Genomic DNA, 55,828 nt, shown 5'->3' on the forward strand with positions numbered 1-55,828 from the left:
CCGTTGCCAGGCTTGCCGTTGTGCGGCGCCCAACTTTGTGGATCCGGTGCTTCAGATATTCTGGCTGGATCCAACCAATCCCCGGAACAGCCGATGACCGCAGAATCCCCCACCGAAGGCCTGGCCCTCACCTTGCCCATGATCGCCAATGCGATCTACCAGGCGCTGCACAACGAGAGTCCCGCTGGGAACGTTGTCGCCATGCTCGATGGCGAGGAAATTACCCGCATCGAAGTGCCGGACGACAGTGATGCCGAGTACCCCGCTCCGGCCGCAACTACTAGGATTGAGCTGCAGGTGTTCAACAAGGTCGTCACCGTGAACAAGGTGCTGAGCGCCGGTAGCGACATCATCTGGATGGAGACCGACAATCAGGATCGTGTGTTCATCACCTTTCGACCCATCGCCAGCCGATTGCCGCTTTCGTCCGTCATCAACCCCTTCCCGGCGGGGAATTGATCGACCCCCACAGCCCCGGCATAAGGCAAGGTAACTGGCGAGAGTGGCCTGCTCTCGCTTTATTTGTACTCTTATAGGTATACTCAGCCACGCAGTGTACCTATATAGAATCAATTGGAGGCCGCATGCCCGCGCCACTGCCTGCCATTTCCCCGACCACTGAGTCCGCGTTGGCTGACCTCGGGGAACACATTCGGAATGCCCGCTTAAAGCGCCTGCTCACCCAGGAGATGCTGGGGGAGCGATCTGGTGTCGGTCGCCGGGTAATCGCCAAGCTGGAGAGGTCTCCGGGGAACGTCCCGACCGGTGTGCTGCTGGAGGTACTGGGCGTTTTCGACCCGAACATGGTCGCCAATGCGGTGGCCGCGCTGGCCAACGACCCCATTGGCGAAACCCTGGCCCGTCAGCGCATGCCAAGCCGCGCCGTGCCGGCCAAGGATGACTTCTGATGACTGGCGAACTCTACGTCTTTGCGCCTCGACTGGCTGTGACTGGCGGACTGGAGTCAGAACCGGATATATGTGGGCGGATCCGCTGGGTCGATGGCGTTGGTACCTTCCGTTACGCCAAAGAGTGGCTCGAACTGCCGCGAAGCTATGCACTCGATCCGGTTAACCTTCCGCTGATAGCCGGCGACAAGAACTTCACCGTCAACAAGGGCGTACCTGGTGTACTGGCTGACGCAGGCCCAGATGGCTGGGGTAAGGCCCTGTTGGAGCGCATGCGGGGTGGGCTGCCGTCTCCGCTCGAGGCCCTGCGCCTGACCAGCGGAAGCGGCACCGGGGCCCTGCGCTTCTCGCAATCGCGCACGAAGCCATCGCCCCCGCGGAGAGTGATCGCACATGTCTCACTGAACGAGCTCGAGCAAGCCGCGCGAGATGTGGATGCCGGTATCCAGCTCGAGCAGCCGGAGCTGGAAGAGGTCTTCTACGCCGGCAGCGGTCTCGGCGGAGCAAGGCCAAAGGTGTTGGTTACTGAGGGCGGTACCGAATGGATCGCCAAGTTCGCCAGGAAGTCCGACACCATGGACATCCCAACCCTCGAGGCGGCCTGCTTGACCATCGCATCCATTGCCGGTCTTGACGTGCCGGATCACCGCCTTGTGAGCCTCAATGGCCGTAAGGCGCTACTCGTGCGCCGTTTTGATCGCGCCGACGGTCACCCGCTGCACTACATGAGCTTCCACGCCATGCTGTCGTTAGAGCGACTGGGCCCAACGGCTACGATCCCCCCTGGTCCGCTCACCTACAGCAGCCTGGGAATGACCTGCCGGCAACTAGGTGTCCCCGATGCTCTAGCCATCTTGTTCCGCCGAATGCTCTTCAACGTGTGCATCGCCAACACCGATGATCACCTGCGGAACCACGGCTTGCTCTTCGACGGAGCCTGGAGGCATGCCCCCACATTCGACTTGGTCAGCATTGGCGATAGCTCGATGGCTGTTGGCATAGGCCAAGACGGTCGGGCCAGGACGATAAAAAACGCCCTGAGCGCTGCTGACCGGTTCGGTTTCTCGCAGGCCGAGGCTTCAGATGTACTGGCCGAGGTCGCCACCGCTGTCGCCGGTATGGAAGCGCGACTGCTCTCCTTGGGGATGCCAGCCGGCGACGCCGCCGTCGTGCAAGCCCGGTGCCTCCCTGGCTGATCGGACTCTGACGCTGTCGCACTGTCTTTGACGGACCGTCAAGCACGGTCTGCAAGAAGTATGCGCGGTCCTTAGATAGTCCTCACAGTTCTTGCCGGAGGGATGTTTCCTCATGCCTTCCAGCCGCCTAACCTCCAAGAATCGGGGTCAGCGCGCACGGGGACCTCTGATCGCGGGCCAAGGACTCGCAGCTCCGGGCCGTTTTTTTTGAGCGTCAGTTGCAAGGCGGTCGGCCTGATCTAGATCTTTGCACGCCTGGTTGTGATGCAATCGGAAATCGACAGCCAATGACCGCCCACGTAGAGCTGACCTACCTGCCCGACACCTTGGACAAGAAGGCCATCATGACCCCATCGGCGCTCAACTGCGCCGCACGAGAGGTGGCTCGGGCGATGCACCTCCACGACATCCAGCACGCCAATCCCGCCGGAAAAGTACCCCGCCAGGATACGCGTAAGGAATGGCTGCTACTCAAACCGAATGGCGCCAAGGCGGCGTCCCTGGCTGTCCACTGCAGCCCGTCTAGCGGCAAGCCCAACAGCCCATACACCGCGGCTGTGCTGATCAGCAGGCACGCGCCGGTGATTCTCCTTGAAGCAAATGAGGGTGTGACCGATCACAAAGTCGCACGAGAGGTGATGATGCGGGCGTTTGTGCGCTGGGCGCTCGAGCTGCGGCTCGATCAAAGCCAGCTACCCGTACGCACATGAGTGAGGCTGGGAACAAGGATCATGATGTGGTCAGCCCACTATCCGATCGTCAGGTCCTGCTGCACGCATTGAAGGTGGTGGGATCCATAATCCACTTGGACAGCCATACTCCGTCAGCTCCTGAAATACTGCGCCGCATGACTTACTTGGACTGCCTGAGCGATGAGGATCGCCAGGCAGTAATCAACAAGGCCGAGTCCATGATGTAACGCCAAACGCCCCCTACGGTGGCGGGCTTAATCGCTTGTTGGAGCCGGATCGCTCTTGATGAGAAACAGCTCGAAGAATGCGGGATGCATCTGACGAGCGCCGGATTCCCACTGCTGCCATGCACGCATGGATGCGTGGATGAGCTCCCCCGCTTCAGTTTGGGTCAGCCCAGCCACCTTACGAGCGCGGACGATCTCAACGGGGCGAGGACTTGAAGCTGGCACCGATAGCAACTGGATCCCCATGGTTAGCCATCACCCTCAACGGGCATCTCGGCCACGTGGGCCACCTGATGGGTAGTCCAACAACGAGCAGACGGTGGGTCGAAGAACAGCGGCCCGTTGCTGACCATCCAAGGCTTCCCTTGCTCTTCTGCGAATCGGCACGCGGCCATGAATGCCTCGTTGCATCCGTGGTGCGTGAACTCGCGAAGGATGATCCCTTCCGGATCCTTCACGACGAAATGGCGAAGGCCAGCAGCACACACGATGTGCTTGATGAGCTGAAAGTTACGAATTTCCTCATCGCCAGTAAAGGTGTAAGCCGGCTCCAGCTGCTGATACTTGCAACAGATCTCTTCCGGGAAACCCATACGGGACAACGGGATGATCGATACCAACTGGATGATCTTCAGGCTATGTGACACGTCGGATTTGCTCACCCCGCTTCCCCGGGGCTTGGGTGTAGCCGCGCTACCCCAACAACGTACATATCAGGCCCGCTCAAAAAAGTTGGAACCGCCTCCCGTTCCTTTCAGAAGAGCAACTTTCTGTGAGCGAGCGGCCTGCTGCAATTGACCTTCCACCGCACATTGGGGACGCCACGTGAGCCTTTCCTCCATATCAATTCCCGATCTACCAACGCCATCGCACTCGCTGACCACCAGCGATGGGCTGAGTGTGCCCGTGTACACCGCAGGAGAGGTGATCGAAATCACGAATGCATTTCTGATCCAAGCCGCTTGCGACACTTGCTTCGACGATGGCATCCACGCCACGGATGGAAGCGGCCCTTACGATTGCTACGCCTGCGGCAAAAAGGCCAAAGACGAACCCACAAACGCGACCAAAACTGAGGCCTGATCCCGAATGAAGATCGTAAAAGGTGACCTGATCCAGATGGCAATGGAAGGTAAGTTCGACGTAATCGTGCATGGCTGCAACTGCATGCACACCATGGGCGCCGGAATTGCCAAGCAGGTGAAGGCTAAGCTTCCTGAAGCCTACGATGCCGACTTGGCTACCCGCCGTGGTGATAGATCTAAGCTCGGCGCCTTCAGCTCTGTAGTCGTGGCGCGCGGAGGATTCGCTTTCACGGTCGTCAACGCTTACACGCAATACGACTGGCGAGGTATGGGGATCAAGGTCGACTACGACGCTGTGGCGCGTGCATTCAATGCGATCGCACGGGAGTGGCACGGGAGCCGTATCGCATACCCCATGATAGGTGCGGGATACGCCGGCGGCGATTGGAACAAGATCTCGGCAATCATTGATGAGGCACTGAGCGGCCTGAATCACACGCTGGTTGTGTTGGAAAAATGACCGCCGAAGGAACCAACTTTTACGAGATATCAAGCGCAAATGCCGCTGCGCTCCGAAGGATGGTATCTACGCCCGCTGATGCCAGGCGCCAAGCACTGAACGAACTGGCAGCCCAGCTGGGACAGGAGTTTTTCGTCGATCTGTTCGCACAGTTCATTGGCTTGGCCAACCAGGTTGTAGATAACGCCAGAGAGCATGCGCAGGCAATGCTTGTGGCTGAAGGTGGTGTGCATCCCTACACCGCCGAGAAGATCAACATGCCGTCCCTTGTTGGAGCGCTGCAGGGTGTGCAGCTTGCCGACGGTATCGACACCGCCAGCTTGTGCCACGGATGCGCTTTCAGACTGGGCAGCATCGCGAACACCTGTGACCCAACCACCTCCGACGCGGACTGGTGCTCGCAACCAAACGAGCGGCCGTTCATGTGCCATGCCGATTTGGACGCAGTTGGTGATCCGACGCAGGCCTGCAAAGGCTTTGCGCAACGACGCCGCGCGGTGATAGCAGGCGCGCCAGGATTCACCTGATTGCTCGCGCAACTTTTCCGGGTCATCGAGTTTGGAATGATGGGGCTCAATCCACCCGCGAGATCTGCCGATGTCTGCAGTTGCCACAAAGCCCGGATCAATCGTCAATGTCGACGGCTGATATCTGCATTCTGGAGTGCTTCCCCTGACCTGTATGCACCGGATGCCCTCCCCTCGCACTCAAGTGAAGTCGGCCCAGCCGGCGACTGGACCGCCTCCCAATGCGGACTGCTCGTAACCGCAGCCCAAATCGCGGCGGTTAGGGCGCAAGCCCGCGCTCCCAGGCATATAGCCTTCATCTATCCACCAGAGCCAAAAGCTGCTGGTCGTCCTATTGGGCCAATGAGGAACTGGTCCAGGACTCGACATCGACCCGTGCAAGGACGCCAACGTCCAGTACGGACATCCACACATCACTAATAGAGAAATAGATGCCCATCATCGCTCTTATCGCTCTCGCGTCACTCGCCGCAATCCTGTTCATCGGCACTCTGGTAGCCGTAGCCTTCCGCCGTGTCGTTCCGACCAACGAAGTTCATATCGTACAGACGGGCAAGCTGACCACCTCGTACGGCAAGGATGAGTCCGCAAACTCCTACTACGCTTGGCCGGCCTGGGTTCCGGTCATTGGCCTGCGCGTCATCGTCCTGCCCCAGTCGGTGTTCGAGGTCAACCTCGCCAACTATGATGCATACGATACGGGCCGAGTGCCCTTCAAGGTCGATGTCTTCTCGTTCTTCCGTATTTCGGACGCGAACACTGCCGCCCAGCGCATTTCGACATTCGAGGAACTGCGCGAGCAGTTGGAGATAATCGTCCAAGGCGTTGTGCGCACCGTCCTGGCAAAGGATGACATCAACGTCATCATGGTCGAACGCTCGCGGCTGGGCCTGGCATTCAGCGAGGAGCTCGGTGACCAGCTTAAAAACTGGGGCGTTGAGCTAATGAGGTCGGTCGAGTTGACCGACATCCGCGATGCGGATGGTAGCGTCGTCATCCATAACATCATGGCGAAGCGCACTTCCGAGATCGACAGGGAGAGTCGCTTGGTTGTGGCCAGCAACCGACGCGATGCTGAAATGGCTGAAATCGAAGCGGGCCGTGAAATCGAGATGTCCAGGCAGCAGGCCCAAGAGCAGATCGGTAAGCGCTCTGCCGAGAAGGACAAGGCTGTTGGTATGGCCCAAGAGCAGTCCGAGCAGGAGATCAAGGTCGAAAAGGCGAAGACCGCGGAGCGCGATGCTGAAGTGCGTCGAGTGAATGACGTCAAGAGTGCAGAGATCGCCCGCGACGTCGAAATCGTTCGTGCCGAGCAGGACCAACGCACCACGATCATCAACGCCCAGGCGCGCAAGGAAGCAACTGTCATCGAGGCTGAAGCCGACAAGCGTCAGGTCGAGTTGAAGGCAGAAGGCCAGCTGACGGCGCAGCTGAAGCACGCCGAAGGCGTCGAGGCGGAAGGTAAGGCGATCGGCGCTGCAGAGCAGGCCCGCCTGATGGCGCCGGTGAATGCTCAGATCACCCTGGCGAAAGAGATCGGAACCAACCCGGCATACCAAAGCTACCTGCTGGGCAACCGCGAGATCGAAGCGAACGAGGCAATTGGCACTGCCAATGCCGCCGCGCTGGAAAAGGCGGATGTGAAGCTGATCGCCAATACCGGGAGCAACGTGAGCAACGGCATCACCGGCATCGCCGACCTGCTCTCCCCCAAGGGCGGTCAGGCCATGGGCGGAATGCTGGAAGGACTGATCCAGTCGCCGGCAGCCAAGGCCATCCTGGAGCGCGTGGTCGGCATCGGCGACCAGCCGGCCCCGGCCGCCCCCGCAGCCCCGGCAGCGAGTGCTGAGCCGGTTGCGAGTGAAGCAACTGACGCGGCCGACGACGAGCAGCAGAATGCAGCAGGCGCACAGAAGGCCACCGCCGAGGCCTGATTCCTGCACAACCGCAGTAACCTTGAAGGGGTGGCCACTGGCCGCCCCTTCTCTTTTCCAACTTTTTGGCCGCTGCCGTCATGATGAAATGGCTGTGTCAATCGCAATAGAACGTCCGCATGAAACTGCAAACCAAACTGCATTCCACGCTGCACGCATCCATCGACGTAGAGACCGCAGACAACAACCGCTCTTCCATTTGCCAGGTGGGGGTGGTGCTCTACGAGCATGGCGAGCAGGTGGAAACCTACGAGACCCTTGTAGATCCGCGCGTTCCGTTCGGCATGCGCCAGACCCGCGTCCATGGACTGACCGCTGCTGATGTTGCCGGCGCGCCGACCTGGCCGCACGTCGCCGGCAAGCTCCGCCAGCTGCTGGATGGCATGGTGCTCAGCGCACACTCCATGTTCGACAAGCAAGCAGTGGAAGCTGCCAATGCCCTGGCCGGGCTGGCCAACTTCAATGTCCGTTGGCTCAACACGGTGAACGTTCTGCCGCGCGCATGGCCGGATGACTTCAATGGACAACCCTGCGGACTGCAGCGCGTCTCCGAGGTCTGGGGCCTTAAATTCCAGCACCATGACGCCTTGGCCGACGCCAAGATGTCAGGCCTCATCTTGGCCCGGGCATGCCGCGCGCACGGCCTGACCCCCGAGCAGTGGCTGCAGCGCTGCAATCTCCCGGTCGGGGTGTACGCATGAGCCGGTTCGCCTTCCTGTTGACCCTGTTCGCCGGCGACGCGACACGCGAGTTCACCTACGGATCCCGTGGTTGCGGCGAAAACGAATTGCACCTGACTGACCAGTCCGACTGGGACTTTCCGGTCATGGAGCCGATCAGCCGGGCCGAGGTTGAAATGAAGAACGGCGCAGGGTCGAGCAAGGTCCTCACGATCAATGGTCCCGTCTACCTGAAGCTGTGCGATGCACCAGGAGTGATCGAGGGGATGTTGGAGGCGATCAGCCGCGGTAAACCCGCATCAGAAGCCCTCGAACAGGCCAAGTTGGCGGCCTACATCGCTGGCTAGGTTTCGATATCGCGCTGTGGCGCGATATTTCCCGCGCGGCCCTAGGTGGAAGCGATTGGCTGCCACCCAAGGGAAGTGGGGATGTCTGGCAAAGGCCATGTCAGAAAATAGATCCGGGAGCGGATAGGACCGCTTGTGAGTACCGGACTAGGGTCGAGGGGGGTTCAAATCCCCATTCCCCCCACACGCCCACTCCCCCAAGTGCGGCACGCGTGTCATTCGCGCCAGCTGCGCGAGCGGGCCAGCCGACTACCTGGTACCAATTTCCAACTTTCTCGGCGGCAAGCGATTGGGATGATCGACTCGTCCCAGTCACCGAGCACCGAAAGCCTATGAAAACCGTGGAAGCACTTATCCCGCATGTACTTCAGCTCGTGGCCACCAGGAGCGGGGAGTCCCCAGTAGCTCCCTCATACCTGAAATGGAGCCAGAGCTTGGGCGCGTTCACGATGGCGCCTGTAGATCAAGCTTTCGTTTTCCCCTCCTTCCTCTTGGCATTCCGTTTCGCGCGTTTCACTCTGGGGGATAGTGGCCTCGTCTTTATGCCAAAAGCAGCATCCGAGCGCACACCGCATGAAGTCTTCCGCATGAAGAGTTGCCGCTCGTGCGGCTGCACAACCATCTTCGCTTGCCCCTCGCACTGCAGCTGGGTTGAAACGGACCTGTGCTCCGAATGCGACAGGTCGGCAAGAAGCTTGGTGGCTTGGACCGTCTACGCAAGGCCGACGGATATGCCCGGCCTGCATGTAGCCCGAATGACTCTCGATGGAGTACCCACTGAGAATGTGCTGCAGCACGAAACTCTCGAAGGTCTACGCCTCCAGATTCCAACTGGTTTGATCCGGGTTCCCAGGGCGGCAGGTGATCCCAAGAGCGTTGTCGAAACCTGGATGTGATGTAACGAAATCTCCAACTTTTGCAGCTCCCCGCTCATGGTGAACTAGATCCATCTACCCGTGAGCGGATTCCTATGACCACCAAGATGCAATCAAAGCTTTCGCCCGCCCTGAATTTCCTTTCGGCGGCCGTCGATGCGTTGCCGAAAGCTCTCGGCGACCGGGATCGCTCAGGAACCTTGAACGATCTCATGTCGATCGCCATCAGCAACCGGATGGAGTTCGGCCGCGATGACCATGTCGCCCTGGGTGAGTCCAAGTACCGAATGAAGACCTGCGTAGGAGTGTTCGCCCCGTTGGCGGATCACTGGTACTTCCGTGCATGCGTAGCCGGCGGCACCTACGCCCGCATGTGGGAAGAGTTCATGGGAATGAAACCGTGGAAGGCCGCTGAGGCCTTCACCAATGGTGATATTCGCAATGCGAGGAAGAACCAGCGCATGGCTCCCGGTCTGGGCCTCACCTTGCCCACCGACGATAAGGCCGACAAGGACTTGCAGTACACGTCGCAGGGCACGGTCTGGTGGTGTACCAGCATCAGCGACGACAAGCTGATCCTTTGTGCGTACACCGGCGGGGCAAGCCTCTACGGGCGCCGCCCCGAAGGTAGCCCGAAACGACGCCGTACCTTCAACCGCCAGGAGTGGGCCGAGCTGATGGCAGCACTGAAGCCTGAAGCAAAGGCTGCATGACCATGGCTAGCCTGGAATGCAAACCCGGTGATCTGGTGCCCGCAGCCGCCGACTGCTGCAGCATGTACGAGGACCCCGCACAGTCCACCACGGACATCCTGCCAACGATCGACGCCCTCATCGACAAGGAAGCGCTCTTCGTCGTCAACCATAGTGGCGGCAAAGATTCCCAGTCCATGCTGATCCGTCTGCTTGAGCGCGTTCCGGCCAAGCAGATCATTGTCATCCACGCATCGCTGGGTGAAGTGGAGTGGGAAGGAGCGCTCGAACTTGCGCAGCAGCAGGCCGAAGATGCGGGCCTGCCATTCATCGTGGCCACTGCCGTCAAGACGTTGTTCGAGATGGTGGAGCATCGCTACAAAGTGAGGCCTGGTCCGAACTCCCCATGTTGGCCTTCGAGCGCGAATCGCCAATGCACTTCCGACCTCAAGCGGGGGCCTGTAGAGCGCGAGGTTCGTCGATATGCCAAAGAGCATGGCTACAAGACGATTGTAAGTTGTCTTGGAATTCGTGCCAAGGAATCGCCTGGTCGCGCGAAAAGACCGTCCATGTCCAGGAACCTGCGCGGAAGCGTAGCCGGCCGCGACTGGTACGAATGGCTGCCGATCCACGATCTGACCAAGGACGAAGTCTTCGGCGTCATCGCAGCGGCAGGCCAGAAGCCCCACTGGGCCTACGCTGCCGGCAATGATCGCTTGTCCTGCGTCTTCTGCATCATGGGTTGCGCGAAGGATCTGGCTAATGGCGCCAAGCACCGGCCGGAGCTGTACGCGAAATACCGCGAGATCGAGGAACGAACCGGGTACAGCATGCACCAAAGCCGACGCACGTTGGACGTGATGGTCGCATTGGGCCAAGAGGCTCTGAACAACGCGGCCGATCCGGCCGCATCACAACTTCCCAAAGATGCCACAAAAATCGACGTGGCACTGATCGCATGAGCACTACTGCAGCAACTACCCTCCCCGACAACGTCCAGAGGACAGATGTGGGCTTCATCGCCCGCATCCGCCGTGGACGCAGATCCTTCACTAAGCACTTCCGCCGTTCCAAGTACACGGGCGATGACGCGGCCCTGTCTGCCGCAGCGACCTGGGTGGACACCACGCTGCGCCAGCTTCCGCCACCCGCTAACGGCCTCGGCTCAATTCGCAAGAAGACCCTCTCGCACAAGCGCTCTGGCGAACCTGTGGGGGTAAGCCGCACGGTCGCCCTCAACCCCGCCAACCCAAACTACGAGGGGAGTTTGCGATTCCTGGTCAACTGGAACGATTCCACGGGCAAGCCCCGCATCAAGACTTTCGTGGCTGGGCCGGTGGCCAAGATGACTACTGACCGGGAGGCCCACGCCCACAAAACCGCCCTAGCCTTCCGTGCGGCATACGAGAAGAGCCGGCAGATGGGGGTTCCCTTCAACCCTGATCCCTTCAGCCGCTGGCGCGCGACCAGGTTGTACTGACCGGTCTGGCACGCTGCAGTCAATCCAACCGCTGCCCTGAGACAACCAGTTACGCCGCAGCCTTGGGGCCATAGCGCCCTATCCTGCTCCTATCCAAAAAGCCGCCGTTGATCGCCGGCAATGCCCGATAAACCGAGGATCTATGTTCTTCAACAACCTGACCTTTTTCCGCTTCCCCACCAGCATCGATCTCTCCGAGGTGGACACCCTGCTGCCCCAGGTTGTGCTGAAGCCCGTCGGCCCGCTGGAAATGACCTCCCGTGGCTTCATCTCCCCGTTTGGCCGCGAAGAGAAGGCGGTGTTCTCCCATCGCATCGGCGACGCACTTTGGCTGACGGTGGGCGGCGAAGAGAAGATCCTCCCGAACGTGGTGGTCAATGACCTACTGGCGCAGAAGATCGAGGAGCTTGAAGAAAAGGAAGGCCGCAAACCTGGTGGGCGCGAGCGCAAGCGCCTGAAGGAAGATCTCCTGCATGAGATGCTGCCCCGGGCGTTCGTGAAGAGTTCGCGGACCGACACCTTCCTAGACCTGCTGCATGGTTACGTCGTCGTGGACACTTCCAGCCGCAAGACCGGCGAGAACGTCATGAGCGACATCCGCGGAATGCTCGGCAGCTTCCCCGCGATGCCCCTGAACGCCGAAGTGGCACCGCGCTCGATCCTGACCGCGTGGATCGCTGGTGAGCCGTTGCCAGAAGGGTTGAGCCTGGGCGAGGAATGCCAGATGAAGGACCCGGCAGAAGGTGGTGCTGAAGTCACCTGCAAGAAGCAAGAACTGCGGTGCGATGAGGTGGACAAGCACCTGGACGCCGGCAAGCAGGTGACCAAGCTGGCCCTCATTTTCGAGGACAACCTGTCTTTCGTGATCGGCGATGATCTGATCATCCGCAAGCTCAAGTTCCTCGACGGTGCGCTGGATCAGCTCGGGCATATCGAAGAGGAAGGCCGTCGCGCAGAACTGGACGCCCGCTTTACCCTGATGTCTGGCGAGGTCCGCCGCCTGTTCTTGCTGCTCGAGCAGGCGTTCAAGGTGTCCAAGGCGGATTGATCATGTCCATGAGCATTAACGCACAGGCCACTGTCTCCGGCGCACCCCCTGAGACTGACGGGCTGAAGCCACACCAGTACGACGTACTGGTCGCTTCGGTGAACATCGCCCGAGAGCGTGGGATCAGGAGCCTGCCGCTGCTCCGCGCAGCGCTCAGTGAGCAAGGCCATGCGGAAGAAGACATCGCCGCCGCGCTCAGCACCTGGTCCCAGTACGAAGCTGGCAAACGTCAAGACGTGCGCGACGCCGCATAGGGCGCGCAACTTTCGGACCGGCGCGTTCCAGATACCTTGATCCGTATCTCCTCAAGGAACGCGCCGCATGTCCACCACCACTGCATTTGCATTGATCAACCAACTCGCCACCGCCCTCATCGCCTGCGACGAGCTTCTGCGTGAGATCCGTGCCGAGAACATGGATGGCTCCGAGGATGCCGTCGGTGCAGCCCTTGAGCGCTCCTACGAGGCGCGCTTGATCGTTGCGAAGTTGGACCTGCATGCATTGCCGGAAGACGGCTCCCTGTCGGGCCAGCTACTTGCGGCTCTGCAGGCATGCGCCCCCTATACCCACGCCGCGCTTCGTGACGGCGATGCGGCTGCTGCTGATGCCTCGAGCAAGGCGGCCACGGCCATCACTGCCGCCTTAATCCATCGCGCCACAAATGCGCCGGCCGAGACGGCGGCAGAAGAACTGGCAAACGCGGTTCGTTCGGCCCTCGCTGATGGCCCCGCTGGGTATGCCGCGGAACTGAAGGCCGGCCTGTCCTCGCGGCTGGAACTTGACGATCAGCTCTACCTGGCGAACCGGCGAATCGCCGAGCTGGAATCCGAACTGCGGCTGCAGGTGGATGACCACCAGCAAACCGTCACCCAGTGCGAAGAGGCACGGTTCGGCCAATTGCAGGCGCTGCTGAAGCTCGAAACGGCCTGCTTGCGCCCTATGCCGGACGTGGACTATCTGTCCAACATCATCCGCGAGGTCGACGGTAACAACTCCCTGGGCGCCGGCGCGCTCGCCGAAGCCATCCTGTCCAAGCTGGACGGCTGGGCAATGCCGCTCGGCGTATCCAAACCTGTCCAGCCGCAGGCCCTAGACGTCGTCCTGGATTCCTTGTTCCCGGGCAAGTGGGACCGTCATACCCGCGACAACTGGCGGGCACCGGTGGCAAAGGCCATGTGCAAGGCGCTACCGCACCTTTTCGCCGGCATGCGTGGCGAGGGTATCGAGGGAGTGCTGCACTCCCTCCACGGCTCGCCCGTTGTGAATTTCACCCTACCCCAGGTACTGGAGCTGCTGTCCACCTTCGGAGGAGACAATGCCGAGGTGGCCGTCCAGAGTCTGCCAGCGCGCACAGTCGGGGAAGATCAGCTGCCTGCCGGCCTGTACGCGCACTTCACCGATTGCCCGGAAGAGGGCACCTTCTTCCTGGGGGATCATGATCCGGACATCGTTGTTGAAGCCGGCAAGCTCGACGCCACATTGATCACCTACCTGACCGAGAACTGCTTGGACCTGCGCTGTGTCAGCACCCCCACGGGAGGCGGCGATGCCGAGGTCGAGTGGGTTGTGATCGAACACCACCAAGCAGAGCCGCATGATCGTGAGATCGGCCGCGCTTCTAGCCCTCGCAAGGCGATCACTGCCGCGCGTTCCAGCCAGGACTGATCAGCGTCCCACCGGGTGAGACACGCCGCGGCGCAAGCCGCGGTGGCCCAACCAAGACTGCGTGGCCACGCCAGCACTGCCCTGCACGAATCCACCCTGCCCTTATGGGCCGTGCTGGCTGCGAATATGAGGGCCATCTGCGCCTTGGTGACCGTTGCCTGATCCACGCCAGCCAGTCGCGCGGTAGGCCTCGCGTTGCGCGCGGGCGATCAACTCCTTGTCCGGCAAGGATCCGCCCGTTTCTAGGTCGATGCGATCAATTGCGGACTGCATGCTCCGCAGGCGATGCGGGTCCGAAGCGAACTCCCTATGCGTGCGCTGCCACTCCGCCGTGGCCTCAGACCATCTCGAACCCGAACCCCCTGCGCCCGGGCCGCTTGTGTTCAATCCAGCTGCAGGCGCGCCGAGAACGGAACGTAGCCAGGTCCAGTCCAGCCTATCTCGGAGGCCGAACACCAGCGGCACCACTACGGCGGCCAGAATCAGCAGTCCGGTGCGGGCGCGTGTCCTGCGTCGGCTGTGGGTTTGGATGATCACATGCATGACCGGAGCCGGGGCTTCTCTCGTGGCGATGGGAATGTGTGGCGGCGCTGGTGCCCTCAATGGCGGCGCTTCGCCGAACCTTTGCTGCAGCTTCGCCTTGGCCTGCTCGGCGCTCCGAACTGCAGCCGCAGCCTGCCTTTGAGCGTCTGCCCGCTGGCCTGCCAGATATCGGTCATAGTCAGTTCGCTTGTCCGCATCGCCGACGATCGCGAATGCGATATTGATCCCCCTGAGGCGGTACTCCCCCTCCGCTGTGGGCTTGTAGCGATCCGGGTGGTACTTCTGGGCCAGCGCTTTGAAGCTCGCGCGGATGACCGCGGCGTCAGCATCCTCAGCAACCTGGAGCATTTCGTAGTGTGTCGGCGGAGGCGGTACGGGTTGCATCTGCTGCCCTGTGCGTGGCGATCCTTAGTGGACACCAATCCCTGATCGGAAAAGTATCGTTCAGGAATTAGGCCCCCGCGATGGTCTAGCTCGGCCAATTTTGACGGCGGTTACCGCGTGCTGGAATGGCGTCTTTCCTTTTCAGCGAGATCCAATGGGCACCCAGCTCTCATCCTTCGTCAAGGCCGGCAACAAAATCGAAGTCAAGGGGCGCCACTTCACCCTGGACAAAACGACCATCGAGGACGACATCACGGTGGCCACCTTCAAGACCGCGCGCAGCTCCTACCTCGGCGTGCTGTGCATCAAGACAGCCATCGCCGGACGACCGGGGGCTGAGGTCTGGTCGATCGTCGGCAACGGGCGGACGATCGCAGAGTTCGCAATCCACGAAGGGAAGCTGTTCCCGCTGCGATGAGGCTGTCGGACGTGCGAATGGGCTATCCATGCCGCCAAGGCGGCTGCCGTCGGCGATTCATTACCGGCATCTGGGAATGCAACTTTTTGGGCTCCGCTGGAATGGTGAGATAGCCCCAACGATCCGGAAACCCAGAGCAGCGCATGACGAACCTTGATCTTTTCGACGCCCCCAGCCAGAACGAAGGCCGCTTCGCGTCAACGGTCTCCGACGATGCAGCCGCTGCGTCGAGTCCGAACAGCGACATCCCGGCTCCCATCATCGCATTGGAGGGTGCGTATCGGGCGGAGCTTGCATTGCGCCTGGACGTTGATCAGAAGCTGGAACGAATCAATGCGCAGATGAACGGAAGTGGCTTCTCAACCTTCCAGAAGATCGACATTGCAGGCCGAGACGGCATCGCAATGACCAGCGACAAATTCACCGCATATGTCGGGCGAGTCGAGGAGTACGCACGCCATGCGCTCAGCGTAGACGGTGCGCCGTTCACTGCCTCACTACTCGATGTTCGCGTCAGTGGCCAGCAGCTCGTTTCCCGGGCCTACTATCCAAACCGTCGCCTAGATGATGCGGTCAGTGAACAGCGCCATCAGCAGGTTATCGAGTTCTTCAGCCCGATCGCTCTTTGGCGAGAAATCTACAAGTCGTTTGACCCCGCCGCACAGCGACGGGCCGCAAACATGAAACACGCTGAATCGATTCGCAGCTATTTCGGGATGCATCGTCAAAGCAATCCGGAAATGCGAAGCGTGAAGGGCCGTGTTGAGGTTGTGATACGGATATGGACCACGATCAAGAGGGACGGAGCCCGCCGCCTCTCCTACAACAGCAAACTGCATGAACTAGGAAGCGCCATGCAGCAGGTGATGATCGACAATGGCGTAGATGCTGGCTTCGGCTATGCGTTCGACAACCTGTGTCAGGATCTAAAGGAGTTTGGAAACCGCAACATCGTCAGTCGCGAGCGTGTGAATCTTGGTGACGGTGTCGATATCGTCCTCGGCTACGAGGCTTTCAAGCTGTACCTGCCGCAAGAGTTTGCAAACGCCGTGAACATATTTCTGGCTGAGTACCCGCAGGACGACGCCTGAGCCTAACGCGCGCCGCCAACTTTTAAGGGGCGGCGCGTCTGTCATCGTGGTTGTGTCCTCGAACACGACGAACCGCGCATGACCACTTGGTACCAGCCCCTCCGCGAAATCCGCAGCCTCGGCAGCCAGTCCCGCCGTCCGGGGAGCCTGGCCGGCCTCCATGCGGTGCGTCAGGAAAACCTATCCCAGTTCTTCACTGGCGATGAGCTTGCCCGTGTGGTCTGGGAGCTGGCCGTTGTTGGGCCGTCCGCATCGGCTGACCGCAAAGTGTCCGTGCTGGACAACTCCGTCGGTACCGGTCGTCTGCTTCAGTTCGCCGATCCCGCTCGTCACAGCATTGCAGGCGCCGACGTGCATGGCATGTCGATCGATGCTTTGATTGCTGCGACTGATGCCGCTGGATTCGATGCCGATTTCATCAACGCCGGCATGGAAACGATTGCCCCTCGTGGATTCGATTCGGCTGTTATCAATCCCCCTTTCTCCATCCACCTTGACGCCCCCACGCTGACGCCTTTCACCTGTACGACGTGGGGTAAGTACGGCCCCAGCTCGGCCGCCAACAGCCACGTTTATGCCCTGCACCAAGCTTTGGAGGCGGCACGGATAGTTGTGGCGGTGCTGCCTGCGACGTACGCCGCGCAAGCCTTCGCCGAACCCACCCTGGAGATGGAAGATCGTCTGCGGGCACTCATCGAGCTGCCGGCCGGTTGCTTCGCGCACGAAGGCACTCAGGTCGACGTGTCCCTGCTGGTCTTCGGCAAGGCCAAGCAGGGCATCCCTGCCAAGGCGTACGCCTTGACCATCTGGATGGCCCGCTGCCGCAGTTCGACGGCATGGACCTGGCCGAGAATGCCCGGCCGCCGCGGCCACTCTCCCGCACAACCGTGGAGGCGAACACCCCCAGCATCACGGGGGAGGTGACTGGAAGCACATCCGTGCGCATCGTCCACAATGGGCGCCGCATCGGTTTCAAGTTCAGCTGCGCGCTGATGGAAGCCAAGGTGATGAACCGCGTTCTCGGCGAACCGGTCGCGTACTTTGAAGGTCACCGGTACCCCGATGGCGTGCGCTACACCGGTCAGGGCAAGTTGGATGTAGAGGTGATCCTCCTGCAGCACGACCCGCTTGCATGCCTTCGCTGGTTGGAGCAGCAGGTTGAAACCGTTGGCGGTGTGCCGGCAATGGACCCGGGGCTGATCAACTACCTCCGCAAGCGCATCCGCCGCTATGCGGTTGAAAGCACTCCTTATGGCCATGTGGTCATGGGGGGCGCTGTGGACTCCGACGGGCTCGCCACTGTGCGCCACAAGCGCATGCTCAATCCAAAGGTATGGGGTTCTCCGCTGCTCAAGGCAGGCGACAAGGTGGAGATCACCGCCCGCTCTGAAGGTGACTACCTGCTACGTGCTGGTGGCGCTGAAGTGGTGCTCCGTGAGGATGAGGTCCGCGCGGATTTCGACCTGCCGCAGGTGTCCTGCCAGGACGGCTGGCGAGAGGCCCATGCTTCACGCGAGGCAAAGTTTCCGGAGCTGGCACGGTCCATCCGGGCCCACCTGATCGCCTGCGGCGCCTTCGCGGTCACCGGCTGGGATTACCAGACCGAAGACATGGTCGAGCTGCTGATGGGTCGCCATGGCCTCAGCGCGTGGCGCATGGGCTGCGGTAAAGGCCGGCTGGCCATCGCGCTGGCCTTGGCCGGCGGCCACCACAACGGCATCGTCGTCGAAAGCCGCCTGGTGGATGAGCTGGTCATGCAGCTGCAGGAGTCCGGGGTTGATCCCTCGCTTTGGCAGGTGATCCAGACGCCGGAACAATGCGCCAGCCTGCGCAAGATAAATATCGTCAGCTACAACACGCTGCGGCGCTCTGTCGTTCCTGGTGCCGGCCGGCGGACCTTTGCTCGGCTGCTCCGCCGCCGTCTGAGTCTGGTTGCGGCCGATGAGGCGCACCTGTTGCGCAACACCGACACCGAGCAGTCGCGCGCCCTGGCAATGCTGTCGCCTCGCCGCCGCTTCTCTATGACCGGTACGCCGCAGGCAAACTACGTGCAGGACATGCTTCCGCTTACCCAGTGGACCTTTGGCGACGGCACGGCGGTGCAGCCTTACGGCCGGCATCACCCGTTCATGGAAGCTCGCCTGTGGAAATCGATGTCCGCTGCAGGTCGCGGTACCACGGTCTTTGCAGAACGACACGTGGTGACCGAATGGGTTACCCGCGAGTGGGAAGATGGCATGCAAGTTGGTGCCAAACGACAGGTCCCGAAGATTGCCAAGATCGAAGTTCTCCGGGAATGGGCGGCGCCGTTGCTGAAGCGCCGCCACGAAAAGGAACCGAAGGTTCGCGCGCACTTCAATACCCCTGATCCGATCATCACCCCCGTTACGATCGATTGGGACCCCGCTCACCTGTCTCATTACCTGACCATCGCAGACGAGTTCACGACCTGGTACCGGACAGCACACGACGATGCGGCTAAGCGCGGGAAGAACCTCAACCTCGTGGCCCTGCTTGCACGTATCGGCGCGGTGGAGCGCGCCTGCAATACGCCGCAGTTCATCGGCAAGGGCAAGGTTGAAGTGCCGTCCTATGGCCCTCTGACCTCAAAGCAGCGCTATGTGCTGTCCAGGCTGAAGGCGTGGACTGCAGAGGGGCACAAGTCCATCTGCTACGCCGACTCGCCAACCTCTGTTGGCATCTACGTCCGCGAGTTGGAAGCGGCCGGCATTGAGGCGGTGCCGTTCCATGGCAAGCAGACCATCAACGCCCGCACCAAGGACATGAACCGTCGATTCCGATTCGGCGATGCGCCGGTCATGGTCGCCAGCAAGGACTGTGTAGAGAAGGGCCTTAACCTCTGGCAGGCCTCCCGGGGCATCCTCGCTACCCGCGACTGGAGCCACACGAAGGAAGAGCAGATGATGCGCCGCTTGCTTCGTCCTCAGCAAACCAAGCTCGTTGAGTTCGAGTGCGTGAACCTGCGCGGCAGCATCGATGAGTACCAGCACCAGATGACGATGATGAAGGGCGATAGCGCTGGCGCTGCCATCGACTTCCTAACCCCGGAAACGGAGCAAATGGAATTCATCCATCTCGACCAGATCATGGCGAGCTTCGTCAGTGACCTGAAAGCCCGCGCAGGCTTCGAGGGGCACAACTTTCGCGAACTCCTGCGCGGCGTACCCTTGGCGGCCTAACAATGATGACCGGGGCTAAGGGTTGAAAACCTCCATAGAGAAACTGAAGACGATCCACGCATCCTTGGGCGATGACTCCATCGCCCTGAAGGTGGATGGCTCCAGGCACATTCGCACCGCCCGGATCCTTGGACGCGAGGTGGACAGCGAAGGCATCGAACGCGTCTGGCTGGATCGCGTGCTACTCGACCGGTCCGAGTTCGATTCGATCTCAGATGGCTGGAAAGGGACGGGCGCCATCTCTACGGTGCTCTACCGGACGACGACACCGGCCAGATAGCCGCCAAGGCTTGGACTCCGATCCGGGTCCTGCAGTACGGACCAACTTTGGACGGATCGGCCCCCCCGGTACCCTTACAGCCAGACACCACACAAACGCGCAACTCGGTATCCCTTGTGAAATTGAGCCCCCTTCAGGACCTTGCCCTCGAGTCGATCGACCTCTGCCAGGGTGTTCCCGAGACGATCGCGTTCTTGCGCCAGATCGGGATCCCTGTCCAGGTTGTCCCCTTCGTCAGTCCAGCCGCGTTTCTGGACTCCGTTGAGATAGTTGAGGGGGCGCTCCGTATTACCCCGTCCTGCCGGGTCTCCAACCTGCTCCACGAAGCTGGTCACATTGCATGTGTCCCCCCGGCTTACCGTCACCTCATGTCGGGCAACTTGTACATGGGGACCAAGGCCATGCTGGACTCGCTCACCACTTTAGAGGTGGAGCCAGATTCCCCTTTGATGCGGGCTGTCATCCAGTGCAGCGATCCCGAGGCCACTGCTTGGGCCTGGGCAGCTGGCGTCCATCTTGGGCTGCCACAAGAGCTGATCATCCTGGATGAGGAATACGACGGCGACGGCCAGACCATTCGTCTTTGGCTACAGGCTTCCGCCTACTTGGGTATCAACGGGCTGATGCATGCGGGGATGTGCCAGAACCCCCGCAGGCCCGGTGGCTACCCCGCCCTGCGCACCTGGCTGCAGGACGCGACCCATACCGGAGGCCGGCCTATGGGCTAGCTGGTAGCTTTTCGGCTGCTGGAATCTGTCAAAGCGGGCACTGAGAATGCCGTCGAAACTGGTACCGTAGCGATGTGCCCAATACCAGTACCAAAGTACCCTGCACAGGACGATTGTGCGCCCAGCGCGCCGCAGTCTGCATAGGGTCTCAGCAAGCGCCGGCAGCCTTGGCCATACCGGCAGTGCATAACAGAGAGGAATTGAAATGATCCGAGCAACCCTGTCCACCCTCTATGGGATCCTTTCCACTGGCTCGATGAAGTACCTTTGCCTGGGCTTGCTGATGAGCCTGCTCTTGTTCCTCGGCTCATCGATCGCTACGGCATATGGGTTCCAGTCCAGTGACCCTTTCCTTCTTCGCTGGTCTGTGATGCTGCTGTTCACCATGTTCGTGGCCTTCGTCTTTGTCTTCGTAGTCGCCATGCCGACCGCCTACCGACTGGCCAAACTGGACCGCAAGCTGGGAACCACCACCAGCACCAAGCTTTGATTCGGCAATTGCGCAACTTGTTGGAGCCCCCGCTCCTGAGAGAATTAGGGCGTCCAATACTGAGCAAACTCAAATGACGCTGCTGACTACTGCCCCCCGGTTGATCACGATTGAGGGGGGCGAAGGCGTTGGGAAGACCACCGCGATTGATGTCCTGAAAGGAGCCCTTGAGGCCGGCGGCCACGAAGTGGTCACCACCCGCGAGCCGGGCGGAACCCCGCTTGGCGAAATGCTCCGCGGAATCATCCGTGGCAGCCTGATCGATCAGGAAATCACGCCGCAAGCCGAGCTACTGATGCTGTTCGCAGCTCGCGCCCAGCACTTGGCGGAAGTCATCACGCCCGCGCTTGAGCGCGGCGCCGTGGTCCTCTGTGACCGCTTTACCGATTCCTCCTATGCGTACCAGGGCGCCGGCCGCGGCGTGCCAGCCCCTTACATCAATGTCCTCGAACAGGCATTCGTAGGAATGACGCCGGGCCTGACCATCCTGTTGGACGCCCCGGTCGCCGTTGGGCGCCAGCGTGCTGCCCACCGTGGACTGGCTGTTGACCGCATTGAGGCCGAGCCCGATGAGTTCTTCAACCGCGTCCGCAACGGATTTCTGGAGCGTGCAATGGCCGATCCTGCGCGGATCCGCATCATCGACGCAGCTCGTAGCCGCCCCGCCATCATGACCGACCTGCTCGGTGCGGTAGATGGCTGGCTGCTGGCCAACCCGGCAGAGGAGTCCATCTCGTGAAGATGACGGGTGCAGAATTCAAAGCCTGGCAGAACTCCGACTGGGACGATGGCTACTGGGAAGAGTACGAGTTGTCGATCAATGGCGTTGCGGTCGAGGACTTCGATCTGCTCAATATCAGCGACGCCGACAAGATTGTGGTGACCGGCGGCATCGTGTTCGAGAGCGCGAATGATCGTGATGGGCGCTCGGCACAGTCGCACTTCAACCGCTGGAAGAAGTCGATCACTGTGAAGTTCCTGTCGCTGCAGGTCGACAAAGATGACCTTCCCGCGCTGCAGGAGGTTCTGGCGCAGTTCGGGAAGGGCCGGCGCAACTTCAAGCTCTCTGGCGGTGACTGAAAAACCCTCCTGCGCACCATTCTCCTGCGAATGCACCCGATGACCACCGAACGGCAATCAATTGCTGATCGCGTCAAGGTTGCCCGCCAGCGGAGTGCATTACCGACAATGGAACGCCTCCTTCTCCCGTGAGTGACCAATGATCATCAAAGATGAACCGGAGATCGTTCGCAGGGCAAGGTCGATCGCCGAGCGGGCGCATGCCAACCAGTTGGATCAGGCGGGCCGCCCATACCTTGAGCACGTCCGCAGGGTGGCTGCCGCGGTGCAAGATGATCCGGTGGCATGCGCCTTGGCCTGGGTGCATGACGTCAAGGAAGACCATCCTGAGTACGCTGCGGAAATCAATTCCACCTTCGACGCAGAGTTCGTCGCGGACCTCGAACTGCTGACCAGGAAGGACAGTAATGTCGAGGCCTACTATGCAGCAATACGGCAGCGCCCTCGCCCTCACCGGGTGAAGAACGCTGACGTGGATGACAACGACGACTCCGAACGTCTGGCTCTGCTTGATCCAGCACTTGCAGCCAGGTTGCGGCGCAAGTACGCGAAGGCTCGTGCGCTTCTCAATTTAGACAGAAACTAGCATCAGACAGGCGCGTGCATCTGCGAGGGTGTAATGCCATCGAGCTATCCCCAGCCGACTCAGGACAGCTCTGCGGTGGCGGGCAATCCAGCTATAAATATCTCCTGAGTGCCTTGTCACCTGCAGCTCCCGAGAGAAGCAGAACCAGTGAGGCCGCCCAATTGGCGGCCTCTTCATTCTCTGACCCCATAGGTCACCGCGCTACGCACGTGCCAATGAAGCCCTCAAGGATGTGATGTCGCACTTCCTATTTCTACCTTGTCCTGGTTAGGGGTCGCTAGATCGCATCACGGTTGATTGCTTCTGCGATCTGCTCGATGTATTCGCAAGGCAGCTCGACCTTGGTGATCGCTTTACAACTTTTAGCCATCGCGTGCTCTGCGAAAATTTCAGCACACTCAAGGTCACATCAGGGGCACATCATGTCGAAGTCGGTACCCTCCCAGAACGAAGTTTCTACCATTCTGGATGGGGCGAACTTTGTGGTCGTTCAATGGGGTGAGCAGACCAGCGACCCGTGCCACTGCGCCGTTACTGCAGATGCACCGCCGAAGGGAGGCTACGCTACCGGGACCGATGGTCGAACCTACTCCGGGATCACGCGCCACGAGCCATTCAGTGCCGCCACACACGTAGGTCTAATCCAGATGGCAGCAAACGGAGTGCGCCGCAGGATGGGCGCCTTCAAGCGCAAGCTGGTTGTTGCACTCGTAGCAGACCACGACCTCACCCTGCCCGAGGCTGTAGCCGCGGTCCATTCTATTCCGGAAGCCTTGGCAGACCTGGTTTTGAGCGGCGGTCCCGATTGCATCGCCTCTATCCTCGAACATGACCGACCCAACGGGATCCGCAGCCTCCTGGCAGACAAGGCTTATCAAGGCTACGAATTCGGCCAGGGGGTTACCGTCGAGGATGCTACTGGATGGGACTACACGTTGCCGGGGGATACTTGGTCGCGCAAGGTGTATTGCCTTGACGATGATGATCAGCAAACCCATGCGGTCAACCTGACCGTCCGCTTTGCTGGTTTCAATGTCACCGAGGTGTACGCCCTCGACGCGAGCGGGAACTACATTGGGTCACCCGAGCAAGAGCTTCCGACCGCGGCCTAGCTCGGCCCCATGAGTGGTTCCGTAGACACACAACCACCGTTGACCACCTACAGGGGTTCCTAACCGATGGTGTACCGGCCACGGTTGGGCGCTCCACTTGACGGGCTGGCAAGCGAACATTGCAGCCGATGAACAAAAATCCTCTCAAGCAAGATTCAATCGCCCCCTGGAGACCTCCCCATTGGGCCCTTTTATTGATCTCAATGCTGGCTGCAGCCTTCACAGCGGCAACCATGTTCACTCCAGATCCCCAGTGGGCCACGGCGGCTTTTGTCGGACTTTGCGTGGTGTCAGCTGCATCGGTGGGCTTGCTCTGCCGAGCGGCCTGGACGCGGTATGTTGATTACTGGCCCGGCATCACCGATGTAACCGCCCTGGTTCCCTCCGCGTGCGTCATTGCGGTAGCGGTAGCCGGGCGGCACCTCTTCTGAGGCAGGCCTGCCGCGAGGGCGCACAGCAGTAGAGCGGGCCATACGGCTTTGAGCTGAATTTGGCCATGTCAAACCGGGCGACACGATGGCGCCGGTCAGTAGAACGAAAGGGGGGACTTGATGGGCAAGAATTGGCAAAGGTACAGACCACCTATGGGTGCGCCCGTGCAATGGGGGTTTAAAACCAGCGGCTTTGTGATGACGACGTTGAATGGATGCGTCGCGTGCTTGGACGGCCCCTTTAGTGGTGAAGGTCCACTGCTCCTCTCACTTGTTGGAAATGGCTTCCTGAAGCCTGGCCTGAAAAAGCATGCAAACCCTATAGATCTAATCAATGCTCTAAGACGACGTGAGATCACGTTCGCATTGAAATCTGGTATTGCGGCAGCCTTTGGGCAGATGTGGCTGGGGCGGCGCGGCTTCTTGTGCTCATTCCCCCTTCTCTCATGGGCGTATCGATTCCTTTCGATGGCTTTGGCTTGCGTTGAGAAAAAAGATCCATCGAACGGCGGTTATTCGGAACGATACATCGAGGCAGTGTCCAACTCGTTGGTAATGGAAGCGGAGGTAGTTCGAGCCGGTTTCGAGGCCCTTGACCCAGAAGTCCGTTCGGTTTGGGACCTGGCCGCCCCATGGCTTGCTGGCGCCCTGCTCATGGATCACATGGACGGCAAGGGGTTGATCGAGTGCGCCGGCGCCATTGTTGACCTAGACGATGCTCTACCGGCGCTCAAGACTCTTTGGCCCGCAGACGAAGATATCCTCCAACGCGTTGCGGAGCACAATCGCCCGGAACCTACGGTCGGCGATCTCATCGAGCATGGCTCCAAGGAGCTGGTTGTCATCTCGACCGACCCCCGGAGAAATCGGTATGAACTCCAGGTAATCGAGCTGGAGAGTCGTCTGGTCCTCAACGTAATGGTGGGAACCATTCCCCCGAACGCCAGCTGGAGAAAGCTCGACAACTCAGCATGGGTCGAGTTGATGGAGGGAGCTTGTAAGAAGGGCCAGTCATGGCAGTTACAACCGCTCCTTGAACACTATAGGGAAAACGGTGACCACGCACGGGCCACACTGATCAATCTGGCCATGGCCAGAGCATGCAAGGAATCAACGATCCAACAGAGGATTGCCCGCGCGATCGCAGATTCCCTTGCTGCCTGCTCGGAAGAAGACCGCACTGAACTCTGCCGTCTGTTCCGCGAACTCACCCCCATCCTGCACACAAAGGGAAAGGGCAATGTGTCTTATCAGGTAGCGCAAGATGAGGCGATGCGAGCGGCTGTCCGATGGGGACAGCTGCCACTTGCTCAACCTGTGACAGCCCTGCGGCCGGAGCAAGAGAAGCCGGTGACAGCACGCCTGAATCCAAAGTTGCAGGGTGCCGGCCTCGTCAAGGGCCGGAGCCAGGTGGCGCCAGCTGGAACGTCCCATCGGATCGTCGAGATCGAGTGGGACGCCCGCGCCGATGCGATCAGTGAGCTGCAGCAGATCACGTTCGCATGGCTTGAGGACAAGCTCGGCACTTCCATGCCGACGCGATGGCGCGAAGGGAACCACGAATTCAACCACCACTCACTGCGTCTGGAAACAGAATTCTTGGGCGGCCTGTTTGCCTTCCGCTTCGAGCACCCAGACGGACGAATCGCTGGCCGGCGCTGGCGTGTGGAAGGCACCTTGATCAGGAACGGCGACCAGGGCGGGGCTGGCATCCGACTCATCGCCGTCGACCATTCCAAGAACCTCGGGGATGTGCCCTACTCCGTGCCCGGGATTGCCCAACGCTGGCTGTCCACTGGAAAGCTGTTGAGCATCAAGCGAGACCCTCGTGAGGTTTGGCTGCTGCAGTCCTCAATGGACTTCTTCGCCTTCCGCAACATCGCCGGAGATAAGCTCCGGGCCGTGGGCTTCTTGGTGACCGCCGGCAGCACTTGCCCTGACATCCCCCCGCACCTGGTCGGGACGACTGTCCATGCCCACCTGGAAGAGAGCCAAGCTGGTCAGTACGCCAAGCGCTTCGGTGTTGCGCCTGCGGAAGGCGAGGTCCACCTGTTCCCGTCGATGGCCGCCGCCCCGACAACTATGCCCTTTGCCTCTGCCGGGGAGATGGAAGCGGCAATCCGCGCAGCGACGGCTCGGAAGGTCAGGCTGCCCGAGTTCTCAGAGGTGCGGCAGCAGATCCGGGCCGCCCAGGTCGACACCGCGCGGCGACAAGGCTCCGCATCTGCCGCATCGATGGGCCCGGTAGCTGAGGCAGATGAGCAGATGGTGGTATCTAAAGTCGATACCGATGCCGAAGAGATGCTGGCCATTGCTCAGGATGATCTTGAGCTGGCCCACCAGAAGCTCGCTCGAGCCGACTCCGATCTCCGTGAGGCGCTGCATACGATCAGGGCACTGAAGCTGCGACTGGGCGATGAGGTCGTTGATGTTCCCGCCGAATCGGCGACGCTACCGGAATCGTTTGATCATCTTCCGAGGTTCGCCAAGACGCTGCGGCCGCGCGTCGTAGTCTCCGCACGGGCCATCAAGGCGGCCAACGAGTGCAAGGACACTTTCCAGGAACAGACCCTTGTCTTTACGACTCTGCAAGCCTTGTCCGATCACTACTGGGAGATGCGTTTCGGCGATCGCGATGGTCACCTGAAGCATTGGCAGGACTTCCTCCGCGACAACCATCTTACCTTCGGCCCTGTCGGCATGGCTGTTGACAGCTCAAAGTACGGGCCGGCCTATCGTGTGAAGGTGGACGGTCACACCTACCCGCTGGATCTACATGTCCAAGGCAGCAGTACGCGGGATCCGTCACGCTGCTTGCGGGTATACCTGCACGCCGATGAAACAAAGCAGCGCGTACTTATCGGTCACTTGCCGTCCCATCTGGACAACAGGATGTCGTGATACTTGCCAACTTCTCAGCACCACTTGTCCCTATATTCTTGAAAGACGCGGAACACATGGAGGTCCTCCTGAGGAGCGCCTGTATGCCTCTTTACCTGAATTTCCATAGATCAAGGTTGCTTTGAATGGACAAGCATTGCGTGGCCACTTGGCACTTCCTCAGTGGAGGCGACAAGTGCTTACTTCGCCTAAACATCGCCGGCAGCAGTCTTGTCACCAGCGGCCAGCATTGTCAGGTTCTCCCCGGTACTACTGAGGTAGATTCTGACGACCTCGATAACTTCGGGTGGAATGAACTTCCTGAGACCCTGGCATGGCTGCGTACCAAGTACGAGGAGCTCCTCTCACAAGGCTGGGCCCAGACTCACACGACCGGTGCCGTCGGTGATCACGACATTACGGTGACTGACGTGGCGCCAGCCAAGCTCGCACCATGGACGAGCGCCAGAGAAACGATCGGCCCTGCCATCCTCTGAGATCATCCCGCCCGGCGGGCGGCGCGAGACCATCCGCACAGCTTTGTCGCTCAACTAGGGCCGGAACGACCCTAGTTGACAACATCAGATCCACCCCAGGCGTGTTGATATAGGGGCTTCCCTATGCAATGTCCAATCGAAACGATGTCATCTGGACTCTGGATATACCAATCGCCAGAACGCCACGGAACCCACAAGCTGGTCCTGGTGCAACGCGGTCACACCTCTTTCATCGCCCAGCGCCAGCGCTACAACGCTGACGGCACTGCGGTGATCCTCAAGCCCAGCGACATGCATCACTGCAACTCGCTTCAGAACGCCCACGATTGGCTGCTGGAGCAGCATCGGCAGCTCGCTCAGAAGGGATTTGCGATCACATCTGAGGGCGGCGTGTTCAGCCGCAAAATCACACTCTCGTTGGCCGAGGCACTATTGCGGCAACGCGCCGCTTCGCACCTTGTCGACAAGGCCGCTGCCATGCTCCCTCGCTTCCAGGCGGCGGTATACAACAGCCGGCATCGGCGCAACCGAAAGGCCGGCTCTAAGTGCCGGTTAGGCAGGCTCATCTTCTTCTGAGAATCCAACTTTTGCAGATCGATCTCCGTGGTGTGATGTAGTCAACGAAACCACCGAGCTACTGATGAAAATCCCGCCCACTTCTGCAACTTGGATTTTTGAGAACGCCAAGGAGATTGGGGAGCGCCAGCTGCACATCGACTTCCTGGGTCCAAGGCAATGGGATCTGATGGAAGACCGCTTCGTGTGCCGCACCACCACCCCGGCTGAATCCCTGGACGTGGCGCTGGCGATGGCCAAGGAGCGGGCCAAGGATCTACTCGCCAACGGCTTCGTGCTGACCCGTCGCAAGGGCTTGGCAGTCAAGCACGACATCGGTGTGAAGTACCGCCAGGCCACCCCCAGCGCCTAAGCAGCACCGACAAAAGTAGACCTTCAGTCTGCACCGATCTTCGACAGTTGAGACGTGATCCTTTCCTATCCCATAAACTGGCCCCATGAATATGAGCTCATCACCCTCCCCCAATCCCTCATCCGCAACGACAGACCGCGCACCATCGCCTCTGAAACGTTGGAACGAAATGGCAAGCGTGCTCATCATCCTGGTCGCCGCCGCCATGTCCATCCTGTTCAACAGCTGGGCAATGTTCTGGACGATCAGTGGGTTCGCAATTGCCATCGAGATCTTCTTCGCGGCGCTCTGGCGATTGGTCTGCTGCCCTGTGGATCGTCAGCTGACAGTCGGAGATATTCGTGGCCTTGATCGGATCATTGCCTTTACGGCACTTGCCGCCCTGGTCCTTGCTGTGATCGGTACTGCCGACCGCGTCATATGGTCGGAACGGGATACCCCGTATTCTGTCCAGATCCAATCGGACTATCGCTCCGGCACCCTGACAGATGATCAGTACCGCCTCTTCGCCTGGAGCTGCGAGGAAAAGTACGGCAAGAATCCAGTAGAAACCATGCGATCGGGCCAGGACACCTATGTCAGGTGCGGCGGGCAGTGGCCCGGCAGGTTGACCCTGGCTGCCAAGACAGATCAGTTCAACAGAGCGTTCGCAAGCTACTGGGATGATCCAAACAAGCCAGTGACGATCACTCCCAAGAAGTAACAGTAGGCCCGGCAATGCCGGGCTTGCTCGTTTCTGGACGTGGTAACTCCCAACTTTCGCGGCAGAGAGTGATCGTTAGGATTGAACCATCAACCGAGACGACTAAGCCATGACAGCCAACACCGCCCCGCTTTCCGGCCGCCTTCTGATTCGCCAACTCGGTGAGCGGGGCGCGTGCATCGTCGGGGGGCTGAACTTTGCTGAGCACGTTCAAATCCAGGAGGGCGCGATGTATCTGCTAAGCGTCCGCAATGGGCACGTAATGGCCCACCTGCAGGCTCTGGACGACGGCATCGACGCCGACAACATTTTCGCAAGCGCAGGCGACCTTTTGCGCAACCCCATCTGGCGAGGGACATCCATTGAAGGCGTCGTTGCTGTCCGCTTCTTCAAGGCATTCCCCAACACCAATGGATGGGCCGTGTTTGGCGCTGGCCAACACGAGTTCCCCCTGCTGGCCGATGAAGGCGGCCATGCGTGGATCGACGTGACTGGCGGGCAGTACCTCGCAATCGCTGCGCCTGCATCAGCACGTGGCGAGGCGATCGGAAGCATGCTCAGCGGCCATGCTGTGTGGCCAAATGGGAGTGGTGAGTTGTACACGTTGCCTAACCTCCATTCGCAGGTGAGGCCGCACTTCGAGCGTAACTCGGCACTGCTGGCAAGCCTGGGCCGTGGTGAGGTCTCGGCGGACCATTACGTCCAGACGGTACGGAACGATAGATACCTGCGAGAAGTGGCGCCCTACGGTAGGCCCGACATGGATTTCGCGCGCTTTGTCGCCCACATGCACGCTCGTGGCATGGCAGGCGCAACCGACCCTCAATCCGTCGAGCTGTTTGCTCGCCGCGAGGCGGTGACAATGGAATGCATAACCGAAAGCCTGCCGGTCGCTGCCTAAGACGGTGTAACTGGGCGCTCCAATACGCGCGGCGTCACAAACCAGTCCCCGCGAGTGCTAACCCGGCGAGCAGCGGCGAGGAATGGCCACGCAACTTGCATGGACTGCAAAGAAGCTTCGTGCCGCTGCATGGGCAACCTTCAGAAGCCGGAGATTCAACCACCACTAAGGCAATGCCCGCCAGTCGATGATCAGTGCCCAAGCTAGGGGCTCCCCTTCGCAACTTTCGGGTGAGTGCCAAGCTGGCAGCCTATCAGCACGCCAACAAGGTCTCTCTAGGCCTTGGTTGTCAGAACGGCCCAGCCACTTCATGCGCGTCTATACAGCGCGTGTATCACTACAAGGAACCCCCACGCCAATGATGTCCCAGTCCAGTAGTCGCTTTCAGGCAGCTTCCACCGCCGAAGCGTTGGCGATTGCTCTCGAGCACAACCCCCTCAACGCAAATCTGGCCGCCAACCTTGGCAGCGTAACTCCGCTGCTGGCCGCGGCCTTCAGCCTGGCCAACGGGATCTCGCGCGCAGCGCCCGACCTGGTACACAAGCCGTCCCTCCACGTGCTCGTAATTGGCGCTGAAGAGCTGGCCATCGATCAGGGCCGTTGGTTGCAACTGGCAGCCGATCTCCTCGAGCGCGAACAACCGATCCAGATAAGCCTCGCTCGAACGGAAGGCTCCCAGAGCCGCATCAGTCCATATGCTGAGATCATCAACCATCAAACCCCTGCCACCATCGTCGATGGTGATGCCTGCATCCTCCTGAACGCACCGGACATCATCCATGCCCCCCTCATGCGCATGCCGGCGAGCTTGGCGGACCTGCCTGGATTGTCGTGGGTGGGTAAGGCCATGAGTAAGGGGATTCGCGTCTCCGGATCGGCCTCGAATCCCATGGAGGGTTGCATCCTCGCGGCATGCATCGCCGGCGGCAGGCTGGGATCTGTCCGGCGAATTGGAGCAAACTACAACTTCGACACTGGCGTCGAGTTCGAGATCGTGCCGCCAGACAGCGCGATCATGGAGCCGGTGATTGCACGCGACGCGATCAGCTGGGTCACCGAAGCCCGTGCTGCTGAACGTATCAGCCGCGAAGCCTTGCACGCGTACGTTCAAGACCCCGCTGCAGCTGCGGTCCTGAAACGCGTGGCGGCATTCGCCGGAGATCTTGGCGACTTGGTGGTTGGGGCGTAGAACTAATTCCGTTTCACAATTCGGCAATAAGGAGTTCCAGATGGCGGTGTAGTACGTCGAGTTCCAAAAGACTGGCAGCAACCGGTAGATGATCAAGGGCAATGGGATACCCACGCCCTGAAGTGGGCCGAGGGGCTTCGTGCCGACGACGACAGTGGTGGATGGGTTTCGTTGAGCGAACGGCGGAAATTCCAAACATTCGCATCCTGGTACGGCGGCGCACGAACTGATCCCGAGAGAAACATGCCTCTTTGGCGCGATGAAGAGCGCGCGCACCTCATGATGTATGAAGATACATCCGAAGGGACGCCGAAGAGTCCGGCGTTTCTACCGCTGAAAAGATCGCGCATTGGCTCGTGGACAACATGTGTCCTGGTTCGCCGACTACACCTGCTCGGATGAGGACTGGATTCAGATTATCGGCGACTCCAGGAACTCGCTGCCTTGTGTGCCAAGCGCGCAACAGGCATCAGAGGCAGATCCCATTTAGATCCGGGATATCCAAGACCTGGGGCCGGCTATGCCGGCCCTTCCGTTTTCAGCTGCTGCCCTTAGGGAAACAAGCATCGGTCAGAACCATCACCGGGCTGATCCGGTAGCTACCGTCTGCATGCGCTTCCGGCCGTACTGCCCGGCCTTCGACCTCTACGATGCAGCCGGGCGCATCCAGCTCCAAATCAGCGGCAACCATGTAGGCCGCTGATGGCTCGTGCCTGGACGCTACCGGCAGATGCGGCGTTGCCGCTTTCGCGGTGGGTACGATCCAACCGCCCTCCTGTATTGCCGCCCCAAGTTGGGGTGCAAAAGGAACGATGCCTAGGGCAACAAGGACGACCAAGCCCATAGCGCAATGTGCGCGCGAACCGCTCATAACCGTTCTTAGATTTTCAAAGGGGCCGTAACTCTAGCCTTTCTTCACCCCCATTCATGTAGCGCAACTGCCATGTACTACCCGCCAGTTGAGGCAATCGGCTCTTGCTCAGTACGTGTTCAAATCACGAAGTTTCGCGGGGGCGCGCATTTGCAATGATGAATTCCGGCGCCATTCCAGCCGACGAACGACTAACCGCCAGTGTGAGAGAGCCACTATGCCCAGTATCACGATCCGAGTTTTCGATGAGCCATGTGGAGCGATTGCCGGATTCGCAACGCTCGCAGCGTCCACTGGAAAGAATCGTCGGATCGCACAGGCCTACTTGATGGCTGATGGTTCTGTCGATCTTTCAACGGTCAGGAGCGCCTGCGTCACGGAAGACGGGCAGCAGTCGCGCCAAAGCGAGTTGGCAACCTTCGAGCGGAAGATCCGCGAGACAGCATGGAGTAATCACCAGCCTGAAGCCATCTGAGTCAAAGCAAGCCATACCCCCGCTTTCCTTTGTTAGAACCGAGCCATCAATGAAACTCATCCTCGCCATAGCACTCGCCACCCTGACCGGAAACTCACTGGCTGCAGAACTTAGCCCAGCCCAGGTCTACCGAACTGCTTCCCCGAGCGTGGTACTTGTATGGGCGGCCGATGCGAAGGGAAATGACCTGCAGCAAGGAAGCGGCGTGGTAATCGATAGCGGCCTAGTCGTAAGCAACTGCCATGTGGTCACTGCTGGCCCCGCACTCTTCGTGGAAACGAAGGGTCGACGGTACCCGGCTACACTGGACGCGCGCGAGCAGTCCAGGGATCTCTGCACCCTTCGGGTTGAAGGCCTTCATGCTCCAGCGGCTCGTGTCGGCAATTCGACCGGCGCCGAGATCGGTGAGCGGGTGTACGCCATCGGCGCACCGCAAGGGTTCGACCTGACTCTATCCGATGGACTGCTGTCTGGTCGGCGCGGAAAGGGGGACGTGCAGCTGCTTCAAACCTCTGCGCCTATCTCTCCTGGCTCCAGTGGCGGCGGTCTGTTCAATTCCGCAGCAGAGCTCATCGGCATCACCACATTGATCACGGTGGACGCCCAGCAGGTCAACTTCGCGGTACCGGTTGAGTCTGTGATGTCGGTGGCCACCAGCACTAACCGGGATGCACGCCCAGCCAAGCCGGCCGTCCGCAAGCTCTCACCGTCCCTACGTCAAGACGGCGATTGGGTAACGATCTACAACAACCCCGAACAAGTACGAGTTGAGCTGGACATGGACACGATCGTCGCTCAGGGCCGCATCGTCACGGTCGCCCAGCGCAACACCTACACGACCCCTCGCGCCTTCGGTGGGATCACCGGCGTCAGTCAGGTGCTGCAGGTCCGCCGCTACGATTGCGCGGCCCGCGCTACAGAGCTAGGTGCATACGAACTGCTCGACTCCGAGCAGAACACCCTGCTCTCCAACCGGGACGACCTGGGTCTACGATCACCGATCACGACAGGTTCGACCAACGAGCCGCCGTTTGAGGCCGTCTGCGAACCGTTCCTCCGCTGAGCCTGGGGACGCAACTAAGCGCCCATCTGCACCTATGTCAGATTTCAAAGTGCATGCGACTAAAGCCGCTTCGTTGATGCGACTCGAAAGCCATAAAAAAGGCCGGTTGCCCGGCCTTTTTTGTCGAACACCTCGACCTATCACGTAAGACTTATCGGAGTGGCTTGCTCAATCACTCACAATCCGGGCCTATTTCTACAGGTGTTTGATGGCAGCCCGAAAGCTATGTTGTGACCATATCAAATTCGCACCTTCTCTGAAACCCGAGTCGCATGCGCTCTGAAATTCGACAACCTACCCCAGCACACTATCCTGCCACCCTCTCCTGGCTCCGCGGATGTACAAACCCTGCGACGGTAGCAACCACTGAAAAGCTTGCTGTGGCCCCGGTCGAAGGCATGTCACTCGGACACCATGATCAGCATCGCAATGGCACGTACGGGGCTAACGGGAAAATCACCCCGTTCGACGAAAGCCTGCCGGATCTCGATGACGCCCCTGAGCCTGTACTGAGTGCAGCCATCCAGCGCGACCAAGGCGCGCTTCCAGTACGTCACAGGCTAAGCAGCGAGCAGTTCGTATCGACCGGTTTTGTGATGGGTGTGGTCGCCGCTGTCGAGCGAAGTGTCGGCATCTCGCTCAGTGAGACCGAGGCGATCGGCATACTTATCCACGCCCGCCGTGCAGAAGCCATGCACAGCGCAGCCTGGGTATCACCGGCAGTGGAGTCCACTGTCTTGGATACATTGGCAAGGATCCTCGTCCGCCAGCCTTGGCCTGAAGGAGAGCCCCATATGACCTTCATCCATGCGATGAAGATCCGTGCGATCGAACTGGGGATGCGGGTTACCGAGGTCGATGGGGAGCGGCCGACTACACAAGCCGGCCGCCCAGGGAACCTCAGGCTGTGGCTGTGATGCCACCTGACATACCCTTAAACCTTGCTTGCCATTTCAGCGATACCTGCATCCAGAGCCGCAATTAGCTCGCGCCGAGGCTTGCAATCCTGATAGCCAATCTCCGCTATTGCGCGGGCCTCCGATATCGCCTCAAAGCGCTCGGCATCGGTGTTACAGACAGGTATGCTCGGCCCGCCGTAGTAGAGATCGTAGACCACGTCGGCGTGATCATTCTTGTGCTCGTGTATGGCCCATTCCTCCAACTGAGCTCGCGCAGCACCAATCTTCTCGCTCACCCGCCAAGAGAATCCAGCACATAGTTTCTGCATCAGCGGGCCAAGTTTCCGGTGCAGCTCAATAGGCATCGCCGTCGCCGGCCTCCAGCTCGATGGAATCCCAGGCGCGCCGCCATAGGGAGTAGCTCCCTTGTGATCTCTCCACGATGCGCTCGGCCTCGGGCGACGAATCTTCTGGTCAACCTGCCGCTGGGGACTAACGAAGTCCTCCCCGTAGAGCCCAGTTTCGTGTGGCCAGACGTCAACTATGTCGAGTGTCGGTTGCTTGGCAAGCTCGTCTGCAACGCGCTGTAGTAACTCGCCATCCCGGCTGATCAGGTAAGGGGGGCATTCACCGGGGAGATAGATGCCGTCCCACTGGGGCGCGAGCTCCTGCCAATTGCGGGCCTCCAGCCAGCGCTCCCGCTCTGCGACTTTGTGATCGAGCGTTCGTTGGTAGGGTTCATCAAGCAGAATGCAACTGTCGGTGGCAGGGTCGAACCAATGCGAGACGTGATCCCGACCAGGCAACCTATCCAGATCGCGCATGACATCACGGTGTTTCTGCACGGAGACCGGCTGAAAACCTGTTGATTCCATGAAACGCAGAGACCGTGCGGCCGTCAGCAGCACTTTGCGAGCTTCGTCCTGGCCCGTTACATCCGTCTGGTGTTCCAAGTGGTCTGCATACTCCATCCGGAATCCACGCAAGCCGCGCGCCCGATAAACGCGGTGCTTGGCCACGATTTCTGAAAGCGGGCGTTTCAGCTCCAAGCATAGGAGTTCGCGACCAGAGCGCGGGATGTTTATCTCGGCGCTGGCTTTGAGCTCGCGAGCCGCACGCCAATGCACGGACAGATAGACGGGGAAAGTGGTGTTGCCAGGTTTGCCGGCCTGGCGGGCCGCCAGCTGTCGCTTGGCATGCAGAAAGTTCTCATAGCCTGCCTGACGGCCGGCCTCATCGAGAGCTTCGGTGTGGGTGATGTTGCGCTCGCGGTGAATCTTCTTGGCGAGCTGTTTGATGCCGTCCACGGTGGACGGCCGAATGCTGGCGATAACCATGCGCTTCAGTCCTAAGGCCTAGTACGCAGCGTCACCGTCTCCACTGCTGTAGGCCGGGATGAAGGCATCGGCCAAAAGGGGTGTATGCACTGCTCTAGGAGCTTCGGAAGACGGTGTCGTGCGCGTGCCAGCGCCACAACAACGTACTCAGGGAAGTTGGCTTAGTCAACTATCAATTTTGCGTTCGTGCTGCCCGGGATGCCTGGGCGGATGCAACTTTCAGGAGACGTCGTAGGTGGTGCAATGGCTTCATACCCCTAACCCTTCCTGGGACACCGAATGGCCCGCGACCAGCACCTTACCGCCGAGAATCAAATCGACATGTTCAGCCAAGCTGGCCGCTATGGCGTCTTCGGCACAGGGGCAGCTAGGCGCTACTTCGACAAGGCCCAACCAGATGGTTGCATTGCCGAGGTCACATCGGTGCATGAGTATGTCCACGAGATCACGCTAAAGATCCTCAATGGTGAGCCGGGGCGCGTTACCTCAAAATCAGCTCGCCCTCGCTATGCCGCTGTTGGCTCCGGCTGCTCTGCGCGCATCTACCCCGTCAAAAACATAAACGAAACGACCCTCCAAATCATCGCGTTGGTTGGGGGCCAGGACTTCTTCCAAGCACTCATTGAGCGCATTCTCAGCTGCTTGGATGCGCACTTCTCCGTCGAGGGTTCAGCGGCGGTGCCCTATACCAGCGGCACCTGGGTTGCTGGAATCGGTCCGCCGGAGCACCAGAGCAAGAGTGGACCTCCTCTGGAAACGCGTATCACCAGTGCCGACGGCGGGATCATCGCCACCTTCGAGGTCGGCCGCTATGCACCGGGAACTCTGGAAGAGTCCGCAGGCAATGCGCGACGAGCCGCGGTGTGCGTCAACAAGCTCCGCGGTGTCTCGACAGAGATGCTCGAGCAGCTCCCCGACGATCTGCTGTGTCACCTCATCGAAACCCACTTCTCCATTCCCAAGGCTGCCTGAAATGTCTGACATCACCACCCTGGACCAACTCATCGCCGACCTGCAGGACCGTCGCGCCACCCTGCCCGGTGATACGCCAGTGCGCATTGCGGGCAACATGAAGCAGACCTTCCGCATGAGTGTCTCCACCGGCCGGCTGGGCAAGGCTGATGGGCGCTCCCTGTCCGGGAGACTCCTCGTAAGCCGTGGCGGTGAGCCGGTGATCCTGATCAATCGGGACTGAGTGGACTCAACTACCCACTGCGTCGCGCCAGTTGCGCTACTGCCAAGCGAAGGCGCCGGTTCTAAACTGCCGCTTAGTTTCAAAAAGACCGGGCTTTTCCCGGACAAACCACCCCGCTCATGGGCACCACTGCCCATCCGGGGCTTTGGTGTTCACGGGCAATACCCGGAGAACTCCAATGAACAAGAAATTCACTATCGTCTACCGCGCCAATGCCGAAGACGCCAAGCAGTTCCGCGTCATCGAAAACAGCGACGTCAACTCGCTCGCCGATGCGCTGGCTGCATTCCAGGAAACTGACCCTGATGCTCTGCTGCTGGCAGTCATCGCCCACGAAGCGCTGATTGAGCCGCGTGACCTGCTGCTGGCTCAGACCAACAACATCATTACGGTGACCCACGGGGACGGCGATGAGTTCAAGATCTGCGCTGTAACCGGCAACGTCCTCACCCCCGAATCCGAGATGCATGAGGATTTCAAGGAGTACAAGCGGGCCGACATCACGGAGTATCTGCAGTGGGCATCCGACGCAGGCCTCTTCCGCCCCACCAGCGTCAATGCTCTGGGACTTCGCTGGATCCACAAGTCTGGCTACGTCGAAGAAGCTGAGATGGACTGGCGCAAGGACCTGCTGGACGCACATGGCCTTGGTATCCACATGAACCAGCCGATGGATCGCATCCAGTGGGAAGGCGAGGTCTTCCACAAGCTGTGCCTCTTGGGGGATATGTCCAACGGCGACGCCCAAGGTCTCACTGAGGCCCGGCAGGATTTCTTCGATACGCTCTACGTCCAGAACGTGAAGCCCGCAGCTGCTGCACAGCAGTTGTTGGCACCCCGAGCCTGAAGGAACGGCCATGTCCAAGAGTGCTTTGCCGCGTCGTGCAGCCGCACGATTCCTGAAGGACGCACCCTCCTACGTCGTGGCCATCTACGACAACGGCGGAAAAACCTGTGATCGCTTTTCGATCCTGACCCGCTCCTGGCACAACGCCCAAGCGCGGCTGGTTGAATGTCTCGGCCTGTCCGAGAATCCATCCAGCCCGCACGGCTTCAGCCAGTTCTGCGGTGCAACTCGCGGCGCCCACCTGGGTCGCAAAATTGCATGGAATGAACTACCGGAGAACGTCCGAATGCACGCAACCGTGCGTTTGCCGGCCTAACCGGTTAGTAGCAACAATCCGAGCCGCTCCCATCTGGGGGCGGCTTTTTTAATCGCGCGTCGTGCGACGATTATCGTGACGCGTCACTTTACTGGATGCAGGGCCGTCTAACTTTCATGGCGATCGAGCCGATATAGATTCAAAGCGCCACCACTTTCTCTATCCGCATGACTCACACCGGAAACCGCCCCACCCTTGGATCGCTGGCGCTACGCACCGCAACCCCACCGAAGATCTACCAGGTACCAACCTGGAGCCGGATCCACCGAGAGGATGGGCGCGTCGAATACACCATCTCCGTACCGACTCGGTTTGGCGGACGTCTTTTCGTTGTCGAATCGTTCGATGCATCTGCCATCCGGAGCGAGGTAGCTGATCGCATACGCGCTATCCGGCGCGTCCTGTGGGGACGCGATCATACGGAGCGTGCGGCGAAACCCGCTTGGAGCCGCGCGACCGCGGCAGCGTCACCGGCCACCGCTGCACATCATGAGCCCGTCGATAGTCCTCCTCCGAAGCAAGCGCCGGCCCGTGGGGACAATCCGGCTGCAGAGGCCGCTTGCGACACCCCGCCATGGGAATCCGGTGGCGCTGCAGGCGAGGCATCCGTTGCATCTTCGATAACGTCCGCGACGCCGTCCAGCCAAGACAGCCATGACAGTCAGTCAACCGTGCAGCCCCTCAGTTCGGAAGAACCTCAGCGAGCGCAGATGACCTTGTTCTGAGCAACGATCGCAACTTTTGCCCAGGCGCCGCGGTGGTTTACTAAGCACATCTCAGTAATCGGAACGATCAATGAAGCCCTGGATTGTCGGCTACAACCTCCCCACCAAGAGCTGGTCCAGCGGCGGGGTGCGCGCCGACTATGAGGCCCCGCATTGGGATATCTTCCTGGTCCACGCCAACTACCGGGAAGAGGCGGAGAAGGCCGGCCGGGTACTGCGCCGAGCGCATCAGACGCTCACCCCGCGCCAGCGCGAACTGCTCGCATCGCTCCGCGAAACCACCCCCACGATCGAGGACGCATCCTTGGACTTCGTGGAGATCGCCGTGGATGAGCTGGCAATCGCAAAGCAACTAGAGCGCAAGAAGCTTCTGATCATCAAGCCTGAAGCGGAGCGCATGGTCCGCCTCACGCTGCCGGCATTCAATCCGTCGCTGGTGGGTGCTGTATGAGCGCCCTCTCCCTTGCTACCCCTGCCCCGGTCACGCGCACGTGGATGGCTGGCGATCGAATTCTGGCCCGCTCACGCGTGCCGGAACTGGTCACCAAGACCCTCAAGGTGCTCAGCAGTCCCCAGTCGGACGGTAGCGTCCGCCGCAAGTTGCGTTTGTCGAGCAACTTGCTGCCTTTGCTTGGATACCAGCCAGGCGCAAGATTTGACGCAAAGCAGCTGGGCGCCGGCGCCGGGATCGAGCTCCAGTTCAAGCCCGACGGCGGAAACAAGATCCACTGCCGCGAGTACGCGAGGATGCGCGCGCGCCCGCTCGAGGCTCAGATCGACCTGCAGAACCAGAAGCTGCTCGACGCTGCGATCCCGTCCTACACCGAAGCCGTGTCTTGGCACCTCACCCCGAACGGACGGATCACGATCAAGCCGTTGGCCAATCGTGCCTTCTCGATTGGCCGTAGCCTGCGCCAGCGTCGCGCCGCCGATCGACTTGAGGCCTTCGTCGCGCTGACCTCTGGCGTGGACGTCGCTCTGATGGAGGCTGAAGGCTTCCGCGTCATCGCTGCACTTGACTGGCGGCCCAACGAAGCCAGGGACAAGACGGACAAGACCGAAACTGGTGCGCTCAATACCACGGCCAACAGCCAGCACCTGCGCTTCCTTTTCAACGAGGACGTGTTCGCTGCGAACTGGGCCCAGATCCGCGGTCAGGTCGGCACAGTTCCTGTGATGCATTGCAGCCCGCAGTGCGACGACTTCTCACCCCTGAAAACTCATCAGGCGCGACAGGCCAGCATCGACAACATGTCGAGCGTCGTCGACATGGTCGTTCCCGTGCTGCGCGGCGTTGAGGAAATGCAGCCTGCCGTCTGTGTAATCGAGAACGTTCCCTCTTTCTTGGCGGCCCAGGCTGGCCAGATCCTTTGCTTGCAGCTGCGCCGCATGGGCTACCACGTGTCGGCCGAAATCCTCGATGCACCGGACTACGGCGGCCTGACGTCGCGCAAGCGCGCCTTCATCGTGGCCAGCGTCTTCCCGGGCTTCACTTTCCCGCCGATGCAAGCTCGGAACGCAACCCCCATCCTCCAGCATTTAGCTTCCCATCTGGGCCGGCTGCCTGACATCAGCCACACCAGCACCATGCAGAAGGCATTGGAGTGCGGCCGGGCGCGACTGATTACCACTGAGTCCATCATCGCGCCGACCCTTACAAAGAGCCAACCTCGTCGAGCGAAGGATAGTGTTGTCGTTCGGACCGACGACAACCGCTACCTCTTCGTTGACGGGCCGGCCTCCAAGTCCTTGATGGGCCTTGAAGCAGTAAATACGGCCCTGGTCAGCACCGAGATTGAGGCCGAGATCATCGGGCAGAGCGTTGAAGGCCCCATGCATTCCGCGCTAATGCGTCAGGTCCGGGAGCACATCATGATCGCCACCGATGCCAAGCAGATGCACCTGATCTGATGAGCAACCGGGTGTCAGATCACTGAGGTTAGGCGGCATCAAACGCCCGTAGTCCGGATACCGTAATCCCATCTCATTGTGGGAACAGGTATGCGTCGCATAATCGCCTACGTCGGACTGGCGCTAAGCCTCGCCACGGCATGGCGTTGGCTGGGTAGCCGTCCCTTTGCCGACGGCGCCAGCTCGCTCGACATGGTGACCTTGGCTGCTCTGATACTTGGTGCTGGCCTCGCCCTGCTGGCCATCGGTACCACCTCCCCTCGATGCCCCCGATGCGCCGCCGACACGCACGCCGTGGCCGGCGGTTACGGCGTGTGTTCTGGGGATGTGTGCGCTACCCATCATGTCTCGGCACCCGGCAGACGTTGCTGTGATCCCGCCTACCAACACCATGTTGCTCATTCTCACCAGCAGCGTGCATCTCGGGCTCTTTGTTGGCGCGCTCTCCGCTTCCCTCGTTGCTACCGCCTTGCTCGTGCGCGGCGTCGTGTTACTAGCCGCAGGACCGCGAGGGCTCCACCCTGTTCGGCGGTATCGCAAGATCGGTCGCCTGATGGCGTTCGGTATCGGAGCTTCAGCTCTTGCAGTCGCCCTCTGGTTGGCCACCGCCCATACCTCGCAAGGCTAGTTGCATGCGAAAAGGAAATTGGACCGCGGCCTTATCCTGAGGGTCCATCTGGGATCGGCTGAATCACATAGGCCTTGCTCTGCTGAAATAACGATCGCTGACCCGAACGATGCGGCTGCGCGATCCCTCGAACGGCGTGTGTTGCTCCGGCCGGCCGCTGGCAAGCCGGGCCACGTCCAGCTGACCCCGATGGCGTTCAACTTCGCCTGACAACTTTCCCTGGCCAGCTGGTATGGCCTCATAGGCCATAGTCACCTAAGGCACTGCCATGTCCCTCATTGTTTCCGTTGAGCTTCTTACGAAAACCACATCCGACGCATTGCAGAACATGCGTAGCTTCCAGGCAGAAAGGGCGAACTCCTGGGACAAGGAAGTCTCGATCGAACCTAGTCTCCTCAGCGATGATGTACTGCAGGATCTAGCTGCTACAGCGAAATCCACATCCGACCGGAAGGTTGAGAAGGCAGTCGCCGCGATTCTCACAGCTCGTTCCGGCCAGTTCGGGAAGCCCATTCCAAACTTCAAAGCGGTCACAGCGGTGCTCAGTGAGTACCTCCGCCATCAGCTCCTGGATGGGTGGATCTATGTACGCAGGGTAGATGGCCAGATGTACCCCGAGCTGATCAGCACCGTGACCCTCCAGGAAGAGCGCCAGCACGGCCGCAAAGCTGATCCGTACGTGTGCATCAGAACGACCAGCCATGGATTCACCCAGAAAGACCGAGGGTCGTCCATCGGGATGGTCGAGAACACCTATCGGATTACACCCCAGATGGCCGTCAACAAGCGCGTCTCGGAGATACTTGAGGCACTCGGTCTGTACAAGGAGACGCCAGAGCTGCGCAAGGCCTACGACGAGTCCATGAAGCGCTTTGCTGAACTCGTCCTGCCCAAGTTTGCCGAACAGTTCCGAATGACCGGCGTAGTCCGCGCATACGCCGAAGACGACTGGACCAGGAAAGGGGCCGAGCTGATCGGGCGGAAGGTGATCCACGATGTGCCCGATGATGAGGTCGGCGCGATCAGTGCCTACGGTGAAACTGCATTCACGCTCCAAGCTGATGAAGATGGTGTCGGGTTGATCCCAAGGCACCCTGTCGTCAAGGTCTTCGACATGGGAAGTCATGAGTTCTACTGGGTGCATGGCGACTTCTTGACGCCATACGAGTACGACCACTCATTGCGGGGAAAGCTGATCCTGCCATCGTCCCACCGGGACCTGTTGGATGTAATGACCGCCGACATCAACGCCTTCAAGGAAGACATCATCGAAGGCAAGAGCGCCGGAAACGTCATTCTCTGCAAAGGCCCGCCTGGAGTTGGCAAGACGCTGACGGCGGAGGTCTACTCCGAGCTGATCGAACGCCCCCTCTACTCCGTCCATTCCGGCAACCTGGGCACCTCGGCAGCTGAGGTAGAGAAAGGCCTCAAGACCATTTTCTCCAGGACGAAACGTTGGAACTGCGTCCTCCTACTTGATGAGTGCGATGTGTTCGTCGGGTGCCGTGGCACGAGCATCGAGCAGAACGCCATCGTGGCTGAGTTCCTTCGGACCATGGAGTATTTCGACGGACTCCTGTTCATGACCACGAACCGTCCCAACGACATTGATGACGGGATCCTGGCCCGATGTGCGGCCATCATCCAGTACGAAGCGCCGGACCGGGAAGACGCATCGGCTATTTGGCGCGTGATGGCGACCCAGTTCAAAGCGGACGTGAGCGAGAGCCTGCTTGGCCAGCTTCTCGACCTTTTCCCGGAAATTGTTCCGCGCGACATCAAGATGCTGCTGCGTTTGGTCATCCGTGTAGCCAGGAGTAAGTCGATCCCGATCGACATTCACGTCTTCCGGCAATGCGCCATGTTCCGAGCCATCAAGATGGCTGACCCCTCCACCGCCGCTGTGGCTGCATAGCCGCAGCCACGGAACCATCAAACAACTTCGGCTCGCCGTTCGCGGGAGCCGCTACGTCCTATCCCGGCTGATACTTCGATGTTCGATAGCAATACCCTTGAAGCGCCAATGCGTCCCCAGCACTCAGCTACCGGTTATACCCCTGACCCGGCCACCGAAATTGGCCGGGCGATCACCTACCTGCAGAGCGCGCTGGAGGATATCCGTACATCGCACCCCGAATCGGCTGCGACCTACCTGCTGGAAGCCCGCCTCCACGCTGACAAGGCATTCGATGCGCTGATTCCCAGCGCTTCCTCGGAGTAGCACTGCGGTCCAGCTTTGACATCAACGGCAACCCAGGGATGCAACTTTTCCGGCAGCCCCGCTGTGGTGCCATAGAGGCATCATCAATTCCCAAGGCTTCCCAGTGATTGACCACGACGACAGCATCAGTAACGACGTATCGGGGACCGCCCTGGTGGCATCGGGCGTCGAACGTGGGCAAGCCGGCGTACTGGAGCACTTCGATGCCCCATCACCGGGAACCTATTGGCGCCTGCTGAAGGCGACCAAGGAGACGGATACCAGTCGCCGCGCCACCCCGAAGATGGATAAAGGCACGGTGCTGATGCTCGCTCATGTCGAATACGCAGACGGGGCACCGCACTCCTATGAGTTTGCACACCATCCTGGCTGGCTCGAAGAGCTCGTCTATGGCTGTCGACAGTCGATCACCACCCCCACCTTCCACGCGGACGACTTCTTCAGCTGGTGGGAACGGGCCCCGGATGGGCCTGCCGTGCGCGCTCTCGAAATGCAGGCTGCGATGGACGACATGATGGAAACGCAGCGCCTGATGAGCCTTCCTCCGCCGGACGCTGCGCCGGCAGGACTACTCACCCATGCCCCCTCGCCTGACATGGGCTGTGAACCAGGTCAGGCGCTGGCAACGCTGGATGGCGTCCATGCCATGCAGTCATTCGTGAGCATGCAGCAGGAGGAGATGGAGCGCCGCGCCAAGTGGATCACGAAGCACAGCGAACGGCTACGGGAACAGGGTACCGTCCTCGCGAACTTCCACGCTGAGCGCGCCAAAGCCATGCTTGCCCAGGCCGATGTTCGCAAGCAGGAGCTGGAAGGCATCCTCAAGACCGTCGCCAACCTGCGCCTGTACACGGGCGAGGGTGTGGAAGCGATTCTGCTGTGTGACGGAGAGCCGGCCGCGCCCGACGCCAAGTTCACGGTTCACCAGGAGCTCCTCGCCTTCGATCAGGAAACCGGAATCCTGCTTGATTCCGGCGGCTTGGATCACACCCATACCGAGGAGCTGGCAGAGGCGCTGAAAGACCGCGCCCTGGTCGACCGAATGATCACTACGGAACTTGGGATGGTACTCGTCCAATTCCGCAAGGAAGACAAGATCTTTGACAAGAGCGGAGGCCTCGGCGCGGCTATCTACAACGCGCAGATGAACAAACACTCTCAGGCCAAGTTCTTGATGGTCCGTGATGGGCAGCGTATCTGGCTGGTCTACATCGACGATGTCCTGCAGCCCCTCTCCCAGCTCCTGCCTTCAACTGGCGAGCAGAACGCCTACTTCACCACGCCAAGATTCTCCCGCGAAGCTCCGGAGCGCATCACCAAGGATGACTTGGACTACGCCAAGGCACAGCGCAAACAGCTCGGCTATCTTGATCTGTATGGAAAGGTGCTGATCGCGTTGTGGGGTCTGCAGGATCGTACTGGCCTGCTGGTCGGCGGAAATATCCCGCAGATGTCCAACTGGCTCTCCCCTGATCTCCAGAATGCGTACATGCGCCTTCTGTCCACCGACAACATGCTTGGCGTCAGCCGCCCAGGCTTTGGGCAGTGGCAGTCCGGGCACAATAAGCATCTCGCTTCCGGGTCGTGGGTGGCCGTCAATCTGTACGAGGCTTTTGAACAGGAGTGGATCCCGGGCGCGTTCAGCCGCGGGAGCTACTACAACGGCCGTACGCACTACGAGATGCTGTATAAGCCAAACTCTGCGCACACGACCGGTGACTGGGGGGTTGTCTTCAGCCGTGCCAAGAAGGACACGACCGGAATCTATATTGAGGTTGATACCTATTACATTGGCCATGCTCAGGTCAAGAATCTCAGCCGGACCAATAAGCTCTACCTCGTTCGCGATGACAAGCCTTCTGAATTCAACGATGGCTACCTTGTGCTTGATCGCGTCCGGAGCGCGGAACTGGACTACTACCTGACCAGTCGCAAGGAACGTGCTGGCTACATCAAGTACCTCAAGCTGTTCCGAGAAGGTCGCCTCTGGACGGCAGAGCGAGATGCCAACGAAGCACCCATTCGCAAGCTGCTCGCTGCTGAGGTTGTGGAGGCCCGTATCCCTCATGACCCGGACCAGCTCGATTCCCTGCTGACGGATGCACTGGCAGTTGCGCGTACCGCGCGACGTGACGGTGTCATTCCGCCGGCCGCTACGCCCGCCTACAGGGAGTTCCTCAATGCCGTCCGGGCTGCCGCGCACGCCAGCCTTAGCAACAACGGAGATCGGGTTGCAGCAATCGAGAAGTGGGCTTCGGAGGAAGGTAAGCAGCCGCTGCGCCTCGCCCTGAGTGGCAAGGGCGATTGGTTGCTCTACTGCGTCCCATCGGAAGATGAGGAAGACGTCCGGCTGGGTGTCTTTGGCCATACCGTCGTGCGATCAGTGTCCTTCCAGGGCAACCACATATCTGTCTCAACCATTGACCGTCGCCTGTTGCGTTCGGTAAGTGGCGAACAGGTCATCCACGACTGGAACACGGTCGTCGAGGTGGAACCCGAGGAACACTTCAAACGACTTCCTGGGTATAAGCCTCGGCCAAAAGAGATCGGTGCCAAAGCGTGGCTAGTCGCAAATGCCGGCTTCACGATCCGATACGACCAGGCAGTTGCGGTCGCAGACTCAGCTGCCAATGGTCGCGAACTGCTGGAACGGTACAACCTGGAAGTGATGTTCAGAAACGAATGTGCCTACATGCGCCCCAAAAAAGGGAAGTATGTCGAACGGTCCAAGGTCTCAGTACCAATTGGTACCGCAATCACGCGAGGCGAACCCCATTTGCTCGTTGCTAGAACCGACAAGATGAAGTTCCTCTATGACAATGGGGAGGATTCGCTCCGGGGGCGTGTCGTTGAGGCCATGAACATTTACAAGCACAAGGTGGATATGAAGAAGGAGATCACCGATGAGGAAATCTCATGGGATCTATGCGCCATCCCGTTCGACGATGCTCATAGGGCCAGGACGGACATCAGTGCGATCCTCAATCCGAATCACCTAAAGGAATCAAACTGCACTAAGGCTGGAGCGCCCTCAAAGGGCTATGGCAACTACCAGGTAACCACAGTCTCTCCCCTCGGCGTCGAGTTGTTCCCCTGGTTGGTGGAGTGCACACGCACTGGGACAACAGCGCGCTCCGCGTAGCGCGCCCCACCGGGCAACGCCCAACTTTCTGAGCAAGGGTGTCTTGCAAAAATGAACTCACATTCCGAACAGGGCAACGCTCCAATGCAACTCGAATCCTCCTCCGCTGCCGTCGACAACGCATCCAACTCGCCGACTGCTACCAGCGAAACGATGGAAAAGCACTCCTTCGAGTTCTCTTCGGAGTTCCTCATTCACACGGTGAATTCGCAGTCAAGCACCCTGGGTAAGGCAGTGCTCGAAGGTGTGATGAATAGCATTGATGCTACTGCCACCAAGATCGAAATCGAGCTCAACAACAAGTCGATGGTTATCACCGATGATGGCCACGGCTTTCGCACCCGCGAGGAAGTGCTCGCCTGCTTCAAGGTGTTCGGATTCGATCATTCAAATCACGCGCGTGAGTTCGGCCGCTTCGGTTTGGGCAGGGCTCAACTTTGGGCATTCGCCAGTACCCGCTGGGTGACGAACGATTTCATCTTTGATGTGGACGTGCGTGAGCGCGGCTTCGACTGGCTGCTTGGAAAGAGCGAGACTAAGCTCCCCGGCCTGCGCATCGAAGCAAAGTTCTACAAGGAACTTACCAACGTCGAGATGGTCGAGTTCCGCACCGAGTTGGAGAAGCTTGTTCGCTACTCCGAAGTTCCGATCATCCTCAATGGCGAGCAACTGTCCAAGTCCCCGGCAGATGGCAGTTGGACGATCACCACCGATGAAGCTTTCCTGCGCACCAGCGAAGGCCACTATCTCGCCGTTTACAATCAGGGGATCTTCGTTGCGAACCTCTACACGTCCAATATCGGTATCTCTGGCACCTTGGTCACCCGCCGCGGCCACGCCCTGACGCTGAATGTCTCCCGCAACGAAATCATGCGCGCGACCTGCCCTGTGTGGGCGAAGCTCAAGCCGAAGATCGCCGAACTGGCCTCGAAGACCAAGGCGAAGCGCCTGACCGATGCGGACCGTGATTTTCTGGCGCTGCAGACCGCCGACCCGGCGTATATCGAAAACTTCGATCGCCCTATCATCACGCTGGCAAATGGGAAGCACGTCAGCCTTCAGGACGTCATGAAGAGTGCCTACACCATGCCGTTGACCGTATCGGAAACCGGCAATCGTATGGCCGAGTCGCTGATGCGAGACAAGACTGCGGTCGTGCTGGCCCAGGCTACCCTTGCTCGATTTGGTGTCGAGTCCATAGCTGCGTTGGTGCAGACGTGGCGATCGCGACTTGTCTCGGCGCAGTACCGAATGAAGTACCGCGACAACCGCCTCAAGGGGGCTGATAACGACGTGACGGTATCCAATGGGGTCCTCAGTTGCTACCACCGCCTTACCTCCAATCACATCCGTATCACCATCTTCGAGAACATTACCGATTGCCCCGGCTATAAGCAGCTGCAGGCCTCGAAGATTAAGCAGGACGATCTGAAGCCCAACCAGCGCGCCTTCCTGCGCTCCATGGAGAAGATGCGCCCCTACGTCTGCTCAGCCGTGGGTGGGGGAACAAACGTACGCCCGAAGCATCGCGCATACATCCTTGGCCGAGGTGAAGGGATTGAGGCTTACACGGATGGCACCACCTACATCGCCATTGTTGACAGCGTGGCAGAGCAGATGATGAAGGAAGGCCTGCCCGGCTTCCTGAGACTCGCTCACGTGATGGTGCATGAGTACCTCCACGACACCGAGGACACCGGGAGCCATGCCCATGACCTCGAGTTCATGGAAGTCTTCCACAACATCGTTCTGGATAGCTCAGCTCAGCTCTTCGCCGCTGCGACCTACGGGTTCAATGCCCTTCTCAAGGAAAACGACAAGTTGAGCAAGAAGTCCGCAAAGCAGCTTGACATGATCAAGCGCAGCGAAGCCGCCACCGAAGCTGTCGCCACTGCATGATGTATCCAAGGGCCCCCGAACAGGGGCCCTGCAACTTTCTGGGAAGATCGTCATTGAGATGATGGGACATCTTTACAGGAGTCCCCCATGTCCCCGTCCACGCAGCCAAAGCTCTACATCGGCGAAAGCTATGATGCAGTCCACCGCCGCTACATCAACGGCATGGTGAGCGAGCGCGACTGGCGTCTGTTCAACCTCCTCTGGACCTGGTCGGTGCCGCGCTTTGGTGGCGACGCCGGCCGCGTCCAAGACCGGGTCTATCAACGCTGTGGGGCGCTTGCGCTGGAGCGTCGCATTGCGAGAGCGCATGCGCACCTGACACGGCTGTCGGCAATGCCTGTAGCGATGGTGGCTTGAATGAACCTCCAGTCGAACAACAACCGGCGCCGCGCGGATATTGACGCCCGCACCGATGAGATCGTGCAGCGTCTCGCGGGCGGCGACACCTACGAGGCGATCGCCACGGACCTGGGGACATCTCGAGGGAAGATCTACACCATCGCAGTGGCCAATGGTGCGCGCCGCAGCGAGCAGAAGATCCGGGAGCGTGCAGCGGATCGAAAAGTCCGCCAGCGCGAGTTCCTGGAGTCCGTCATCAATGCGACCGCTAAGGCGGACGTCCTCGACTTCCTGGACGGGCTGCCTGACAACTCTGTCGCATGCCATATCGCTTCCCCTCCCTACAACGTGGGCAAGGGCTACTCGACCAGCAGCGATGCCTATGCGTTCTCCTTCTGGCTGGGCTGGCAGCTGCAGGTGCTTTCCGAGCTCGCTCGCACCCTGCAGGATGGCGGCACCCTCTTCTATCAGGTGGGATCGACCCGCGGTCCGGATGGGACGCTGTACCCGATCGACGTGCTGCTGTTCCAGCACCTGCAGACCATAGGCCTGACCTTCCAGTCGCGAGTGGCCTGGGTGGTGCCGCATGGGCTCACTCCGAAGCGGCGGCTCTCCGAGCGCTACGAGACATGCCTCGTCTTCTCGAAGGGGGTCCAGAGAACGTTCAACCCTGACGCTGCACGCACGCCGGCAAAGCAACCCGGCAAACGGGCCTTCAAGGGGCCGCGTAAGGGTGAGCTCAGCGGGAATCCCTTGGGCGTCCAGCCGTCCAACGTGTGGCAGGTCAGCAATGCCGGCCACAACCGACCCGGGCGCGTAGAAGGCCATCCGGCGCAGATGCCGCTGGAGCTGGCAAAGCGGGCCGTGCTGCTCTACAGCCTCCCAGGTGATCTGGTCGTGGATTGCTTTGCTGGTTCAGGCACGACGGCCGAGGCCTGCATTCTCACTGGGCGTGCGTTCTCCGGGTGCGATCTGGGCTATGAGGATGTCCGAGCCAAACGGCTGTCCAAGGTGGCGCCCGAGATTGTTTCGCTCCTCCCAGGCGTGACGGACGAATCCCTCGCCGTCTGGAACGCGGAGGCAACGCCAGTCCATTTCCCAGCAGACCTTGCCGCCCAGGACGAACTGTTCGCCTTGGCCGGCTGAGCGCGCCGGGCAACTTTTGCTGGCAATCGAGAATGCAAAACTGGCTACACCAATCAACCCGCAGGCCGAACGATATGTCCAGCACCGCAACCACCCCTATCCACGCATCGGCCGCCCTCGGCGCGCTCTTCGACGGATTGCGCGCAACGGGAACAACGTTCATGGGAAGCAACAAGCAGCTGACGCTGTTGTTGGTGGACGCCCTGGACTATCTCACTGCGGCTGAAGTGCCGGACCCGGATTCCGGTGCGCAGGCCGTCGATACCAAGGTGCTGGCCCGGGCACTGGAAGCCATCGCCAAGTCGTTGCCCGGCGAAGGCTCCTATTCCGACGTCGTGAATCCGGAAACCGCCGAATGAACAAGGCTCGATTCCGGGAGATTGTCGCCAAGCTGAAAGGCATCGCGGCCGCCAAGGGCGCCACTGCTGAGGTTGAGGAAGACGCCTTCATCGCCCGCTTCCAGGATGTCGCATTCTCGGTGTTCGTCGACGATGGCCCTATCGGGGTCCATTGGCACAGTGCCAAGCGCGATCTGGCGCCGGCACCTTTCGACTCCATCAACGATGTTCATAAGCGTAAGGCCACCCAGTGGCGCGACGATTGGCCGTCCCTGTTCTCGGCGCTGGAGAGCTCCTGTGCTGCCGTGGTTGACGGCACCGCTTTCGCCTAACCATTCAACCGAAGTTGTCACCGAGGCGCCTTCATGGGGCCTCCTCATCGGTCCTGATCCAATGAATCGCATGATCAACACGCACCTCATCTTCTCCGCGTTCCAAGTTACCGGTCACGACGTAGAGGATCTTCGCCAATCGGTACCTGAGTTCTTCCCGTCCGAGGACTATCCGAGCCCGGTACGAGGCCGGCTCTATATCAGCGACCTCTACCTGGAGGCTGTTCCAGCCGCAGGACCCAGCACGATCTGGTCGGTCGAGGTGGGCTCCACTGCGCAGCAAGGAACTCAGTCGTCGTGCGAGGCGGAGCTATACGGCTTCTACGCCAGCGAACTGATCAGTGATCCGGATGTTCGCGCATTCCTGGTCGATGAGGCGCCCGAGTCCAACTACTTGGGCGCAAGGCTGGAAGACAGCATGGAGATCCTGCGGGCAATCTACGTTGGATTCCAGAAGGTTCACGGTTACACACTGGCCAGCGCAGAGGACGCGTTCGCGGCCAGGGAGGACGGGCAAGGTAGTTCCTTCCCGCCAGAGCATCTGGACTGGCTGCAGAAGTTCTGTTGCCGCTGGGACCGCTGCAGCCAAGATGCTGACCGTCGAAAGCATGCGCTCACCGAGCTCGCCCGAAACCAGCACCTCGCGCCCCCAACCGAAGGGCGCCGCCCATCGACCATAGCCGGACCGGAGCGTCCGCCCGGCTACACCGATGATGAGTGGAAACTGGTGGTCCTCGGCTGGAACATGCACGGGACCTCAGTGACGCGGCCGGCAGGGCCGTAGGCCGCTTCATATGCCCAACCGTTGGCCAGATCAGGTGGCTTAGCGGCTGGCGGCAGGTACAACCCCGCACTAAAATCCTCGATAGCTCGGCTTCTGCCGAACTTCCCGGAGTTCCGGAACACATCTAGCGCGCAAGCGCATCAACCCGCCAGGGAGCGTATCCCTGCGGGGTTGCTCTTTGGCATTCACTGGAGAGCACCATGTCTTACCCATCCGAAGCCCGTTTCCAGCTGCGCTACAACACCAGTGGCAGGAATCGTGATCGAACCACAGTCGGCCAAGCCAACAACGCCATCCGCCGCAAGTCGCGTCGTCTCCGCATCGATACCCGTGGCCTAGACTTTGGTCGCCACGATAAGCGCACTGAATTAACGTGGCATCACGTCACGGTCGGCGCGCTTCTGGACGCAGCGATCCTGCGTCGCCGCGGTAACTACAGCCATGCTCGCGCTGTTCTGGCTGAGGCCAAGACCTTCCGTCGCCTTGCTGTCGGCGCCCTGGCCAACATCTGATCCACCCACCGCGCGTAAGCGCATTCCCACCCCGGGGACGATTCGCCCGGCTTGGGCGATCGTCTCCATTTCTTCTGGAGAACTCATGAACACAGCACCCGAAGCACCACCCCTCCCGTCCTCCCAGAACGCCGACGCTCAGGGCAACAAGGACTTCATCGCGAGCCACCGCGGCAAGCACGTGGCCGTCACCGCCAAGTCTTTCGATGCAGCGCGTGATGTGGCCATTGGCCACTGGCAGTTGGGCCTGATGGAGCGGCAGTGGTTGGTCATCATGACGAAGGCCGATAGCCCCTTCATCCCCACTGAATTGCTCAAGTCGTAACCGGGCCGGCCCGCTTAGCGGGCCGAACCCAGCAAGTATCCCAAGCGGCCACGCGCCGCAATGAACCCCCTCAAGGGCCAGCCTCCGGCTGGCTCTTTTTTTTTTGCCCGCGCCGCAGTCCCGCCAGGGATCTATACTCCTGGTCTATATCCACGGGAACCGGCTTGAGCATGCGCCCTGACAAGACCGCCAAGTTGTTCCAGAACGGCCGCAGCCAAGCCGTTCGCCTGCCGGCGGAGTTCCGCTTCGAGGGAGGCGAAGTCCTCATCCACCGGGATGAGGCCACTGGCAACGTCATCCTGTCAGCCCAGCCCGGCTTGGCTGCCTGGGGTGCCCTGCTCAGTGCCCTCCCCGCACCCGCCGGCCATTCCAGCGTCATGCGAGAGCGGCCGATGAACCAGCCGATCGCCAAGCTCCCTGCGAAGGCTTGATCCCCCGGGCTCATCATGCGCTACATGCTCAGTACCGACTCCATTCTCGACCTGGTCAACGGCCGGTCTGCATCTTTGCGCGGCCGGCTGGCTCGGTGCAGCCCAGAAGCACTGTGCATGTCAGCCATCACAGCAGCCGAGCTGGAGCATGGACTAAAGCGGCTTTCACCTGCCGACCCTGTCCGTCGGTCCGTTCGACAGCTGCTCAAGCAAGTGAAGATCCTGCCTTGGGATTCATACTGCAGCGGCTGGTACGCAGAGCTCTTCTTTCAGCAAGAGAGCCAGACCACTCCAGTCGGAACCATGGACCTGATGATTGCTGCGCATTCCATCGCCGCCGGTACCGTCCTGGTGAGCAGTTCCAACAGGAATGAGCTGGATCAGTTCGATGCTCCGCTCCGCGTCGAGTGCTGGTCCTGACACTCATATCCAATTATTCAGAGTCGCTACCTCAATTCAGTCACCGGTGGGATTGATACGAAGTGCAACTTTCACCGCAGCTTGGATGTGTTCGCATTCAAGGAGGAAACGAGACATACCACATGCTGGAAAATCCCCAAATTCAAACGCAGGGCCTCCCCAACCAGCCGTCCCGGGGAGTTGAGGATGCGTAACCAAGGGCAAATGGGCCTTAGTTGCATGGCATCCGACGAGCTAGGCGATGGTCAAATGGTTGCCCCAACAGCCTCCGATCAAGGGGGGGGTGAGAGCGCAATGAATTTGCAGATGCCTATCCCAGCCAAAAACTTACACCTCGTTCCCTCACGCTCGAGAACTAGCCTGTCTTCTCGACGTTCGTTGGGTAAGAGCGTCACAGGTTGCGCGCTGTGCTCAACGGTCAAACTCCCCGCCAACACGGTTTGTACGATCTGCGGCGAAGCTTCGACGGTACCCGCAGTGGACGTCCTCCCTGACGCTGCACACGCCGTTTGCGCGAAGGGAGACATAGCCACTGCTGGATGGCATGAGTTGGTCCTGTTGCCCCTGCTCGAGGCCGTAGCTTCAGGCGCCGCCAGGCCCGAGGATGCCGGCCCTGCCCTTCGAGATCTCCGAAGCATGCTGCTCAAGCGCAATGCGGAGACAAAACCCAATCCACCAGCAACCCTCCGCCGTCGAACTGGACCAAAAAATGCGAAGCGATCTGTTGCTTCTGGCAGCAGCACTAACTCTGGCGGTTTGCGCCGCGGCCGTGACCTATTTCTTCCTCGTGATCCGTCCACGGCGCGCTGAGGCACGCCGAACTCGCAATGACATTGACCGGGTTCAAAAGCTCATGACCACTGCCACGACTGTAAACGGCGCTATGCGGTTGGGTGGCCAACAAGAAAGAACTGCACTGAACACAGCAAAGGCCGGCGAATGAGTCGCCAGAACGAGATCCCAGGTGCAATCTCAAAGCCAGCGACGTTCTGACAAATACACGCGGTGAGCTTTTTTACGTCTTGTTCGTCGAAGATGGCGACCTGTACCACCAGCAGGTGATCGGCGAGCCAGTCATAACGCCGATCGCATAGTGGATCAGCTTTTCGCGCGACCATGTAGTCGTCAGGCACGGAGACAACGGCAGTAGGCCGGCCAGAACGAGAACCGTCATTACACGATAGAGGCGCTGACACGCCTGTCTCCCCTCTCTGCAGGTATGGCACTTCCGCAGTTGGATCGACGCCAGAGTCCTGGTAGGGCGAATGGGTAACTTCTACTCATCGAACCTTAACCGGATCGTCTATTATCTCAGCTGGGGCGCTGACGACAGGAAAGTCGATCGGCGATTAGATGAGGCCGAACAGTCTGAGCATCCGGACGACCTGGCCTGGGGAAGCACGCCGACAGCAGGCGGCGGCTAGATGCGCTCGAGAGTGAGGATGAATTCGCAAGATGATGGTCAGTGCCCCAGGTCAATGACCGGGCAGCGAAGAGTGCTGCAGTTTCGGTATGTCATCGAAACCGGCGAACTTCCAGTACATGAAGAAGGCCGATGGATTGCAGACGAAAGCTCTCGCTACAGCGCCTGCCTACACCCAACCTGCCTACATGTCTGGGATGGCCACCTGGGAACGTGCCTATATGAGCTGACCCTCGAAAGAGGGCCGGAAAGATCTCTCCGTATCTGCTCTGCACTTGTCCTTGACGACATGGAGCGGTATCGCCGCTGTCTCGACGATCAGGATGAATCCGCGCGCCTGACCAGGATTCTTGACGCACTCTTCTGCCGGCGAGACTAACCACGTCCCGCCTTCCGGCACCGCCGGGAACTGAGGGGATGGGCCTAACCGGTGGGATAGCGGGCCCGGTTACGATGCATTGATTGGCGGCCGGCACGGGATCATTTCTCGGACCCCCGAATGCAGCCGAAAAGTGCCATCGTCCTCCCTCGCCTACACCTCCATTCTGAGCCCCGCATCGGGTCCGCTCAGTAAAGGTGCTGGATCACGTCCCCTGCCCGGCGAATCGTCCGCCCGGGTAAGCCCACCTGGACCTTCGGATTGCGATAGCCATCAAGGCTCGGCCAATCCGCTTTCTCTCAGCGAACTCAATTCCTAGCGCACCTGTGCTCGAGCAACTTTCGCGAGCGCATCGCTGCTGTATTCCTTATCCAACCAAACGCAGAGCAACTCATGCTTCTCCAACTCCACGAAATGCAACAGGTAACGCCGAAGTCCGATCAGGAAGTCATCGAGCTGGCAAAGGTTCGGCGTGAAGCCGATAGGCAAGAGTCCATCCGCTTCATTACAAAGTGGGGTGTAATCGTCACCGGCATTGTGGTCTTGGCGCTGATAGCTCCGACCCGATCGACAATCAGCCTCATCCTATACGCAGCCTCGATCCTGGCTGCAG

General features: G+C 60.1%; 61 protein-coding genes (1 of these 61 cut by a window edge). 56 read left to right on the forward strand and 5 right to left on the reverse strand.

The annotated features are described in order from the left end of the window. The first annotated feature begins 93 nt into the window (after positions 1-93). From ACVOLS_RS00325 to ACVOLS_RS00340, 4 genes are all read left to right on the forward strand, one after another. Positions 94-459, forward strand: coding sequence for a hypothetical protein (locus ACVOLS_RS00325; RefSeq protein WP_481543944.1), 366 nt, complete (start codon positions 94-96; stop codon positions 457-459). A gap of 125 nt (positions 460-584) precedes the next feature. Further along, the gene (locus ACVOLS_RS00330) at positions 585-908 is read left to right on the forward strand and encodes a helix-turn-helix domain-containing protein (protein WP_481543945.1); all 324 of its coding nucleotides are present in this window, start codon (positions 585-587) and stop codon (positions 906-908) included. Continuing rightward, the gene (locus tag ACVOLS_RS00335; protein ID WP_481543946.1) at positions 908-2,104 is read left to right on the forward strand and encodes a type II toxin-antitoxin system HipA family toxin; all 1,197 of its coding nucleotides are present in this window, start codon (positions 908-910) and stop codon (positions 2,102-2,104) included. The genes ACVOLS_RS00330 and ACVOLS_RS00335 overlap by 1 nt, the downstream gene beginning before the upstream one ends. Positions 2,105-2,391: 287 nt before the next feature. Continuing rightward, positions 2,392-2,814, forward strand: coding sequence for a hypothetical protein (locus tag ACVOLS_RS00340; RefSeq protein ID WP_481543947.1), 423 nt, complete (start codon positions 2,392-2,394; stop codon positions 2,812-2,814). A 457-nt stretch (positions 2,815-3,271) separates the two neighbouring features. Here the strand turns inward: ACVOLS_RS00340 and ACVOLS_RS00345 are convergent, their stop codons facing one another. Then, a complete protein-coding gene (locus ACVOLS_RS00345; protein ID WP_481543948.1) occupies positions 3,272-3,685 on the reverse strand; it encodes a hypothetical protein in 414 nt (137 codons plus the stop codon). 163 nt (positions 3,686-3,848) lie between these two features. Between ACVOLS_RS00345 and ACVOLS_RS00350 the strand changes: the two genes are divergently transcribed. Next, positions 3,849-4,106 carry a hypothetical protein gene (locus tag ACVOLS_RS00350; RefSeq protein WP_481543949.1) on the forward strand — a complete coding sequence of 86 codons (258 nt, stop codon included), beginning with the start codon at positions 3,849-3,851 and terminating at the stop codon, positions 4,104-4,106. 6 nt (positions 4,107-4,112) lie between these two features. Further along, positions 4,113-4,568 carry a macro domain-containing protein gene (locus ACVOLS_RS00355; protein WP_481543950.1) on the forward strand — a complete coding sequence of 152 codons (456 nt, stop codon included), beginning with the start codon at positions 4,113-4,115 and terminating at the stop codon, positions 4,566-4,568. Positions 4,569-4,597: 29 nt separating this feature from the next. On the opposite strand, the gene ACVOLS_RS00360 is transcribed toward ACVOLS_RS00355, so the two are convergent. Next, entirely contained in the window at positions 4,598-5,203 is a 606-nt protein-coding gene (locus tag ACVOLS_RS00360; RefSeq protein WP_481543951.1) for a hypothetical protein, read from the reverse strand. Between the two features lie 323 nt (positions 5,204-5,526). On the opposite strand from ACVOLS_RS00360, the gene ACVOLS_RS00365 reads away from it, so the two are divergent. From ACVOLS_RS00365 to ACVOLS_RS00405, 9 genes are all read left to right on the forward strand, one after another. Continuing rightward, positions 5,527-7,029, forward strand: coding sequence for an SPFH domain-containing protein (locus ACVOLS_RS00365; RefSeq protein WP_481543952.1), 1,503 nt, complete (start codon positions 5,527-5,529; stop codon positions 7,027-7,029). Between the two features lie 119 nt (positions 7,030-7,148). Beyond that, positions 7,149-7,730, forward strand: coding sequence for an exonuclease domain-containing protein (locus ACVOLS_RS00370; RefSeq protein ID WP_481543953.1), 582 nt, complete (start codon positions 7,149-7,151; stop codon positions 7,728-7,730). Next, positions 7,727-8,056 (forward strand): hypothetical protein, encoded by a 330-nt coding sequence (locus tag ACVOLS_RS00375; RefSeq protein WP_481543954.1) that lies wholly within the window; start codon positions 7,727-7,729, stop codon positions 8,054-8,056. The genes ACVOLS_RS00370 and ACVOLS_RS00375 overlap by 4 nt, the downstream gene beginning before the upstream one ends. Positions 8,057-9,026: 970 nt before the next feature. Continuing rightward, positions 9,027-9,644 (forward strand): hypothetical protein, encoded by a 618-nt coding sequence (locus ACVOLS_RS00380; RefSeq protein ID WP_481543955.1) that lies wholly within the window; start codon positions 9,027-9,029, stop codon positions 9,642-9,644. After that, positions 9,641-10,585, forward strand: a complete 945-nt coding sequence (locus ACVOLS_RS00385; protein ID WP_481543956.1) for a phosphoadenosine phosphosulfate reductase domain-containing protein — start codon at positions 9,641-9,643, stop codon at positions 10,583-10,585. The genes ACVOLS_RS00380 and ACVOLS_RS00385 overlap by 4 nt, the downstream gene beginning before the upstream one ends. After that, positions 10,582-11,103 (forward strand): hypothetical protein, encoded by a 522-nt coding sequence (locus ACVOLS_RS00390; RefSeq protein WP_481543957.1) that lies wholly within the window; start codon positions 10,582-10,584, stop codon positions 11,101-11,103. Before ACVOLS_RS00385 ends, ACVOLS_RS00390 begins: the two co-directional genes overlap by 4 nt. Positions 11,104-11,245: 142 nt before the next feature. Continuing rightward, positions 11,246-12,151 (forward strand): recombination-associated protein RdgC, encoded by a 906-nt coding sequence (locus ACVOLS_RS00395; RefSeq protein WP_481543958.1) that lies wholly within the window; start codon positions 11,246-11,248, stop codon positions 12,149-12,151. Between the two features lie 2 nt (positions 12,152-12,153). Beyond that, the gene (locus tag ACVOLS_RS00400) at positions 12,154-12,405 is read left to right on the forward strand and encodes a hypothetical protein (protein WP_481543959.1); all 252 of its coding nucleotides are present in this window, start codon (positions 12,154-12,156) and stop codon (positions 12,403-12,405) included. A gap of 67 nt (positions 12,406-12,472) precedes the next feature. Further along, a complete protein-coding gene (locus tag ACVOLS_RS00405) occupies positions 12,473-13,816 on the forward strand; it encodes a hypothetical protein (RefSeq protein ID WP_481543960.1) in 1,344 nt (447 codons plus the stop codon). Between the two features lie 102 nt (positions 13,817-13,918). Here the strand turns inward: ACVOLS_RS00405 and ACVOLS_RS00410 are convergent, their stop codons facing one another. Next, a complete protein-coding gene (locus ACVOLS_RS00410) occupies positions 13,919-14,707 on the reverse strand; it encodes a J domain-containing protein (RefSeq protein ID WP_481543961.1) in 789 nt (262 codons plus the stop codon). Between the two features lie 190 nt (positions 14,708-14,897). On the opposite strand from ACVOLS_RS00410, the gene ACVOLS_RS00415 reads away from it, so the two are divergent. The 21 genes from ACVOLS_RS00415 to ACVOLS_RS00515 all read left to right on the forward strand — a co-directional run bounded on the left by ACVOLS_RS00415 (position 14,898) and on the right by ACVOLS_RS00515 (position 34,583). Further along, positions 14,898-15,161: a hypothetical protein gene (locus ACVOLS_RS00415; RefSeq protein WP_481543962.1), complete on the forward strand. Its 264-nt coding sequence runs from the start codon at positions 14,898-14,900 to the stop codon at positions 15,159-15,161. 143 nt (positions 15,162-15,304) lie between these two features. Beyond that, positions 15,305-16,252 (forward strand): hypothetical protein, encoded by a 948-nt coding sequence (locus ACVOLS_RS00420; protein ID WP_481543963.1) that lies wholly within the window; start codon positions 15,305-15,307, stop codon positions 16,250-16,252. Between the two features lie 78 nt (positions 16,253-16,330). After that, a complete protein-coding gene (locus ACVOLS_RS00425; RefSeq protein ID WP_481543964.1) occupies positions 16,331-17,176 on the forward strand; it encodes a DNA methyltransferase family protein in 846 nt (281 codons plus the stop codon). Between the two features lie 14 nt (positions 17,177-17,190). Further along, positions 17,191-19,452, forward strand: a complete 2,262-nt coding sequence (locus ACVOLS_RS00430) for an SNF2-related protein (RefSeq protein WP_481543965.1) — start codon at positions 17,191-17,193, stop codon at positions 19,450-19,452. 22 nt (positions 19,453-19,474) lie between these two features. Then, a complete protein-coding gene (locus ACVOLS_RS00435; protein WP_481543966.1) occupies positions 19,475-19,732 on the forward strand; it encodes a hypothetical protein in 258 nt (85 codons plus the stop codon). A 116-nt stretch (positions 19,733-19,848) separates the two neighbouring features. Continuing rightward, a complete protein-coding gene (locus ACVOLS_RS00440) occupies positions 19,849-20,460 on the forward strand; it encodes a hypothetical protein (RefSeq protein WP_481543967.1) in 612 nt (203 codons plus the stop codon). A gap of 205 nt (positions 20,461-20,665) precedes the next feature. After that, a complete protein-coding gene (locus tag ACVOLS_RS00445) occupies positions 20,666-20,950 on the forward strand; it encodes a hypothetical protein (RefSeq protein WP_481543968.1) in 285 nt (94 codons plus the stop codon). Positions 20,951-21,023: 73 nt separating this feature from the next. After that, positions 21,024-21,689, forward strand: a complete 666-nt coding sequence (gene tmk / locus ACVOLS_RS00450) for a dTMP kinase (protein ID WP_481543969.1) — start codon at positions 21,024-21,026, stop codon at positions 21,687-21,689. A gap of 2 nt (positions 21,690-21,691) precedes the next feature. Then, the gene (locus ACVOLS_RS00455; RefSeq protein ID WP_481544074.1) at positions 21,692-22,030 is read left to right on the forward strand and encodes a hypothetical protein; all 339 of its coding nucleotides are present in this window, start codon (positions 21,692-21,694) and stop codon (positions 22,028-22,030) included. A 139-nt stretch (positions 22,031-22,169) separates the two neighbouring features. Continuing rightward, entirely contained in the window at positions 22,170-22,616 is a 447-nt protein-coding gene (locus ACVOLS_RS00460; protein ID WP_481543970.1) for a phosphohydrolase, read from the forward strand. 422 nt (positions 22,617-23,038) lie between these two features. Then, positions 23,039-23,728, forward strand: a complete 690-nt coding sequence (locus ACVOLS_RS00465; RefSeq protein WP_481543971.1) for a hypothetical protein — start codon at positions 23,039-23,041, stop codon at positions 23,726-23,728. Between the two features lie 551 nt (positions 23,729-24,279). Then, complete coding sequence (locus tag ACVOLS_RS00470; protein WP_481543972.1) at positions 24,280-27,060, forward strand: TolC family protein; 2,781 nt, start codon at positions 24,280-24,282, stop codon at positions 27,058-27,060. Positions 27,061-27,185: 125 nt separating this feature from the next. Beyond that, positions 27,186-27,536, forward strand: coding sequence for a hypothetical protein (locus tag ACVOLS_RS00475; RefSeq protein ID WP_481543973.1), 351 nt, complete (start codon positions 27,186-27,188; stop codon positions 27,534-27,536). A 123-nt stretch (positions 27,537-27,659) separates the two neighbouring features. Next, positions 27,660-28,112 (forward strand): hypothetical protein, encoded by a 453-nt coding sequence (locus ACVOLS_RS00480; protein ID WP_481543974.1) that lies wholly within the window; start codon positions 27,660-27,662, stop codon positions 28,110-28,112. Positions 28,113-28,176: 64 nt separating this feature from the next. Further along, positions 28,177-28,464 (forward strand): hypothetical protein, encoded by a 288-nt coding sequence (locus tag ACVOLS_RS00485; RefSeq protein ID WP_481543975.1) that lies wholly within the window; start codon positions 28,177-28,179, stop codon positions 28,462-28,464. 178 nt (positions 28,465-28,642) lie between these two features. Beyond that, positions 28,643-29,167, forward strand: a complete 525-nt coding sequence (locus ACVOLS_RS00490) for a hypothetical protein (protein WP_481543976.1) — start codon at positions 28,643-28,645, stop codon at positions 29,165-29,167. A gap of 109 nt (positions 29,168-29,276) precedes the next feature. Then, positions 29,277-30,068 carry a hypothetical protein gene (locus tag ACVOLS_RS00495; protein ID WP_481543977.1) on the forward strand — a complete coding sequence of 264 codons (792 nt, stop codon included), beginning with the start codon at positions 29,277-29,279 and terminating at the stop codon, positions 30,066-30,068. Between the two features lie 361 nt (positions 30,069-30,429). Beyond that, positions 30,430-31,257, forward strand: a complete 828-nt coding sequence (locus tag ACVOLS_RS00500; RefSeq protein WP_481543978.1) for a hypothetical protein — start codon at positions 30,430-30,432, stop codon at positions 31,255-31,257. 1,088 nt (positions 31,258-32,345) lie between these two features. Then, complete coding sequence (locus ACVOLS_RS00505; protein WP_481543979.1) at positions 32,346-32,603, forward strand: hypothetical protein; 258 nt, start codon at positions 32,346-32,348, stop codon at positions 32,601-32,603. A 49-nt stretch (positions 32,604-32,652) separates the two neighbouring features. Continuing rightward, on the forward strand, positions 32,653-33,666 hold the full coding sequence (locus ACVOLS_RS00510) for a S1C family serine protease (protein WP_481543980.1): 1,014 nt from the start codon (positions 32,653-32,655) through the stop codon (positions 33,664-33,666). Positions 33,667-34,046: 380 nt separating this feature from the next. After that, entirely contained in the window at positions 34,047-34,583 is a 537-nt protein-coding gene (locus tag ACVOLS_RS00515) for a hypothetical protein (RefSeq protein WP_481543981.1), read from the forward strand. A gap of 17 nt (positions 34,584-34,600) precedes the next feature. Here the strand turns inward: ACVOLS_RS00515 and ACVOLS_RS00520 are convergent, their stop codons facing one another. After that, the gene (locus ACVOLS_RS00520) at positions 34,601-35,902 is read right to left on the reverse strand and encodes a DUF5623 domain-containing protein (protein ID WP_481543982.1); all 1,302 of its coding nucleotides are present in this window, start codon (positions 35,900-35,902) and stop codon (positions 34,601-34,603) included. A 279-nt stretch (positions 35,903-36,181) separates the two neighbouring features. Between ACVOLS_RS00520 and ACVOLS_RS00525 the strand changes: the two genes are divergently transcribed. The 19 genes from ACVOLS_RS00525 (at position 36,182) to ACVOLS_RS00615 (ending at position 53,413) form a co-directional block, all read left to right on the forward strand. Continuing rightward, positions 36,182-36,874: a hypothetical protein gene (locus ACVOLS_RS00525; protein WP_481543983.1), complete on the forward strand. Its 693-nt coding sequence runs from the start codon at positions 36,182-36,184 to the stop codon at positions 36,872-36,874. A gap of 1 nt (position 36,875) precedes the next feature. Beyond that, entirely contained in the window at positions 36,876-37,097 is a 222-nt protein-coding gene (locus ACVOLS_RS00530; protein ID WP_481543984.1) for a hypothetical protein, read from the forward strand. Between the two features lie 178 nt (positions 37,098-37,275). Next, a complete protein-coding gene (locus tag ACVOLS_RS00535; protein ID WP_481543985.1) occupies positions 37,276-37,944 on the forward strand; it encodes a hypothetical protein in 669 nt (222 codons plus the stop codon). Between the two features lie 10 nt (positions 37,945-37,954). After that, positions 37,955-38,260, forward strand: a complete 306-nt coding sequence (locus tag ACVOLS_RS00540; RefSeq protein WP_481543986.1) for a hypothetical protein — start codon at positions 37,955-37,957, stop codon at positions 38,258-38,260. A gap of 795 nt (positions 38,261-39,055) precedes the next feature. Next, complete coding sequence (locus ACVOLS_RS00545) at positions 39,056-39,436, forward strand: hypothetical protein (protein WP_481543987.1); 381 nt, start codon at positions 39,056-39,058, stop codon at positions 39,434-39,436. Then, on the forward strand, positions 39,433-40,896 hold the full coding sequence (locus ACVOLS_RS00550; protein ID WP_481543988.1) for a DNA cytosine methyltransferase: 1,464 nt from the start codon (positions 39,433-39,435) through the stop codon (positions 40,894-40,896). Before ACVOLS_RS00545 ends, ACVOLS_RS00550 begins: the two co-directional genes overlap by 4 nt. An 896-nt stretch (positions 40,897-41,792) precedes the next feature. Next, the gene (locus tag ACVOLS_RS00555; RefSeq protein WP_481543989.1) at positions 41,793-43,439 is read left to right on the forward strand and encodes an AAA family ATPase; all 1,647 of its coding nucleotides are present in this window, start codon (positions 41,793-41,795) and stop codon (positions 43,437-43,439) included. Between the two features lie 108 nt (positions 43,440-43,547). Then, the gene (locus ACVOLS_RS00560) at positions 43,548-43,745 is read left to right on the forward strand and encodes a hypothetical protein (RefSeq protein ID WP_481543990.1); all 198 of its coding nucleotides are present in this window, start codon (positions 43,548-43,550) and stop codon (positions 43,743-43,745) included. Between the two features lie 103 nt (positions 43,746-43,848). Beyond that, positions 43,849-46,887, forward strand: coding sequence for a hypothetical protein (locus tag ACVOLS_RS00565; protein WP_481543991.1), 3,039 nt, complete (start codon positions 43,849-43,851; stop codon positions 46,885-46,887). A 51-nt stretch (positions 46,888-46,938) separates the two neighbouring features. After that, entirely contained in the window at positions 46,939-48,786 is a 1,848-nt protein-coding gene (locus tag ACVOLS_RS00570; RefSeq protein ID WP_481543992.1) for an ATP-binding protein, read from the forward strand. Between the two features lie 87 nt (positions 48,787-48,873). Beyond that, on the forward strand, positions 48,874-49,143 hold the full coding sequence (locus ACVOLS_RS00575) for a hypothetical protein (RefSeq protein WP_481543993.1): 270 nt from the start codon (positions 48,874-48,876) through the stop codon (positions 49,141-49,143). Then, positions 49,144-50,271, forward strand: a complete 1,128-nt coding sequence (locus ACVOLS_RS00580; protein WP_481543994.1) for a DNA-methyltransferase — start codon at positions 49,144-49,146, stop codon at positions 50,269-50,271. Positions 50,272-50,432: 161 nt separating this feature from the next. Next, positions 50,433-50,630, forward strand: a complete 198-nt coding sequence (locus ACVOLS_RS00585) for a hypothetical protein (RefSeq protein ID WP_481543995.1) — start codon at positions 50,433-50,435, stop codon at positions 50,628-50,630. Then, positions 50,627-50,941: a hypothetical protein gene (locus ACVOLS_RS00590; RefSeq protein WP_481543996.1), complete on the forward strand. Its 315-nt coding sequence runs from the start codon at positions 50,627-50,629 to the stop codon at positions 50,939-50,941. The genes ACVOLS_RS00585 and ACVOLS_RS00590 overlap by 4 nt, the downstream gene beginning before the upstream one ends. Positions 50,942-51,002: 61 nt before the next feature. Then, entirely contained in the window at positions 51,003-51,725 is a 723-nt protein-coding gene (locus ACVOLS_RS00595; RefSeq protein WP_481543997.1) for a hypothetical protein, read from the forward strand. Between the two features lie 200 nt (positions 51,726-51,925). Beyond that, entirely contained in the window at positions 51,926-52,237 is a 312-nt protein-coding gene (locus ACVOLS_RS00600) for a hypothetical protein (RefSeq protein ID WP_481543998.1), read from the forward strand. Between the two features lie 85 nt (positions 52,238-52,322). Further along, entirely contained in the window at positions 52,323-52,562 is a 240-nt protein-coding gene (locus ACVOLS_RS00605) for a hypothetical protein (protein ID WP_481543999.1), read from the forward strand. Between the two features lie 170 nt (positions 52,563-52,732). Continuing rightward, positions 52,733-52,993 (forward strand): antitoxin, encoded by a 261-nt coding sequence (locus ACVOLS_RS00610; RefSeq protein ID WP_481544075.1) that lies wholly within the window; start codon positions 52,733-52,735, stop codon positions 52,991-52,993. Positions 52,994-53,017: 24 nt separating this feature from the next. Further along, entirely contained in the window at positions 53,018-53,413 is a 396-nt protein-coding gene (locus ACVOLS_RS00615; RefSeq protein ID WP_481544000.1) for a PIN domain-containing protein, read from the forward strand. Between the two features lie 881 nt (positions 53,414-54,294). Here ACVOLS_RS00615 and ACVOLS_RS00620 read toward each other — a convergent pair. Further along, entirely contained in the window at positions 54,295-54,546 is a 252-nt protein-coding gene (locus ACVOLS_RS00620; RefSeq protein ID WP_481544001.1) for a hypothetical protein, read from the reverse strand. 1,062 nt (positions 54,547-55,608) lie between these two features. Between ACVOLS_RS00620 and ACVOLS_RS00625 the strand changes: the two genes are divergently transcribed. Then, positions 55,609-55,828, forward strand: partial view of a hypothetical protein gene (locus ACVOLS_RS00625; RefSeq protein ID WP_481544002.1) — the 5' end (the start) only. 704 nt of this gene lie beyond the right edge of the window; the window shows 220 of its 924 coding nt (coding positions 1-220); the start codon lies at positions 55,609-55,611; the stop codon falls past the right edge of the window.

This window comes from Stenotrophomonas sp. STEN038 (genome assembly GCF_056759895.1).

Excerpts from the sequence above, each read along its gene's own strand:
- ACVOLS_RS00445 (WP_481543968.1), top strand. The coding sequence starts at position 20,666 with ATGATCCGAGCAACCCTGTCCACCCTCTATGGGATCCTTTCCACTGGC.
- ACVOLS_RS00415 (WP_481543962.1), top strand. The coding sequence starts at position 14,898 with ATGGGCACCCAGCTCTCATCCTTCGTCAAGGCCGGCAACAAAATCGAA.
- ACVOLS_RS00590 (WP_481543996.1), top strand. The coding sequence starts at position 50,627 with ATGAACAAGGCTCGATTCCGGGAGATTGTCGCCAAGCTGAAAGGCATC.
- ACVOLS_RS00380 (WP_481543955.1), top strand. The coding sequence starts at position 9,027 with ATGACCACCAAGATGCAATCAAAGCTTTCGCCCGCCCTGAATTTCCTT.
- ACVOLS_RS00570 (WP_481543992.1), top strand. The coding sequence starts at position 46,939 with ATGAACTCACATTCCGAACAGGGCAACGCTCCAATGCAACTCGAATCC.
- ACVOLS_RS00500 (WP_481543978.1), top strand. The coding sequence starts at position 30,430 with ATGTCCCAGTCCAGTAGTCGCTTTCAGGCAGCTTCCACCGCCGAAGCG.
- ACVOLS_RS00395 (WP_481543958.1), top strand. The coding sequence starts at position 11,246 with ATGTTCTTCAACAACCTGACCTTTTTCCGCTTCCCCACCAGCATCGAT.
- ACVOLS_RS00455 (WP_481544074.1), top strand. The coding sequence starts at position 21,692 with ATGACGGGTGCAGAATTCAAAGCCTGGCAGAACTCCGACTGGGACGAT.
- ACVOLS_RS00605 (WP_481543999.1), top strand. The coding sequence starts at position 52,323 with ATGAACACAGCACCCGAAGCACCACCCCTCCCGTCCTCCCAGAACGCC.
- ACVOLS_RS00555 (WP_481543989.1), top strand. The coding sequence starts at position 41,793 with ATGTCCCTCATTGTTTCCGTTGAGCTTCTTACGAAAACCACATCCGAC.
- ACVOLS_RS00550 (WP_481543988.1), top strand. The coding sequence starts at position 39,433 with ATGAGCGCCCTCTCCCTTGCTACCCCTGCCCCGGTCACGCGCACGTGG.
- ACVOLS_RS00615 (WP_481544000.1), top strand. The coding sequence starts at position 53,018 with ATGCTCAGTACCGACTCCATTCTCGACCTGGTCAACGGCCGGTCTGCA.
- ACVOLS_RS00560 (WP_481543990.1), top strand. The coding sequence starts at position 43,548 with ATGCGTCCCCAGCACTCAGCTACCGGTTATACCCCTGACCCGGCCACC.
- ACVOLS_RS00505 (WP_481543979.1), top strand. The coding sequence starts at position 32,346 with ATGCCCAGTATCACGATCCGAGTTTTCGATGAGCCATGTGGAGCGATT.
- ACVOLS_RS00365 (WP_481543952.1), top strand. The coding sequence starts at position 5,527 with ATGCCCATCATCGCTCTTATCGCTCTCGCGTCACTCGCCGCAATCCTG.
- ACVOLS_RS00530 (WP_481543984.1), top strand. The coding sequence starts at position 36,876 with ATGTCTGACATCACCACCCTGGACCAACTCATCGCCGACCTGCAGGAC.
- ACVOLS_RS00595 (WP_481543997.1), top strand. The coding sequence starts at position 51,003 with ATGAATCGCATGATCAACACGCACCTCATCTTCTCCGCGTTCCAAGTT.
- ACVOLS_RS00475 (WP_481543973.1), top strand. The coding sequence starts at position 27,186 with ATGGACAAGCATTGCGTGGCCACTTGGCACTTCCTCAGTGGAGGCGAC.
- ACVOLS_RS00425 (WP_481543964.1), top strand. The coding sequence starts at position 16,331 with ATGACCACTTGGTACCAGCCCCTCCGCGAAATCCGCAGCCTCGGCAGC.
- ACVOLS_RS00495 (WP_481543977.1), top strand. The coding sequence starts at position 29,277 with ATGACAGCCAACACCGCCCCGCTTTCCGGCCGCCTTCTGATTCGCCAA.
- ACVOLS_RS00370 (WP_481543953.1), top strand. The coding sequence starts at position 7,149 with ATGAAACTGCAAACCAAACTGCATTCCACGCTGCACGCATCCATCGAC.
- ACVOLS_RS00325 (WP_481543944.1), top strand. The coding sequence starts at position 94 with ATGACCGCAGAATCCCCCACCGAAGGCCTGGCCCTCACCTTGCCCATG.
- ACVOLS_RS00420 (WP_481543963.1), top strand. The coding sequence starts at position 15,305 with ATGACGAACCTTGATCTTTTCGACGCCCCCAGCCAGAACGAAGGCCGC.
- ACVOLS_RS00470 (WP_481543972.1), top strand. The coding sequence starts at position 24,280 with ATGGGCAAGAATTGGCAAAGGTACAGACCACCTATGGGTGCGCCCGTG.
- ACVOLS_RS00410 (WP_481543961.1), bottom strand. The coding sequence starts at position 14,707 with ATGCTCCAGGTTGCTGAGGATGCTGACGCCGCGGTCATCCGCGCGAGC.
- ACVOLS_RS00335 (WP_481543946.1), top strand. The coding sequence starts at position 908 with ATGACTGGCGAACTCTACGTCTTTGCGCCTCGACTGGCTGTGACTGGC.
- ACVOLS_RS00575 (WP_481543993.1), top strand. The coding sequence starts at position 48,874 with ATGTCCCCGTCCACGCAGCCAAAGCTCTACATCGGCGAAAGCTATGAT.
- ACVOLS_RS00385 (WP_481543956.1), top strand. The coding sequence starts at position 9,641 with ATGACCATGGCTAGCCTGGAATGCAAACCCGGTGATCTGGTGCCCGCA.
- ACVOLS_RS00340 (WP_481543947.1), top strand. The coding sequence starts at position 2,392 with ATGACCGCCCACGTAGAGCTGACCTACCTGCCCGACACCTTGGACAAG.
- ACVOLS_RS00540 (WP_481543986.1), top strand. The coding sequence starts at position 37,955 with ATGTCCAAGAGTGCTTTGCCGCGTCGTGCAGCCGCACGATTCCTGAAG.
- ACVOLS_RS00610 (WP_481544075.1), top strand. The coding sequence starts at position 52,733 with ATGCGCCCTGACAAGACCGCCAAGTTGTTCCAGAACGGCCGCAGCCAA.
- ACVOLS_RS00405 (WP_481543960.1), top strand. The coding sequence starts at position 12,473 with ATGTCCACCACCACTGCATTTGCATTGATCAACCAACTCGCCACCGCC.
- ACVOLS_RS00525 (WP_481543983.1), top strand. The coding sequence starts at position 36,182 with ATGGCCCGCGACCAGCACCTTACCGCCGAGAATCAAATCGACATGTTC.
- ACVOLS_RS00460 (WP_481543970.1), top strand. The coding sequence starts at position 22,170 with ATGATCATCAAAGATGAACCGGAGATCGTTCGCAGGGCAAGGTCGATC.
- ACVOLS_RS00600 (WP_481543998.1), top strand. The coding sequence starts at position 51,926 with ATGTCTTACCCATCCGAAGCCCGTTTCCAGCTGCGCTACAACACCAGT.
- ACVOLS_RS00510 (WP_481543980.1), top strand. The coding sequence starts at position 32,653 with ATGAAACTCATCCTCGCCATAGCACTCGCCACCCTGACCGGAAACTCA.
- ACVOLS_RS00545 (WP_481543987.1), top strand. The coding sequence starts at position 39,056 with ATGAAGCCCTGGATTGTCGGCTACAACCTCCCCACCAAGAGCTGGTCC.
- ACVOLS_RS00485 (WP_481543975.1), top strand. The coding sequence starts at position 28,177 with ATGAAAATCCCGCCCACTTCTGCAACTTGGATTTTTGAGAACGCCAAG.
- ACVOLS_RS00535 (WP_481543985.1), top strand. The coding sequence starts at position 37,276 with ATGAACAAGAAATTCACTATCGTCTACCGCGCCAATGCCGAAGACGCC.
- tmk (WP_481543969.1), top strand. The coding sequence starts at position 21,024 with ATGACGCTGCTGACTACTGCCCCCCGGTTGATCACGATTGAGGGGGGC.
- ACVOLS_RS00520 (WP_481543982.1), bottom strand. The coding sequence starts at position 35,902 with ATGGTTATCGCCAGCATTCGGCCGTCCACCGTGGACGGCATCAAACAG.
- ACVOLS_RS00355 (WP_481543950.1), top strand. The coding sequence starts at position 4,113 with ATGAAGATCGTAAAAGGTGACCTGATCCAGATGGCAATGGAAGGTAAG.
- ACVOLS_RS00585 (WP_481543995.1), top strand. The coding sequence starts at position 50,433 with ATGGGAAGCAACAAGCAGCTGACGCTGTTGTTGGTGGACGCCCTGGAC.
- ACVOLS_RS00330 (WP_481543945.1), top strand. The coding sequence starts at position 585 with ATGCCCGCGCCACTGCCTGCCATTTCCCCGACCACTGAGTCCGCGTTG.
- ACVOLS_RS00480 (WP_481543974.1), top strand. The coding sequence starts at position 27,660 with ATGCAATGTCCAATCGAAACGATGTCATCTGGACTCTGGATATACCAA.
- ACVOLS_RS00390 (WP_481543957.1), top strand. The coding sequence starts at position 10,582 with ATGAGCACTACTGCAGCAACTACCCTCCCCGACAACGTCCAGAGGACA.
- ACVOLS_RS00400 (WP_481543959.1), top strand. The coding sequence starts at position 12,154 with ATGTCCATGAGCATTAACGCACAGGCCACTGTCTCCGGCGCACCCCCT.
- ACVOLS_RS00465 (WP_481543971.1), top strand. The coding sequence starts at position 23,039 with ATGTCGAAGTCGGTACCCTCCCAGAACGAAGTTTCTACCATTCTGGAT.
- ACVOLS_RS00375 (WP_481543954.1), top strand. The coding sequence starts at position 7,727 with ATGAGCCGGTTCGCCTTCCTGTTGACCCTGTTCGCCGGCGACGCGACA.
- ACVOLS_RS00580 (WP_481543994.1), top strand. The coding sequence starts at position 49,144 with ATGAACCTCCAGTCGAACAACAACCGGCGCCGCGCGGATATTGACGCC.